Genomic DNA, 57671 nt, shown 5'->3' with positions numbered 1-57671 from the left:
TGTTGGTTTTAAAAGGGTTAGCATTCTGTTTAAATTTGGTTTTTTTTATGAGAGGCAAAGCACTAAAACCCAATAGAAATTACTTAAATTTGTCATCTTTGATTTTAATTTTTATTTAAAATCAAAAACCTAAAATCTGAAATCTAAAATATTCTTAATGTCGAGTATAATTCAATTACTTCCTGATCATGTTGCCAACCAAATTGCTGCTGGAGAAGTAGTGCAAAGACCTGCTTCAGTAGTAAAAGAACTATTGGAAAATGCAGTTGATGCAAAAGCAACCGATATTAAATTGATCATTAAAGATGCTGGGAAGTCATTGGTGCAGGTAATCGATAATGGTTCAGGAATGAATGTTACCGATGCTCGTATGTGTTTTGAGCGTCATGCTACGTCTAAGATTCGTCAAGCTGAAGATTTATTCTCCTTACATACCAAAGGGTTTCGTGGAGAAGCCTTAGCCTCTATCGCGGCGATTGCTCACATGGAAATGAAGACCAAGCAAGAGCAGGAAGAATTAGGGACTCATATTGTTATTGAAGGAAGTAAATTTATCTCTCAAGATGTGGCGGTTTTGCCAAAAGGGACATCTTTTGCCGTTAAAAATTTATTTTTCAATATTCCCGCTCGCCGTAATTTCTTGAAATCGGATACGGTGGAATACCGTCATGTGATTGATGAATTTCAACGAGTAGCTTTGGCACATCCTAAAATTCATTTTACTTTTTATCATAATGGCAGCGATATGTATAATTTGCCACCATCAAGTTTAAGACAGCGAATCGTAAATTTTTTTGGCGGAAAAACAAATGAAAAATTGGTGCCTGTTGTTGAAGATACAGAAATGATGAATATACAAGGTTTTGTAAGCAAACCTGAATTTGCTAAAAAAAATAGGGGAGAGCAGTTTTTCTTTGTTAATGACCGTTTCATAAAAAGTCCTTATTTGCATCATGCGGTTATGGCTGCTTACGAAGGAATTTTAAAAGATGGTTCTCAGCCTAGTTATTACTTGTACTTAACCGTGCCGCCGAATACCATCGATATCAATATTCATCCTACAAAAACCGAAATCAAGTTTGATAACGAAAGTGCTATGTATGCTATTTTGAGAGCATCCATAAAACACAGTTTGGGACAGTTTAATGTAGCTCCTGTTTTAGATTTTGAAAGGGATGCTAATTTAGATACTCCTTATCATTATAAAAACTTAGACGCGGAAGTGCCAACGATACAAGTGGATGGGAATTACAATCCTTTTGCCGATGATAAGCCCAATAAGCTTTTTCCAACCTATAAAAAATCAGAATCAACTGCTAGCTGGGAAAACCTGTATGTTGATGTAAAACATGATACAGAAGTCATTTCTAGCGGTGATTCATTCGCTTCGAGTAACAATGAATTTACTTTCGAAAATAACGAATTTACTTTTGAAAATGAAGAGGTAACTTCTTCTTTATTTAATGATGGAGAAGTGGAGCAAACGGTGCATAAAACGTATCAAATTCATAAAAAATATATTGTATCCCCAATAAAATCAGGAATGGTTATTGTAGATCAAAGCAGAGCACATCAACGTGTTTTGTATGAACAGTTCCTTGTCAATATGACGGTACAACATGCTTCTAGTCAGCAATTATTGTTTCCTATTAATTTGTTTTATTCGGCTAGCGAAATGGAGCTTATTGGCGAGTTACAACAATCATTGATAAATACTGGTTTTGTTTTTGAAGAGTCGAATTCGGACCATATTGTGATTTCGGGTATTCCTGTAAATAGTACCGAAAGCGATGTTGCAGCAGTTTTAGATCAATTGTTAAGCGATTTACATAACGGAATTCCAGAAAATAGTTTCAGCCAAAACGATACCATTGCCAAATCAATGGCTAAAAGTTTGGCAGTAAAAACAGGTACTTATTTGACCGAAAAAGAACAGGAAAATTTAGTAAACGGTCTTTTTGCCTGTAAAGATCCAAATGTTTCTCCCTTTCAAAAACCCACTTTCATCACCATGCGTGTGGAAGACTTAGATAAAAAATTTGCATTATGATGAATATCACACCTACAGTAAAACAGTTATTGATAATCAACGTGTTGTTTTATGTTTGCTCCATGGTTGTTGGAGAACCTGCTTATAAATTACTTTCGATGTATTTTTTTGAAAGTCCGGATTTTCATTTTTGGCAACTTTTTACGCACATGTTTATGCATGCGCCGTTGCCGAATATTATGCATATCGCATTTAATATGTTTGCATTATATTCTTTTGGATCTGCTTTGGAGCATTTTTGGGGAGGTAAAAAGTTTTTGTTTTTCTATATTTCCTGTGGTTTAGGTGCTGCTTTATTGCATACTGGAGTAAATTATTATTTCTTTGAAAATGGAATTGATACTTTGGTTGCCAATGGATATCAAAAAGTGGAAATTCTAAAAGTTTTAAGTGAGGGAAAATTTGATACCAAATGGCAGGAATTATTAACTCCTTCCGATTTTCAGTCTTTTATGGGGGCGTATTTGGGTAATGTTGTAGGGGCTTCGGGAGCTATTTATGGATTGTTGGTAGCTTTTGCTTTCATGTTTCCAAATGCAGAATTGGCATTAATGTTTATTCCAATTCCTATTAAAGCAAAATATTTTGTTCCTGGATTGTTATTAATTGATTTATATTTGGGAGTTTCAGGAGGGTCGTTGTTTGGCGGTTCGAGCGGAATTGCTCATTTCGCCCATCTTGGAGGTGCATTGGTTGGTTTTGTGATGATGTGGTATTGGAAAAAAAATCAATTTAACAATCATCGTTGGAATTAGCCCTTAACCCCCAAAGGGGGAATTGTTAAGAAGACTGACAACTCATAACTCATAACTCATAACTTTAATTATGAACATCCTAGACGATTTGAAAATGCAATATAAATTGGGTGGAATCGCAATGAAAATGATCTATTGGAATATAGGTTGTTTTCTAGTTTCCTTGATTTTTTTCTATCAATATAAAGAAGGTGTTTTTGTCTTTCCCAATTGGATTGCCTTGTCATCAAGTCCAATCGATTTTGTGTTAAAGCCCTGGACTTTTCTAACCTATGCTTTTTTTCACAATGATTTTTGGCATTTGTTTTTTAATATGATGGTGCTGAATTTCGCCAGTTATCTGTTTCTTACTTTTTTCTCTTCCAAGCAGTATTTGGGATTGTATATTTTAAGTGCCATTTTTTCGGGTATTATCTTTGTTATTGGTTTTAATTTGATGCAATTAAGTGGGGCTGTAATTGGAGCTTCAGCAGCAATTATGGCGATTTTGGTTGCGGTAACCACGTATAGTCCTTTGATGAATGTTAGATTATTACTTTTAGGAAATGTAAAATTATGGCATATTACAGCAGTGATACTGATATTGGATCTGATGCAAATTCGGTTAGAAAATTCAGGCGGGCACATTTCGCATTTGGCAGGTGCTTTCTTTGGTTTTATTTATATTAAATTGCTTCAAAATGGTACCGATTTGAGTAAGTCAGTAAGTGTAGTTTTCGATTTTTTTGTTAATCTATTTAAAAAACCAACTACGCCTTTTAAGAAAGTCCATAAAAATTATAAAAAAGTAGTCGATAAACCAATTTCTAAAATAGTAATAAAAGATAAAAAGCAACAACAAATTGACGAAATTTTAGACAAAATTAGTAAGTCAGGTTATGACAGCTTGAGTAAAGAAGAAAAAGAATTCTTGTTTCAAGCCGGAAAATAACTTATTTTTATCTAAATATTGAAGTGTAAATCAGGAGTTTTTTGATCTTGAAGTTTAAAACGCATTAAAATGAAGAACCTTTCATGGTTTAATAAAGGAATGTTTTTTTTGAATTTAGTGCTTATAGTACTAACATTCATAGCTTATTTACTCCCGTTTTTGGCTCCAAAAATCTTTCCGCTTTTATCGGTTTTTACCTTGTTTATGCCTTTGTTTTTTTTAACAAATGGATTGTTTTTTGTCTATTGGGCGATGCAATTCAAAAAACGCATGATTTTATCGGGTATTGTTCTTTTGGTTGGTATTACTTTTTTTAATAAGTTCTATAAGTTCTCTGCTAAAGAATTTCAAGAAAGTGATAAAGATTTCACGGTTATGAGTTATAATGTGAGATTGTTTAATGTTTTTAAATGGTTGGATCGTGATGATATTCCGGATGTAATACTAGAATTTATCAACTCAGAAAACCCAGATATACTGTGTATTCAAGAGTTTTCCAATTCAGCAAATATTGATTTAAAGGTATATCCCTATAAATATGTTTTGATGGAAGGAAAGCAAATTAAAACAGGTCAAGCCATATTTTCAAAATTTCCAATTATTGATCAAGGGAATATTGTTTTTCCTAATTCGAACAATAACGTGGTTTTTGCTGATATAAAGAAAGGAAAAGATATTATTCGAGTGTATAACATGCATTTGCAGTCTATAAAAATTTCTCCAGATGTTAATGAAATTTCAGAAAATATAGATGTGATTGATCAACAAAAATCCAAGTTCCTTTTTATTCGGATTAGTAAAGCATTTAAACAGCAACAAGAACAAGCTGCTATTTTTAAGGAACATGAGAAAGATTGCAAATATCCTATTATCATCTGTGGTGATATGAATAACAGCGCTTTTTCCTATGTGTATCGAAATATAAAAGGAAAATTGAAAGATAGTTTTGAAGAAGCAGGAGAAGGATTTGGTGCTACTTATAAATTTAAGTACTACCCAGCTCGAATTGATTATATTTTTGCCGATGAAACTATGGATGTTAAAAAATTTGAAAGCTTTCCAGATTTTCAAAATTCAGATCATTTTCCTATTATGGCAAAACTTTCTATGAAATAGATTTTGTTTTTTACAGTCATTAAAAATAAAAAAAAACGTTAAAAAAATAAGATTCAATAGTGTGTAAATCTTAATTTTTTAAAGTTTTTCAAAGTTTTTTAATCCTGATTTATCGAATAAGTACTTGATTTTTTAAATAGTCCATAGCATATCTTCCTTCATTAAATAATAAGTCAAGAACACTTAGATTATTCAAAAAGCCGAATTTATCATCGAATACCTGTGTGTATTTTTCAAATACGGAAGGATCTTTTTTACCGTTTACCAAATAGCGAAAATCATTTATTTCTGGATTGTCTATTTCATGAAAATATTCTGTTGTGGTATCAAACTCTAATTTCATACGTAGACATTTGCATACAATATCAAAAGCTTCGAGATTAAGATCCATTAAAAAATTATATTTTTTTTGAAAAATAGGCATTAAATCATCTTCAAAATATTCAAAGAATGGGGAGCTTCTGTAAGCAGCTTCCAATGATTTGAAATGCTGTTTTTGCCAATCAAACTCCGATTCTATTTTAATTTCTTTTGTTTTCTGATGTGCTAAATTAGAATGTTTTATAGGGATGTTTAATAACTGAATCCCATTTGGGCTGTAAATATAGGTTCTGTTGCGATTGGTTTGTTTCTGAAAATTATCCTCTATTTCAAACGTAACAGTGTCAGATTGTGCTATAGCAACAAAATGACTTATGGATGGAAAATAGGACGGATGAAGTAACGTTTTCATATTCTAAAGGTATAAATAAAAAAGTCATAAAGCCATTTTATTGACAGTATGACTTTTAAATTCTTAATTGTTATCCAGAAAATTTTTTATAATTCTTTTTTCGCTTTTCTTTTCTTCCAAAAATATTCACCTACAAAAAAGGCTGCTAGTGCAATCAAGAAGTATTTAAAATACGATTGTGGTTGTCCTTCACCATTTACTGTTGTGAATACTCTGTCCCAACGAATTTTGTTTAAACCCTTACCATTAGTGTCCCAACTCATCCAAATAAATATTGGTTTTCCAACAATATGATTTTCTGGTACAAATCCCCAATAGCGGCTGTCTTCAGAGTTATGACGGTTGTCACCCATCATCCAGTAATAATTTTGGTCAAAAGTGTAAGTTGTTACTACTTTGCCGTCGATTCTGATTTCATTACCATTTACTTTTAGGTCTTTTTTCTCATAATCAGTAATGATAGTTTTGTAAAAAGGCAAAGTTTCTAAATTTAAAGCAACCGTTTTTGCTTGCTGTGGAATGTAGATTGGTCCAAAATTATCACGATTCCATTTGTTAATATGTGGAAAAATACCATCTTCAACATTTTTGGATATAATTCTTTTTACGGATGTTATTCCTGGTACATTCTTTAATCTTTCGGCACCTGCGGCTGTTAATGCGCTTATAAAAAGTGTGTCTCTTGATTCATTAATAAAACCAGCACCATCAGTTACATCCATATTTTTTAAAAGGTATTCAAAATCAATAGGCGTTTTTCCATCTATGGCTACATTATATGAGAATTGTGGTTTTGCGCGATCACCTAAATACAATTCTTTTCCATTGATATAGACTAATCCATCTTTTATAGACAAACTATCGCCTGGAATTCCTACACAACGCTTCACATAATTAGATTTTTTGTCAATAGGCTTATCGACTCTAAGTCCAGATCGGTCTCTAAATTTAAAAACAGTATCTGCAGGCCAATTAAAAACAACTATATCTGTACGATTGATGGTTTGTATGCCTGGGAGTCTGAAATAAGGCAATTGAGGCCAATTTAAATATGACTTTTGTTTGGTTAATGGTATTGTGTCATGAACCATTGGCATTGCGACTGTAGTCATGGGAACTCTCGCACCATAATTCATTTTACTTACAAATAGAAAATCTCCTACTAGTAATGATTTCTCTAAAGAAGAAGTTGGAATAGTATAAGGTTGAATTAAGTACGTATGAACAATGGTAGCCACAATCACTGCAAATAATAAGGAACTAATGGTGTCTTGTGCTTTATGATCAGGACTTAGATGCCTATCTGCTTCGTAGTTTAAAGGTTGTGTGTAATTGATATAAAAGATGTAAAAACCTAATGTACCGATAACAAGAAGTGTGTCTAAGAATGATTTTTTACCAAAACTGCGTATAGTTTCTACCCAAACAACTGGAAACATAATCAGATTTATAATTGGAATGAAAAGTAAAAGTGTCCACCATGTAGGTCTTCCGATTATTTTCATTAAAACAATTGCATTGTAAACAGGAATTGCTGCTTCCCAACGTTTTCTTCCAGCACTTTCATATAATTTCCAAGTGCCTAAGAAATGAATTACTTGAACAGCTAAGAAAAATACAAACCAAAGATATAAAGTCATAATTTGAAGATTTGAAATTAGATTTTGAAATCCATTTTCTGTTTAGAATTTGGAGTTTATTATTTAGAATTTAAATTTAATACATCTTTCATAGTATAGATACCATGTTTTCCGGCCAGCCATTCGGCAGCAATTACAGCGCCTAGAGCAAAACCTTCTCTATTATGAGCCGTGTGTTTTATTTCGATAGAATCAACATCAGAGTTATAAGTTACAGTATGAGTTCCTGGAACGGTTCCTACTCGTATTGCTTCGATATGAATTTGATCCTCTTTTGGAGTGTCTAATGTCCAATTCGTATAATTACTATTCTCGATTATTCCTTTGGCTAATGAAATGGCAGTTCCGCTTGGAGCATCTAGTTTTTGATCGTGGTGAATTTCTTCCATGTTTACTTTGTAATGGTCAAATTTCGACATGATTTTGGCTAAATATTCATTAAATTCAAAAAACAAATTGACACCTAGACTAAAGTTGGAACTAGAGATAAAACCACCGTTTTTTGCTTTGCAAAGCGCTATCATTTCATCATAATGTTCTAGCCAACCCGTTGTGCCTGAAACTACAGGGACATTTGCATTGAAACAACTTGAAATATTACTAACTGCTGCTGAAGGAACACTAAAATCGATGGCAACATCGGCAGTAGAAAGTCCATCATAAGTGTTGAATTCGTCTTTTTTTAAAACAATTTCGTGTCCTCTTTCTAAAGCAATTCTTTCGATTACTTGCCCCATTTTTCCGTATCCTAAAAGTGCAATTTTCATTTATGATCTGTTTTTTTTATTTTAAATAGAAACGAAAAGAATTCGAATCTAAAAACGATAATTAATAGTTAGTCCTAAATTTGATTTTAATGTTACAGCATCAGGAGTAATTTGTGGTTGTAATGATAAACTTTGATTCACATTAAATTGAATTAAGGCTGCATCAACGTTGGCGTCTATAATATTAAGCACATAGAAACCTATTACAAAAAGCCCTGAAAGTGATGCGTTTCTTTGGTAAAACTCTTGAGCTGATATTAATTGTTTATCTGAAAGATAGTTGTAATTAGGGTCTGGATTTCCTGCTAATCGACTTTTGTAAGCATCACGATACTCATGGTATTTTTGTTTGCTGTCTGTGTAAAAATATAAACTGGTTCCAATAGCGCCGTATACTATTGGAATTTTCCAGTATTTTTTATTGTAAGCTTGACCTAAGCCTGGCAAAATTGCGGAGTAAAATGCGGCTTTTGCAGGTGTCAAAGGGTCTATTTCTATTGACTTTAAAGTATCTTTTGGTTTTAAAACAGCATTGGTTTTTGCTTGTGCAAAAACAGCTGCGTTTCCTAAAAGAAAAAGCAATAGGCCTATGGAAATGATTTTATTCACTACCCTTCTATTAATTTTATTATTCTATTGAAGTCTTCTTCTGAATGAAAAGGAATGGTGATTTTTCCTTTGCCATTTCCAGCTACTTTCACATCAATTTTTGCTCCAAAATACTTATTAAAAGTACTTACGTCTTCGTCATTTATTTCAAAAGAAGATGTTTTTGTTGGAGTTAAAGGTTTTGGTTTTAAACTTTCGTGGTAGTTTTTTACCAAAGTCTCTGTTTCTCTAACCGAAAGATTCTGACTTACAATTTTTTGATAAATATCCGTTTGGACATCATGATCATCAATGTTAATGATGGCACGACCGTGGCCCATGCTTATAAAACCGTCACGAATTCCAGTCTGAATGATAGGGTCTAATTTTAAAAGTCTTAAATAATTAGCAATGGTTGAACGTTTTTTACCCACTCTTTCACTCATTTGCTCTTGTGTCAATTGAATTTCGTCAATTAAGCGTTGGTAAGAAAGTGCAATCTCGATTGGGTCTAAGTCGTGACGTTGAATATTTTCAACTAAGGCCATTATAAGAGACTCATTATCGTTTGCAATACGAATGTAAGCTGGGACAGTAGTAAGTCCAATTAAAGTTGAAGCACGCAAACGACGCTCTCCAGAAATTAATTGGTATTTATTAAAGTCTAATTTACGAACCGTAATAGGTTGTATAACACCTAATTCCTTGATAGAAGTGGCTAATTCGCGTAATGAATCTTCGTTAAAATTACTTCGGGGCTGAAATGGATTTATTTCTATAGCATCAATTTCAAGCTCTATAATATTCCCCACCACTTTATCTGCATTTTTATCTTCTACCGATTGAATATCGTTTTCAGGGTCTTTTAATAATGCAGATAAACCTCTACCTAAGGCTTGTTTTTTTATTGCTTTTGACATACAACTATTTACTATTTTTCTTTATAATTTCTTGAGCTAAATGAATATAATTTACTGCTCCTTTGCTGGTGGCATCATAGTTGATAATGCTCTCTCCGAAACTTGGGGCTTCACTCAATTTTACATTTCTTTGAATTACTGTTTCAAAAACCATATCATTAAAATGTTTTTGAACTTCTTCCACCACTTGGTTTGATAAACGCAATCTGGAATCAAACATTGTCAATAATAATCCTTCAATGTCTAAATCTGGATTGTGAATTTTTTGAATACTTTTTATGGTATTTAATAATTTACCCAAACCTTCTAATGCAAAATATTCACATTGAATAGGAATTACTACTGAATCGGCAGCTGTTAAAGCATTTAACGTTAAAAGTCCAAGAGATGGTGCGCAATCAATCAAGATATAATCGTATTGATCTTTGATGCTCTCTAATGCTTTTTTAAGCATATATTCTCTGTTTTCTTTGTCGACCAATTCGATTTCTATCGCAACAAGATCAATATGTGCAGGAATTACATCAACATTTGGAGAAGAACATTTTACAATAGCCTCCAATGGAGTATGGCTATGCTCGAGAATTTGATAGGTTCCAATTTCAACTGTTTCAACATCAATTCCCAATCCTGAAGTTGCATTTGCTTGAGGATCAGCGTCTATTAGTAATACCTTTTTTTCTAAAACACCTAATGAAGCCGCTAGGTTAATAGAAGTAGTAGTCTTTCCAACTCCACCTTTCTGATTCGCAATCGCTATGATTTTGCCCATTTATTTTCTAAATTTTGAACGGTAAAAATACAATTATTTATGGGTTTTGAAAATCTATTTTGTTAACAAAAACAAATAGTTTTCACAGTCCCCAATTTATCTTGATAATACCATATATTATTTGTTTTTTTGGTAGTTATTATATCAAAAAAAAGAGAACCTTATAAAAAGTTCTCTTTTTTTGATATATTTTTTTGCTGTTATTTCTGGCTATTTTTAATAGTTGTTGATGTTAATCGGTGAATATCGCAAATGGTTAACCTTTTTTCTTTGCTTTAATCATCATTTCTAATTGATCCCAAAGTTCTTCTGGAATGGCTTCTAGTAAATTAAATTGTCCCGCTCCCTTCAGCCATTCGCCTCCATCGATGACAATTACCTCGCCATTTACATAGGCCGAAAAGTCTGAAACTAAATATGCCGCTAAATTGGCTAGTTCTTGATGATCACCTACACGTTTTAAAGGTACTTTTTTGGCCATATCAAATTTTTCGGCTAGATCGCCAGGCAGTAATCTATCCCATGCGCCTTTGGTAGGGAAAGGCCCTGGTGCAATGGCATTGGTACGAATGCCGTATTTTGCCCATTCTACAGCTAGGCTTCTTGTCATGGCAAGAACACCTGCTTTGGCGGTTGCACTTGGAACCACATAAGCTGAACCTGTCCAAGCATACGTGGTGACAATATTCAAAACGGATGCTGATGTTTGCTTGGTATCTATCCAATGTTTGCCAAAAGCAAGGGTACAGTTTTTGGATCCTTTTAAAACAATATCAATTACAGTGTCAAAAGCATTTGCTGATAAGCGCTCTGTTGGTGAAATAAAATTTCCTGCAGCATTATTCAATAAAACATCAACCTTACCAAAGGCTTTTAGCACTTCTTGTAGCATGTTTTCTACTTCTGTATAATGACGAACATCACACTGAAGTGGAAGGCAAGTTCCTCCTGTTTCGGCTTCTAATTCTTGCGCAGTGCTTTTTAGTTTCTCTAAATCTCGAGAGGTTATAGCAACTTGTGCTCCTAACTCTAAGAAATATTTGGTCATCGCTTTTCCTAATCCACTTCCGCCTCCTGTAACTACAATTACTTTGCCTTTTAACGCATCGTCTCTTAACATTTTGTCCGTATAACTCATAATTTATTTTTTTTTGGATTGTAAATATATTTAAAAAATAATATGCATGCATAATAAAATAAATTTTTATTCCATTCGTTTAGAGTATTTCTGTTGTCGCTTTTCTGTTTAAAAGGTAATCGATGAATGTAGTTGTACTCGTTCTCGATATTTTGTAATAATTTTTATCGTAAATCTTTGTTCAATTCGGATAGATGAAAGCTTAACGTGATGATCTTTTGCGTGAGGGGTAGGAGCTAGTTACCTTGTAACGTGGATGACCCGACCGCATAAGAGAAAGGGGCTGAATGAGCGGTATGAAAAGTTAGCCCCTTTTTTTTATGTGGTCACGCTCAAATGAAAGTGGTTTAAGAAACAAATCCTGTAAAAATAATTATTTACAGGATTTAGAGTGTATTATTTAGTTTTTGCGTAAGGAACTGAATTCCATCCTTCTTTAAAGTCTTTTGTGAAATCTTTCCAGTTGTAAATACCATCAATGATTAAAAATGTAAAAAAGCCTAAGGCTATCATTTTGAAATCTCTTTTCGTAAAATTCATTTTATTTGTTTTTGGTTGAATAGCGAAACAAATATAAGAAAAATACATTGGTATATTTGTTTGCTTTACATTTTATGAATGATAAAAATTGTAGGGCGTTTGTGTAAATCGACAGTTTCTTTTTTCCAGGCTGAAATTTTCTTTGTTTTGATGTATTCAGTTGGTAAAGTAATATCGGTAGCAATACATAAATAGGTGTCGGGGTGCAATGTCAAAATTAAATCTTCGAGCAGTTTGTTATTGCGGTACGGTGTTTCGATGAAAATCTGAGACTGGTTTTTTTCAAAAGATATGCGTTCTAGGCTTTTGAAACTGGCTTTTTTTTCGTCTTTTTCAATGGGTAAATAACCATGAAAAGTAAAACTTTGACCGTTCATACCAGAAGCCATCATTGCCAAAAGAATAGAGGATGGGCCAACAAGAGGTACAACCTGAATGCCTTTGTCGTGGGCCAATTTTACGATTACAGCACCAGGATCGGCTACTCCAGGGCAACCGGCTTCGCTCATAAGTCCCATATTTTTGCCTTCCAAAAGTGGTTTGATGAACTCTTGGTGGTCTTTGGTTTCGGTGTATTTATTGAGAACGAATAGCTTTAATTCGGATTGTTTTTTGTCGGGATTGGTTAGTTTGATAGACTTTCGAGCTGTTTTGTCATTTTCAACTACGTAATAATCAATTAATTCAACACATCTTTTAATGGTTTGAGGTAATACATCCATAGGGTCGCAATCGCCCATAGTGGTTGGAATTAAGTATAGTTTGCCAAGAAGCGGTGCTGATTTCATTTGGATTGTTTTCGCTTTTTAAGAATAAGTTGCTTTATTTGACTTCTGTCAATGGTCTTGGAGGGGAAAGTTCTAGTTTGAAACAAAGTTATAAAAAACTTTTTTAGTTTTCTCCTGAATGTTTGGTAATCAACCTTTGGGCAATTACTTCGCAAGCCTCATCGAGCATTTCATAAACCATGTCAAAACCGTTTGCTAAACCATAGTAAGGGTCTGGAACATCTACGTTTTCATTTGGAAAAATAGCGTCCAAGATGAGTTTTACTTTATGTTTTTGGATTTCATTCTGAGCGAGGTGAATTACATCATTGTAATTGTTATTGTCCATTACAAAAATATAGTCAAAAGCTTCAAAATCTGTTTTTTGGAATTGTCTTCCTCTTTGATTAGAAATGTTTAAGCCGTTTTTTTTGGCGGTGGCTACAGAACGATTGTCTGGAGCACGACCAACATGCCAAGAACCTGTTCCTGCTGAATCTACAAGGAATTTATCAATAGGAAGTTTGGAGGCTAATATGCCTTCGGCCAATGGCGAACGGCAGATATTGCCCAGGCAAACCATTAAAATTTTAACAGGCATACTGCTTTTATAGCGTTAATTTTGAATTGATATCTTCGACGTATTTTTTGAATTGTTTGTCGGTTGCCACTAAATTGTCAACAGTTTTACAAGCGTGAAGTACCGTAGCGTGATCTCGATCTCCTATTTGGGATCCGATATTTGCTAGTGAAGCTTTGGTGAATTTTTTAGCAAAAAACATAGCCAATTGTCTGGCTTGTACTACGTGTCTTTTTCTTGTTTTGGATTGTAAAGTTTCTAGATCCAATTGAAAATAATCGGAGACAATCTTTTGAATGTAATCGATAGAGATTTCTCTCTTTACATTTTTAACAAATTTTTCTACGACACTTTTGGCTAGTTCAATAGTAACTTCTTTTTTGTTGAAAGAAGATTGTGCAATCAAGGAGATAATTGCTCCTTCTAGTTCGCGAACATTTGATTTGATGTTGCGTGCTACGTATTCGATTATTTCGTTTGGAATTTCAACTCCATCACGATACAATATGTTTTTTAATATAGAAATTCTCGTTTCATAATCCGGTTGGTGTAACTCAGCAGATAATCCCCATTTGAAACGGGACAATAAACGTTGTTCGATGTCTTGCATGTCTACAGGTGCCTTGTCCGAAGTCAAGATAACTTGTTTTCCGTTTTGGTGTAAATAATTGAAAATATGGAAAAATACATCTTGTGTTCCTGATTTTCCAGAAAGAAATTGAACGTCATCAATGATTAAAACATCGATTAATTGGTAGAAATGAATAAAATCATTTCTGTTATTTTTCTTAACGGAATCAATATATTGTTGGGTAAATATTTCGGCTGAAATATATAAAACGGTTTTCTCTGGGTATTTGTCTTTGATTTCAACACCAATAGCGTGTGCTAAGTGTGTTTTTCCTAATCCAACACCACCAAAAATCAATAATGGATTGAAAGAGGTTCCTCCAGGCTTATTAGCGACAGCCATACCTGCAGAACGCGCCAATCTATTAGAATCTCCTTCTAAAAAATTGTCAAAACTATAATTAGGGTTTAGTTGAGATTCGATTTTTAAATTACGAATTCCAGGGATTACAAACGGGTTTTTTAATTCTGGGTTTAAATTTTTGAAAGGAGCATCTACTTCTTGCGCTTTCATAGGAGCTCTATTGGCACTTGGCAACTGTTCTGTAAATGGTTGTTTGTTGCCATAAGTGTTCTCCATTTTGATTTTATAGAGTAACTTTGCATTTTTACCAAGTTCTTTGGTTAGGGCAACTTTTAATAATTTCACATAGTGTTCTTCTAACCATTCGTAGAAAAATTTGCTAGGTACTTGTATATATAATGCATTATCGGTAAGTTCAACTGATTTAATTGGTTCAAACCAAGTTTTATAAGCTTGATCTTGAATGTTGTCCTTTATGAAGGACAAACAGTTTTCCCATACTGATTGTGCAGTCTTGTTCATATATCTAGTTAAATTATTTTATTGTAGTGCTTTTTTTCTTGCAAAAAGAATGTGAAAATTATTCTTTTTTCGGGATAACAAATATGTGAACAATTATCTGTAAAAAAAAATAAAATAGGCTATAATTTTCAAAAATTTTGTTGTAAGGCACTTTTTGAAATTTAAATTTTTAATTCATAATTAATGAAAGATCATCAAATTCAAGTTCGTGTTCGCTATTCAGAAACAGACCAAATGGGCGTTGTTTATCACGGAAATTACATTCCCTATTTTGAGATAGGAAGAGTCGAATGGCTTAGAAACAAAGGGATTTCATATAAAAAAATGGAAGAAAGTGGTATTGCATTGCCTATTGTTAATATGAATATCAATTATAAAAAATCAGCTAGGTATGATGAATTATTAACGGTGCATACTGTTTTCAAAAGTCAGACGTCCGTAAAGATTGAATTTGATTGTGCAATTTACAATGAAGCAAAGGAGTTATTAACAACTGCTCAATTTTTGTTGGTTTTTGTATCCTTAAAAACAGGTAAACCGATTGCTCCTCCAGATTACATTTTAGAACTACTAAAAACTTTTGAATAATTATCAAAAGGAGCTCTTTTTAGTGAGAATTTATAGTTTTATTATGTCAATTTCAAACAATGAATTAAAAGTGTCGAATACCATTTCGGCATTTTTTTTTCTGGTTTTTATTACAAATTTGCCTATTGGTAAATTGGTTTCTTCATTTATTTCCATTTCTTGAGATACAATGTCCAATTTTTTTTCTTTGATCACTCGCATCACTTTATTCATATTTTTATAATCAAATGAAATTTGAAAAGGAATGTCAATTGTTTTTTCGATTATTTTACAAGATTCTAAAGTGAGTTGTGCAGAAGTTTTGTAAGCCGAGATTAATCCGCCTACTCCCAGTTTTATGCCACCATAAATTCGAACCACCACGACAAGGACATTGGTTACGCCAAAGGATTGTATTTGACCGTAAATTGGGGTTCCTGCTGTATTATTGGGTTCTCCATCATCATTAGCTCTGTATTGGATGCTTTCTGTTCCTATTTGATAGGCATAACAGTAATGAACAGCGTGTGGATGTTGTTTTCTTAAAACTTCGATAATAGGTTTTACTTCTTCCTCCGATTCAATAGGAAAGGCGTAACCGAAGAATTTGCTGCTTTTTTCCTTGAGTAAAGATTCTTCTGAGGGTAGGGCTATGGTTTTGTAGGTGTCTTTAATTTCCAAAGGTATTCTTCTAAATTATTTTTTTATCAAACAAATCAACTACATCCTCTTTACCTACTTGTAAGTTCCAAACTGGAAGGCCAAGTTCTAATGCGGCATCGGTGTTTTCTTTTTTGTCATCTATAAATAAAGTTTGTTTGGCTTGCAATCCGTTTTGGTTCAATACGAAAGTGTAAACTTCTGGATTGGGTTTTCTCATGCCAATTTCGAATGAAAAATATACTTTTTCAAAACATTGGTAAAAATCACTATAAAATGAAGTGCCCGATTTTTGTTCGAAAGTTTCAATATGAATGGCATCGGTGTTGCTCAATAGAAATAAACGATACTTTTTGGCAAGCATTTGAAGGAATTCTAATCGATACAATGGAAAGTCCAGTAATATTGCGTTCCATGCTTTTGAGATGTCCTCAATAGATGCGTTATTGGTATGTTTTTGAATTCCAAATAAAAAATCTTCTTCGGATATGGATCCAATTTCATATTGTAAGTTCAATTGGTTTAAATCTTCATTCCACTGGGATATGCCAAGATTTTTTAAACCATCCATAGTTGCTTGTTTATCTAAGTTGATAAAGACATCTCCAAAATCAAATATTATTGCATTAATCATGGTTTCTGATTATTAAAAATTCATCGGTGTCCATTGGGTGTTTTTCAGAATTTGTTTTTGATAAAAATGGGGCTCTGATTCCTTTCTCAAAAGTTGTATTTCCATAAAAAATTCGTGCTTCATCCCAAAGATTGGCATCGATAAAGGTCTGCAACGTTTGAAGTCCTCCTTCAATAATAACCGATTGTATTTGATGTTGAAACAAAACAGCAATAATTTGTGGAGCAATATTTTGTTTAAAATCGATTACCTCAAAGATAGTGTTTTCTTTGTTGATCCTATTTTTTGTCTTTGTAAATACTATAGTTTTGATTTGATTGTCAAAAACAGCATTCTCATTTGGAATACGATTATTTTGGTCCAATACCAATCGAATGGGATTGCTTCCAAACCAATCTCTAGCATTTAGTTTGGGATTGTCATCAATAGCGGTTTGTGTACCTACTAGAATGGCTTGTTCTTCGGTACGCCATTTATGAACCAATTGTCTCGAAAATTCATTGGTAATCCAAACGGGTTTTTTTTCGGTTTTTTCGAGAGGAGCTATAAATCCATCTTGACTCTCTGCCCATTTTAAAATAATGTAAGGTCGCTTCTTTTGATGAAATGTAAAAAAGCGCTTGTTGAGTTCGTTGCATTCGTCTTCGAGTATTCCAATAGTGACATGAACGCCTGCTTCTATTAATTTTTTGATGCCGTTTCCTGCTACTTTGATGTTGGGGTCTACAGTTCCAATAACCACATTTGGGATTTTGTTTTGAATAATCAAATCGCAGCAAGGAGGTGTTTTTCCAAAATGGCTACAGGGTTCCAAACTCACATAGATAGTAGCTTTTTTAAGCAACGATTTATCTTGGACCGAATTTACGGCATTGACTTCGGCGTGAGGCTCTCCTGATTTTTTGTGCCAGCCTTCGCCTATGATTTTGCCTTCATGTATAATGACACTTCCAACCATAGGATTGGGGTAGGTAGTTCCTAGTCCGTTTTTTGCCAGTTGTATGCAACGGCTCATGTATTTTTCATGTATCTTCACTGTGCAAAAGTACTAATTTTGGAAATAGGAATTAGTTTCAAAACTTAGGATGTTTTCCCGTTTACAATGGCTATTTTTGTGACGTTGAATAAATAATATAGTATTTTATGAATAATTGGGTTATTAGAAAAATACAAAAAGAAGACAATCAATCCGTTGCGCAATTGATTCGTGATGTTTTTGATGAGCTGAATATACCGAAAGTAGGAACAGCATATGAAGATCCTTATCTTGATTTGATGTTTGAAGAATACAGTAAGTCAAAATCGGTTTATTATGTAGTCGAAAGCGACGGTAGAATTGTTGGTGGAGCAGGAGTGGCACCGCTAGCAAACGAAGCCGATATTTATTGTGAATTGCAAAAAATGTATTTTTTGCCTGAAACCCGCGGTAAAGGAATTGGCAGTCAAATGATGGAGCAATGTTTGCAAAGTGCGAGAGATTTTGGGTTCGAAAAATGTTATCTAGAAACGATGCCTTTTATGTTAGAGGCACAAAAATTGTATAGAAAAACTGGTTTCGAAAACATTTGCTCTCCAATGGGAAGCACAGGACATACAAGTTGCCCGGTTTGGATGCTTTGCCCCCTAACCCCCGAAGGGGGAATAAAATAATCATTGAATATGAAAATAAAAGAATACAGAACTCAGTTTATACAAGCGCTTACTTATCTTTATGGTGAAGGCGAAGCGGAGAGTTTTTTCTATTTAATATTAGAAGAGAAACAAAAACGGAAAAGAATCGATTTGGCTTTGCAACCCGATTTGGTTTTTTCTGAAAGTGAAATTGCGATTTGGAACTCGATTTTGGAACAATTAAAATTGGAAATTCCGATTCAATATTTATTAGGGAATACGAGTTTTTATGGGTTGGATTTTGAGGTCAATGAAAATGTTTTGATTCCAAGACCCGAGACAGAGGAATTGGTGGATTGGATTTTAGAAAGCCAAAAGTCAAAAGCCAAAAGTCAAACTTTAAAAATTCTGGATATAGGAACAGGAAGCGGATGCATTGCTATTTCGTTAGCCAAAAATCTACCAAATGCTCAGGTTTTTGCGATTGATGTTTCGGAAAAAGCTTTGGCAACAGCCCAAAAAAATGCAATTCGGAATGAAGTTAGTGTTACATTTATTCAGCAAAATATTCTTGAAACGCTGGATTTAGGTCAAAAATTTGATATTATTGTTTCGAACCCGCCTTATGTTAGGAATTTGGAAAAAGAGGAAATTAAGAAAAATGTTTTAGACCATGAACCGCATTTGGCTCTTTTTGTAGAAGACAATGACGCTTTGATTTTTTATAGAAAAATAACCGAATTGGCACAAAAAAACCTATCAAATTCGGGACAATTGTATTTTGAAATCAACCAATATTTAGGAAAAGAAATGATTGAGTTGTTTGAAGAAATGAATTTTAAGAACATTGAATTAAGGAAAGATATCTATGGAAATGATAGAATGATGCTGGGTTTTTGTTAATAGTGTTCAGTGCTCGTTATACGTGATTTGCGTGAGGGATAGAAGCTAGCTACCGAAGTAGCGCGTATAGCCCGACCACATTAAGAAAAGGGGCAACTAGCACATTGCTAAGTTAGCCCCTTTTTTTAATGTGGTCACGCCCAAATTATTGTTTTTGAACGGATTTATTGCTGAAAATTAAAAACCTACTCGTATCGCAAAGCTTCAATTGGATCTAGTTTTGCCGATTTTATGGCAGGATACAAGCCAGAAACAAGTGCCACGATAAAACTAACAATAAATGCCGCCATCATCGCTCCCCAGGGAATTACAAAATCAAAATCTATAGCAGTCGATATTCCGTAGCCAATTAAAATTCCAAAAATAATTCCAACAAAACCACCTATTTGTCCAATCAGTAAGGTTTCTATAAAAAATTGAAAAGCGATAGTCGTTTTTTTGGCTCCCAAGGCTTTTCGAACCCCAATTTCTCGGGTGCGTTCCGTTACCGACACGATCATAATATTCATCAAGGCAATGGATGAGCCCAAAATAGTAATAATTCCGATCAGCCATGATGCAAAACCTAGATATTTGGTGATTCCAAGGATTCTGTTTATCAAATCATCACTTCGGACCACAGCAAAATTATTGTCTTTTACTGGGCTTAATTTTCGTATTCTACGCATGACGCTATTTGCATTGTCGATGGCCTGATCCAACAACTCTTTTTTGGCAACCATAATGCTCATTGTGTAGTTGATGTTGGGTGCCGTAAATAGGGAACGCGCCACTTGAATCGGAATCAATACTCTTAAATCCTGACTGTTCCCAAAGGTGGAACCTTTCTCTTTTAACACACCAATAACCTTGAATTTGGCACCCCGAATCGAAATGGTTTTGCCTATAGGATTGACATCTTTTAAAAGACCTTTTTCAAAATCCGAGCCTACAATACAAGCATAAGCATTGTTGTTTATGTCAAAATTAGTAAAGTTTCTACCCGAACTGGTTTCGAGTCCTGAGTTGGTCAAAAAATGCTCGTCTACACCCAAAACACTTATTTGCGGATCTGTTTTTTCGGCTTCATATTTTACCTCGGCAATAGATGTCGCTGTAAATGAAAGCGATGTTTCTGTAAAAGGATAATTGTATTTATTCTTGAAAGCAACCGCTTCGGGGTAGGAAATAATAGGGTTTATGATTTCTCGCTCCTCTCCGCCACGTCTTCGAGAAGTATTCTCGTATTGATTAATATTGAAAGTATTGGCTCCCATCGAAGCAAAATCGGTGGATAATGTATTCTCAAGCGCCGATACAACGGTCAGAATCCCAACCAAAGCGGTTATACCAATGGCAATAATCATTACCGTCAAAATAGTTCGCAACAATTGAGTTCGGATCGAACCAAATGCGATTCTTATATTTTCTTTGAATAGTTTTAGCATCATGTTTTATTTGACTCGAAATTACAATTTTTGTTACAATTTCCTTTTGAGAAATTCCTCTAAATATTTTTTTAGGAGCTAATTCCAGCTATTCGTTTCAATCTCCTGAGCCGAACCCCGGCTCAGGAGGATTTTCACTACTATCTGGGCTAGGGTATTTCGGTATTGAAGAGCTTTGAATTATTAGGATAACCAGTTGCTAGTATAATTTCTTGCAATAAATCAATTAGAATATTTTTTTACAAATTCTATCTTTTCTATTCTTTGCGTCTCAGCGCCTTTGCGTGGAATTGAGCTCGCAAAGGCGCAGAGACGCAAAGTCTATTTTCAATATTTAGACTCTTAATATGAAATACAGACAGTCATATGCAATTAAATCACAAATTTTTCAAAAGGAATTATTTTAAAAGTAAGATATTTGCAATTGGAAATTTAAAATATAACAATTTAGTTTTTCATAATGAAATATGATTTTGGATATCTAATCTAAAATCGGCACACGAGCCCAAAGGGCGAACTGGCGAAGCAATCTAAAAATCTGCAATCTAAAAACAATGGCATCAAAACCTAGCATTCCAAAAGGAACCCGAGATTTTTCACCTGCTGAGGTGGCAAAAAGACAATACATTATCCAAATTATAAAAAGCAATTTCGAAAAATTTGGATTCCAACCTATAGAAACTCCCTCCTTTGAAAACTCCGAAACCCTTATGGGAAAATATGGAGAAGAAGGCGATCGATTGATTTTCAAAATATTGAATTCGGGCGATTATTTAGCCAAAGCCAATGCAACGCACTTAGAGGCAAAAGACAGCACACGATTGACGTCTAGTATTTCCGAAAAAGCTTTGCGTTATGACTTAACCGTTCCGTTTGCGCGTTACGTAGTGCAACACCAAAATGAAATCGAATTTCCATTCAAAAGATACCAAATCCAACCGGTTTGGCGTGCCGACCGTCCTCAAAAGGGGCGTTTCAGAGAGTTTTTTCAATGCGATGCCGATGTGGTTGGCTCAAAATCGTTGTGGCAAGAAGTAGAGTTGGTACAATTGTACGATTCGGTTTTTACCGCTTTGGGCCTTGCTGGAGTCACCATTAAAATCAATAACCGAAAAATTCTTTCCGGAATTGCCGAAGTAATCGGTGCATCTGATAAATTGATTGACTTTACGGTAGCTCTTGACAAACTAGACAAAATAGGCGAAGACGGTGTAAAGAAAGAAATGATCGAAAAAGGAATTGCCGAAGAAGCGATTGCCAAAGTGCAACCGTTATTCAATTTTACGGGAACCATTTCTGAGAAAATCGAGAAACTTTCGGCTTTACTTTCATCCTCAGCCGAAGGAATGAAAGGAGTAGAAGAGCTTCGTTTTATTTGTAACAATGTTACCAATTTAGGATTGTCAACCGCTAGTTTGGATTTGGATGTAACACTAGCCCGAGGATTGAATTATTATACAGGCGCTATTTTTGAAGTCGCTGCTCCCAAAACGGTTGCCATGGGTTCCATAGGTGGCGGTGGTCGTTATGATGATTTGACCGGTATTTTTGGATTAAAAAACATGAGCGGAGTAGGAATCTCTTTTGGACTCGACCGAATCTATTTGGTGGTCGAAGAGTTAGGATTGTTCCCAGAAGCAGTAACTTCTACGTCCAAAGCGTTGTTCATCAATTATGGGGAGGCAGCAGCGTTCTATTCAATGAAAGCGATTAAAGAATTGCGTGCTGTTGGAATCAAAGTAGAATTGTATCCTGATAATGCCAAAGTAGCCAAGCAATTCCAACACGCCGACAAGCGATTTATTCGGTATGCGGTAATCGTAGGCGAGGAAGAAATGAATGGGAATCAATATAGTTTGAAAGATTTGGTTTCTGGAGAACAGAAAAAAGTAAGCCTAGAGGAGCTGAAACAAATTTTAAAATAAAAAAAAGGCAACCAGATTTAATGGTTGCCTTTTTTTATGGAATAAAATTCATGTTTACTCATCATCTGGTTGTGAATTTTTTAATCTATAAAATTGCCTTCAAGACAGTGTGATTCCTTTCTTTTACATTGGTAAAAAATTAATTGGTATTGGGTTTATAAGTTTGTATTGCTTTGGATATTTTTTTTGGAATCCAGATACGGAACAATATGATCTTTATTTCCACCTCCACCTTCGCAAATGACACTGTTACTTGGGGTATTTGCCAGCAAAATCAAAGGCGCCAAATACACCTAAACTCATTCCGAATGCATAAACCATTGAAAAATAAGTATTGTAATTGTTTTGTGCACATACTAATAGTTTCATGGGGTTGTCCAGATATCAAGAGCAGAAACTACTTGAGGGGAAACTATACGTCAGGAATTTATTTTCCTTTTTCGATTGCTTTAAATACTTTTTGTGATTTTTCACCCGATTCAAATTTGAATTTCAAAGACTCCTTTCTAAACAAAAAATAAATTAATCCAAAAAGGGTAGTTAGTTTGATCGGTAATTGCTTTTAATGTAATTAGAGCAGAAGGAATAATACAAGTTAGAGCAGGAAGGTACATTAATTTGAGGCTTTTTAGGATAGCTGTTATAAATTAATAACGCCAATTTTTCTGGTTTTTATGATCAAAAATGACTTATCAATATCTTTTTATTTCTTATTCTCTAAAAATAAATTTAACTGATTTAAAAAATAAGACCCCCTTTTTTATAGTAATCAAACGTAAGTAGAAGATGCTACTAAAACAGATTTGTCCTTAAGTTATTGGTTATAAATTTATTATTTGATTTTTAAAATCGAAATAATGTAAATAATGCAACTTTTATTGAGAATTGTATAATATTTCTAAAGCAAAGTGAAACCACCTTTGTTGGATGAAATAATTTAATTCTTAAAACAAAATAAAATGAAAGCTAAAATTTTACTTTTCACTTTTGCGATACTGTGTGTTGCATTAATAACTGGCTGTGCAAGCGATGATTTCCAAGAAGTCGTTGGTGTATGTCCTATAGTGGAGTCGACAACACCCTTGTCAAATGCATTGAATGTTCCTTTGGACCAAATCATTACAGCAACATTCAATGAGGAAATGGATCCAAGTTCGATAACATCAACTACGTTTACGGTTGTAGGTGTTGCACCTATTGCAGGAACAGTTACTTATTCGGGTAGAACTGCCTCTTTTACACCAACACTTCCGCTATCTGAAAATACTACTTATACAGCTAGGATTACTACAAAAGCAAAAGACTTAATGGGTAATTTTTTGCAAGCTGAATATGTTTGGGCATTTTCAACAGGAACGCTTTTAAGACCGGTAGTAATTACAACAGATCCTATTAATAACGCCATTGCTGTAAAATTTGATAAAACAATTTCGGCGACATTTAATATGGTTATGAATCCTTCTACATTAAATGCTACAACATTTAAAGTAAATCAAGGGACAAATGCTGTGGCGGGAGCAATTACCTATACAGGATCAACAGTTTCTTTTGTCCCAACAAATCCTTTATTAGCGAATACAATTTATACCGTAACGATTACTAATGGCGCTAAAAATTCATTGAATACTGCTATGGTAGCCGATTATACTTGGATTTTTACAACCGATATTGTGCCAACAGTAACTGCAACAGATCCTGTTAATAATGCTATTGATGTCGCTTTGAATCAAACGGTAACTGCTAATTTTAGTACTATAATGGATGCTGCTACAATTAATACGACCACATTTACTTTGAAACAAGGAGCTACAGTAATTCCAGGTACGGTTTCTTATTCAGGGACTACAGCTTCATTTAACCCAACAAATTCACTTGTCATTGGTGCTATTTATACAGCAACAATCACCAATGGCGCCAAAAATGTAGTTGGAACCCCATTGGCCAATAACTATGTTTGGAATTTTACCACCATACTAGCACCACCAGTTGTAATTGTTGTAGATCTTGGTACAGCCTCAATATTTGGAGCGTTTGGCGGTAACGCAGGTATAACAAATCAAGGATTAAATACCGTAATCAATAATGGAAGTATAGGTACAACTGCAGCTTCAAGTCTTATCACAGGATTTCATGATGGTGTTGCTGTTTATACAGAGACGCCGCTAAATGTTGGAAATGTGACTGGTGATATATTCGCCGCACCTCCAGCTCCCGGAACTGCTACTTCATTTGCAATAGCCCAACAAGGATTGCTGGATGCAAATGCAGCGTATTTAAGTATATCACCAGCTTCAAAACCAGGAGGTTCAGATCCAAACGCAGGAGAATTAGGAGGATTGACATTGGCGCCAGGTGTTTACAAATCGGCTAGTGGTACTTTCAAAATCAGTAATGGAGATCTTACGCTTGACGCACAAGGGGATCCAAATGCGACTTGGATTTTTCAAACCGCAGCAGGGCTAACGGTCGGAATCGCAGGTCCAACTGGAGCTAAAAGTATTATAATGAAAAACGGTGCATTAGCCAAAAATGTATTTTGGTATGTAGGTAGTGCTGCAACTATTAATGGTGCTGGTGGAGGAACAATGGTTGGAACTATTATTGCTAATTCGGGTGTTACGTTTTCTACACCTGGAAATGCAGTTCAAACCGTACTCAACGGAAGAGCAATATCTTTAATCTCGTCTGTGACCATGGTAAATACAACTATTAATGTCCCATAAGACCAATAGATTGGTAAATGAATATCCCGTTTTCGGACGGGATTTTAGCACTAAAAAATTAACAACAAAATATACATAAAATGAAAGCTATAATTAATTTCAAAAAGGAGTTCTGCATGACATGCGCTCCCAATATTATTTCCTTAAAAAGTCTTTTGCTTTTGAGTTTGTTCTGGTTAAGTATACAGTCACCAGTTCAGGCACAAGAAATTAAGTACACAAGACCTTCTTGGTTCTTTGGTGTAGCGGGTGGAGCCAACTTTAATTTTTATCGTGGTTCAACGCATCAACTCAATTCAAGTCTAACACCTCCAGTTACTTTTCATAATGGAGATGGAGTGGGACTTTATCTGGCTCCACTTATTGAGTTTCATAAACCTGATACAAGATTGGGGTTTATGTTTCAGGCTGGTTATGATAGTAGAAAAGGAACTTTTGATCAGAAAATTAGTCCCTGTAATTGTCCCTCTGACTTGTCTACAGATTTAAATTATATTACAGTAGAACCTAGCATTCGTTTTGCACCTTTTAAATCAAACTTGTATTTGTATGGTGGACCACGTTTGGCTTTCAATATGGATAAATCGTTTACGTATAAATTCGGAATCAATCCTGCTTACCCAAATCAAGTGCCAACTCCTGATGTGAAAGATGATTTTGATGCAATTGATAAAACTATTATTTCGATGCAAGTAGGAGCGGGTTATGATATTTATTTATCCTCACAAAGTCATAAAACACAATTTGTTTTGTCTCCTTTTGTTTCTTTTCATCCTTATTTTGGACAAAATCCACGTACCGTTGAAACATGGAATATAACGACAGTTAGAGCAGGTGTAGCACTTAAATTTGGACAAGGAAGTGAAATTATTATTCCAGAAGTTGCAGCTCCTCAGGTACAATTTTTTGTAAATTCACCTATGAATTCACCAGGTGAACGGAACGTGAGAGAAGTTTTTCCGTTAAGAAATTATGTTTTTTATGATCTAGGATCGAATGAAATACCAAGTCGTTACAAATTATTGAGAAAAGAAGATGTGAAAGATTTTGATGAAGATCGAATTGGAGCTACAGCATCTGTAAATCCAACGGGTCGTTCTGCGCGTCAAATGACTGTCTATTATAATGTAATTAACATTCTAGGAAATAGAATGGTAAAGAATCCTTCAACGAATATAACACTAGTAGGATCTTCAGAAAAAGGGCCAGAAGAGGGGGTTTTAATGGCAGAATCAATTAAAACCTACTTGGTTACTGTGTTTGAAATAAATCCGATTAGAATAACTACCAAAGGACAGTTTAAACCAAATATTCCTTCGGAACAGCCTGGAGGTAAAAGAGAATTAGAGTTGCTTCGAGAAGGAGATCGCAGAGTTTCAATAGAAAGTAATTCACCAGAATTATTGATGGAATTTCAAAGTGGTCCAGATGCTCCATTAAGACCATTAGAATTTGTAGCTATTCAAGAAGCTCCTTCAAGTAGTTATGTTACTATAGATGCAACAGGAGCAAAAGAAGCATTCTCCTCTTGGTCATTAGAAATAACAGATCCAGACAAACAAGTGAAAACTTTTGGTCCTTATACTCAAGAACAAGTAAAATTATCGGGTAAAGATATCATGGGTACTCGTCCAGAAGGTGATTATAAAGTAAAGTTGATAGGACAAACAAAAAGTGGTCAAATTACAGTAAAAGAAACAACAACACATATGGTTCTTTGGACACCTTCTAAAACGGAGGAAGCGCTTAGATACAGTATCATTTTTGAATTTAATAAATCAAAAGCGATTGCTATGTATGAGAAATATTTAACAGAGGTTGTTACACCCAAAATACCCAAAAATGGAGTAGTTATTATTCATGGACATACTGATATTATTGGGGAAGAACCTTATAATTTAAATTTATCTTTGGATAGAGCCAACGAAGTCAAAAGTATTATTGAAAAAGCATTGTCTCAAACGGGACGAAAAGATGTCACATTTGAAGTGCATGGATATGGTGAGGATGAAAGTGTATCTCCTTTTGAAAATAAATTTCCTGAAGAGCGTTTTTATAACCGTACCGTGATAATTGATATTATTCCTGCAACAAAATAGGAAATTGTAATTTGTCGAGAATTTTCTTTTGAGTAAGAAAGAAACTGTTCTTATGCTTTGACTCAAAGTGTTTAAGCTAGATTAGGGGTTAGACTCTCTTTTGAAGAAAAAACCGGATAAGGTAGATTTCAAAATTTGTATCTGGATTTAAGTTATTTTTTGATTAATTTAATAGTAATGAGCTCGATATTGTATCGGGCTCATTTTGTTTATATTTGATTTAGCTATTTTTTTTAAACGTATTATAACAAAAGTTTTAACTTCTAATGATTGCTTATGCTACACTAATTTTAGAGATCTAAATCTTTTAGAAATTTCATTTTCTTAAAAAGTATTTTTATGTAAAATGCTTATTAAAAAAAAATATAGATTAATTTTTTAAATCAACACAGAATTTAGGTTGTTAAATTTTTATTTGATTTCCCCCAACGGTTAAAAAAAATAGAGAATAAATTAATTAAGTTTTCAAAAGAAACCAGTTATCTGAAACCAGATTTAGTTTAAAAAACTTTTTTCTATCGTCATTTTAAGTTTAAAAAATAAAATACATTTTTTACTAGTAAGCTAATAATTTGAATGCTTTTTGTTAGATAATAATGTTGCAATGTATTGATTTCAAAACTTTAATTAGACTTAAAGGGAAATGATTTAGCTACTCTCAAATTTTCATCAGTAAATCGGTAGTATTGCCGGAACCTAAATTTAAGAATCGTTCATACTCTCTTAAAACATCAGATATAATTTCATCTTTACTTAGGTATTGAATATCATATCCTTTTCTGTTGTCATCAAAATAAGTTATAGGTATAAAAACAGTTTCATTGTCAATAAGAGGCGCATTTTCTTCCCTGATTAATGTTTTAGACACGTTTAAAACTTGTGCTTTTACACCGTATTTAAAATTCTTTAATTTTTGATACTCTATCTCTAATTCAATCGAGTGTATTGGAGATTTTACTTCAGTTACAGTTGCTTCGATGTCATTCTTTTTTAGTTCAATGATAATTTCTTCAAATGCATCCCGTACTGTTTGACTCAAAAATGCTTTAATGTCTTTTTTCTGAGAATAACTAAGTATTTTACTTAATCGGAGTTTCCAGTGATAATCATTCCAATTGTTGCTAGCATGCGAATATTTAGTGGATGAATATTTATCGTCGGCAATTAAGGCTTTCCACAAATTAACACATAGTAAAAGCATTATTATACCAAAAGGCAATGCCATAATAAGAGTCATGGTTTGCAAAGAAACAAGTCCTCCAGATTGTAGTAAACTTAGCGAAACAATTACGAGTAAAATTCCCCAAAAAACATTTTGCCATTTAGGTGCCGTTCCTTCTCCACGTGAGGCTATGCTATTCATGATGTAAATTCCAGAATCGGCAGATGTGATAAAAAAGACACAAATAATAACAATTGCCAAAACGTTTAAGAAACCACTAAGAGGAAAATAAGTAAAGAAATTAAATAGAAGGGTATTTGGATCTTTTGCAAAATCACTTATTGCACCGTTGGCCACAAATTCATCAATCCAAACTGCACTACTACCAAAAACGGTCATCCATATAAAATTAAAAAGAGACGGAATAATTAGAACTGCAATAATAAATTCGCGAATGGTTCTCCCTTTTGAAATTTTTGCAATAAAGAGTCCTACATAAGGCGCCCAAGAAATCCACCAAGCCCAGTATAAAATGGTCCAGTTTGTAAACCAAGCTTGACTTTCTTTTTCGTAAGCATACGTATTGAATGTAAGGGAAGTAAAATGGCTTACATAATGCCCTAAACCTTCTGTGAAGGTGCTTAGTATGTATATTGTTGGTCCAAAAATCAAAATAAACAACATCAATAAAGTGGCGAGTATAATATTAATTTCACTCATTAATTTCACTCCTTTTCCTAAACCAGAAAGGGCAGAAAGAACGGCAATACTCATTACTAAAATTACAATTATCGCTTGGTATTCAAAAGTTGTATTGGGAATCACTCCTAAGCTATGTAATCCTGCGCAGAGTTGTACCACTCCAAAACCAAGCGTTGTTGTAATTCCAAAAAAAGTACTGCAAAGTCCAAATACATCAACGATATTGCCTAATCTGCCATTTATTCTGTCTTTTAGCATAGGGTAAAACCCACTTCTAATTGCCAAAGGAAGGTTGTATCTGTATGTAAAATAAGCCAAAGACAAGCCTACAACTCCATAGATAGACCACGCATGGATACCCCAGTGGAAAAATGTGTATAGTTGTGCTTCTTTAGCCCGAAGATTTTCATCTAAATTGCTTATTGCCGGATTTGCAAAATGTGCCATGGTTTCAGATACCCCAAAATACATTAATCCAATTCCCATTCCAGCAGCAAAAAGCATTGCTATCCACGAAAAAGACGAATATTCGGGTTCTGAGTCATCTGCTCCGAGTTTTATTTTTCCAAATTTACTTATTGCGGCAAAAAGGAGAAATAACACAAAAAGAGTTACCAATAGTACATAAAACCAACTTAGATTTTTAAAAATAATTCCCTTAGAAAAATCTAAAACGGCTGCAGCATCATTTGAGAATAGCCCACAAAAAAGGGATAGTAAAAGAATCAATACTATACTTGGCAGTGCCACTGTGGGAGTAAAATTTGTATTGATTTTTTTTAGATTCCGAAAAATACTATTCATAGTTATATGGTTTTGACTTTTATAAATTATAACAAACGATACTAAATTCAGATTCAACTTAAAGTTGACACTTTGGCTAGTTTCGGGAAGATTTTTTTTAAGGAAAAGAAAATAAAACATTATTCTTTTCGGTAAAGGTATTTTTATTGTTGTTTTTTATTCAAAATGAGTTGGTTGCGAATTCAACAACTAAAAACAAAGATAAGCAATTGAAGTGTATTTTAATTTTGAATATGTTTTTTTGGATTGTCTGCGATTTTTTTTAATAGTAAACAAACAGTGAAATTTATACTTTTTTGAGTTTAATAAAGAAGGGCATGCCGCTTTAAAAAAGTAATTATTACATTAATCACTCCATTTTTTTTATAACTGAATCCAGCTTTTTTTAATTTGGTTTTCAATAAGGGAGGAGACTTTTTTATAATTCAGCAATATTTATTTGAATAAGATAAGTAATAAATGAGTTAAGAATTAGGTAAAATGATTACGCTAAAAAGTATTAAAATGTAGTTTTATTAAGCTAAGAAAAAATCGGAATCACAAAATAGTACATTTCACACTCCTTTTTCTGCATAGATCTGGAAAATCTGCGTGAAAACAAAACAAGCAATTTCATGATCCTATAGAATAACTCTTAATCCCCAACTTTTTAAATTGATCCAAACTTGATCCGTTTTATAGTGTGATGTAATATTGATTCTTCAAAAAGTCGGGAATTATTCGGGAATAAAAAACCCTTAAACAATTGCTGTTTAAGGGTTTGTTTTTTGTAGCGAAGACGGGAGTTGAACCCGTGACCTCAGGGTTATGAATTTGAGGTCTGTATTTTTGTTCCAGTGTTTACTGGGGTTCGCAAGGCATAAATATGTTAAAAATGATGTAAATTGTGTGCGCTTGAGTGTTCTGTTTATAATTGATTTTTTACTTATGGAATCAAAGGTAAGCTAAAATTTTGAATTGTTTTTATTTCTATTTTTTGCTAAACTTTCTAATTTTAAATTAACATGTTGATTTTAACGTATTAATTTTTTTCCGGATTTTCCTTTGATTCTTTTTTTAACATGAGGTTTTTGAGAAAATTAAAAAAAGAAAAGCCTCACTTACGCAAGGCTTTAAATTTTTTATTTTAAGGAGTAAGACTGTCCAAACTAAATCCTGCTGTTAAGCTGTCCAGATATCGTTCTGTCTCATTCGTTAAACAAAAGTATAAAATATTATTTTATAAACAATATTTTTTGTACTACTTAACGTAAAAATTAACATTTCAATTTATAAATCAAAGTTATCAAATGTTTCAATATTTTTGGACTTACACTGAATTAATTTAGAACAATTACCTTCAAATTCTATACCAAACTGACCTTCACTCATTTTAAAATTTTCAACTAATAAAGCTGTAACTATAGTTACTTCAATAGTTTTTAAATCTACAAAATGATATTCTACAACTACGTTTAAAAAAAGGTCTGTGTAAACTAACTCTTTTAATACTAAACGAATATTGCCAACCTTGTTGGGAGGATGATTAATGAAAATAAAGTTTTTATGTTTAAGAGAATAATAAAGTAGATGCTTAAATGATTTAATCAATAAAGGTTCAATATTTTTATATTCAATACCGTTTCGTTTAGTGCCATCATCAGAACCATGATATACTCTATCTTGGTAATGTTTATCAATCCAAATTTCAATATTTAATGTTTCATCAAAAACGTGAATTTTTTTTGCATTTTCTGTAGCAGAATTTGCAATATAAGCCTTGTCATCAAAAGGAACTTCCTTTGTAACAATGCCGTTGTTTACTTGGCTAATAATACGTTTCCTTTTAGGTCTGTCCATAAAAAAATTGCTGTTTTATAAAATACACAAAACTAACTTTACAAATTAATTTTATTGCTACATTCTCTTTGCTTATTTCTTTATTCATAAATAATTAATACTAAATAGTAATTTTAGGATTTGTCTGCTAATAGGTAGGATAATTAATTATTATCATCATCATCATCATCTTCATTTCTAATTAATTCATTTAACTTAATATTTTCAATGTCAATTTCCTTTGTGTAAAGAATATTGATTCGTTTAAGAATTATAAATAAAATGAGAAATATATCAATTGTATATTTATACAAGAATAAACCTAAAATAAACTGAATGAAATAATTAAAATCGAGGTAAGTTAAAACACAAAAAAAGTCATTTAGAGTTTCGTTAGTTAGAACTAAAATAGTAGATAAAAACAATGCAATTAAAGCCTTTATCGAGATATATACTGAAAATGACACATTGTATAATGTTTCTTTAAGTAATTCTAATCTGATTTTCTTTTGTTTATGTGTTATTTTTAAATTCTCTGATGAAATACTGGAAATAAGTAATACAAGAATATTTAAATAAAGTCCAATTAAAATGGAAAAACAAATTCCAAAAATATTTTTCACATCATTATCTGGAACTTTAATAAAAATCAAAGCAATTGCTGCAACTATTGGCAGGAAAATAAATTCTATTTTATAATTTGAATTTGTCTTTCCGTCTGCCAAAGAGGACTTATGACCAAGTATTATATTTTTTATATTTAGCTTTGAATACATTATAATATATTTAGTCCAAAACTTCTAATTAATTTCTTTGCTTCTTTATTTATGTCTTTAAACTCGGAAAAACCTTTACTATTATCTGAAACTTCGATGTTGTAATAAGGTCTTATTTTAAAAGTATCATCTAAATCAATAGTCCTTGTATTTCCATCTTTAGTAGCGATTACCTTTACATTAGTATTGTCATCGAACCCTATATTTTTAAAATCAGTACCTTCAAAAAAGCCTTCGTTATTTTCTAAATTTTTCAGAATTCTCTTTTTGGTACTAACTGGTATAATTGAATTTTCTAATGGTACAATTCGCATTTCTACTTTATATTTTGAACCATCTATATAAGTTCCTAAGTATTGTTCCGCTTTATCACTAGAAACAATTTTTTGACTTAATATAATACTATTATATTGACCATTTTCAAGATATTCTTTAATAATTTCAGATTCAACAAAGTTGGTTAATTTAGTATTTAATTCTGATAAGTTTTCGTGTATAAAATTTTTAAATAATCTTTCAAAAACACTTTTAGCAGAATGCTTACCCTCCCTTTCTAAAACAATATAACCATATTTTAAACCCAAAGGAATTATTACCATAAAATAATAAGGACGCTCGACTGATTGCCCTTTCTTTTTTGTATATAATACAGTTTTGTCTTTGTTGTTTTGAACAACATCCTGTTCTTTACCATCATCATCACCAATCATAATTTTACCAGATATGTATCGTAAAGAATCATTAAACTTGAAAATGCTTTTTATTTGTCCATCAACTTCTTTTTTTTCAATTTTTGAAGTTTTACCATCTATTTGTTGTGGTGGAAAAGTGTCTACAAAATTGGCGAATTTATTTTTCAATTGAATATATAAATCGTTACCAAAAACATCTTCTAAAATCAAATTCTCTGTAGGCTTTCTGTTGGGATGAGCTATAAAAGTATAAACTTCTAATTTTCTGTTTTCCATATTATTTATCTAATTTAAAACTTAAAAAAAATTATATTAACTCTAATTCCGAAAAATCCACTCTCTCAAAATTCGGGGATGAAAAATAAGTTTCTCTCAAATGTTTTCCTTTATCATAACTATCCGTAAAATATTCCTTTAACTCAATATCAGAACCATTTACAGCAAGTATTAAACGCTTGTCATTTGATTTTGATATATAAGCTCTACCAGTTAAATTTCTGAATTCTTTATCTACAAATTGTTTCAATAGCTCTTTGCTTTCAAATTCAGTATCATAAAATTTAAACAGGCTTTGCTTCTTTAAATAGGAAACAAAATTGGTTCTAAATTTCTTATGAATTTCAACTCTATATTTCTCTAATTCAAAAGAACTTTTATTGGTATATGATTTTAAAACAAAAAGGAAATTAATTGAATAGTGATTTACGAACAAAGAGTCTCTATCAAAAATTCTTTCTTTAAAATGATAGGAATGCTTAATACCTTTGTCAAAATCAATTGTAAGTTTGTCATTATCAAAATCAAAAATATCAGTTACTACGCCTTGAATAAAAAAGTTTGGAGTTATGTTATATCCTTCTGTTATTTTATCCCTATATCGAATGTTATTGTTGATTTTTTTGCCCTCATTCAATAAATCTATATTGAATTGAATTACATTCTTGGCATAAGTAAATTGCTTATAAATAGAGTTTTCTTGAACTTCATTATTAGTTTTATAATACTTTGAATCTCCAATGTAAAAAATACTTTCGTCACGATCTATTAAAGAATCGTACTCAAATAAATGGTCAATAATTTTACCATCTTTATTTTCTTTCAGTTTTTTAAGCGAAACCCCTTTACTTGTTTCTTTGGTATCGATTTTAGAAGTTATCAGCTTATCAATCATATCTTCAAATATCAAATGATAATATTTGACCATAATAAAATCTTCATTCTTGTTTTGAATTGAAACTTTATTTGATTTTGAAAAATATAATTCCAATAATTTATACATTTTCACTAACGTATCTGAAAAGTATTTGTAGCGTATCTTTTTTAATAGTTGCGGAGCATTGGCTACTAATTTTTGATAAGCACTTCCTTTGGCAATTGTATAAGATTCATCAATTTGAATGCTGAAATTATATTCTGTCTTTAAATGATTTAAAACCGAATAAAACATACACAATAATTCTTCCTCTGTATCGATATATTTTTTCTTTACATTGAGTTCCGAATAAATTGGTATTCCTTCATTGGTAACAAAAGGATTTGATTTCCTAACAGTTTTACCCCAATTAACCTTTTTATGCTTCGCTGAAGTTTGCTTTTTGTGAATGAATAGAATTGTGTTTTTATTCTTCTTGAGGAAGTTTACAAAACTCAAAACAATATCCAAAAATGAGTATTCATTTTCACCTAAAGAAGAGCTTAATTGTAATACGTCGCCTTTTGATTGAATGGCGTTTTTATATCTTACTCTGTATTCAATTAATCCTTTATAGAAAATTATCAGAAACCGCTTTAACCAGTTTAATTCATCTTGTGATTCTATTACATCATCAATACTATTTTTAGCAAATAAATCTTTAGGGTATTTATTTAAGATTAAACCTTTTGTATCAATAAACACTTTTGGCAGTAAATAAATTACTTCATTATCGATACTATGGTAATATCCCACATTATCAATAATACCATTAACACCATTTGGCATATAAAATTTATCGCCAAAAATGGGTTTTAGAATGTCTAAAGAATAAGGTTCTCCTTCAATAAATATTCTCATTATTCTTCGTCTGTTTGAATTGGATTAGGTTCATTTGAAATTTTCAATCCTAAATTTTCTTCTAAAATTGAACTTATCAAATTAACTTTCTTTTCAGTTTCAAAAAAATCACCATAATTAAGTTTTGGATATTCTTTTGTTTTGAAAATAGTATTTTCTTCATCTTTAAAAACATCATTCCACAAATAGAAAATCACTTTGTTTTTAAATGTGTCTTCAGAAATTATCTTGCTAGTATTTTGAGCATCAATAAACCAATTTCCAATTTGTTTATCTTGACTATTAGTAGTATCAAATATTTGTTTATTGATTTTTTCTAAAAAAGCTAGCCAACTGTATTCTTTTTTATTCTCCAATTTTATAGTGAAATCTGAAAACTTACATTTTAAATCGATTGGAACATATATCCAATCCCATCTTCTTTTGAATGCACTATCCATAGGAAATAATGATTGGTCGGAAGTATTCATTGTTGCAATTATTTTTAAATTGCTTGGGAAACGAAGTTTACCATCTTTAATACCTTCGTGGTCACCACCAAAACCATAAGCACTTACAAGATATTTATATAATTCTTCTTCAGCAGTAACTTCATACTTACTAAATCCATCTTTGTCTCTATCTAATAATTGAAATAAGTCTCCGAATATTTCAGCACAATTTCCTCTGTTGATTTCTTCTATTTGCAAGTAGAAAGGTTTCGTTTCATCAGCAGAAACTAAATTTTTCCAAGCATCAACATAAATTTTAGTGAAGATTTGAGGTACAAATTTGTAAGCAATTTTATCTCCCTCCATTGTTGGCTTATAACCTCCTACAAATGAGTGGTAATCATAATCAGGATGAAAAGTTACTTTTTGTACATCTTTACCATTAGTTTCAATGTTTGCTCGATGAGATTTTCCTGTTCCGGGTGAACCGTAATATATAACATTGTTTACATCTTGCGAGCTTGTTGATACTGTTGGAATTATTTCTTTTTCTTCATATATAACTGTTCTTTTAGGAATTAAATTCAATGAAGTTTTTACCATTTCATTATAACCACCAAGGGCATCAATAGTTCTATCAGCTTTAAGTCCTATACCATTATTGCCATCTTCTTTAATATAACTATGTAAGTCCGATTTAATAAATGATTTTAAAATTCTGAAAGGACCAACTGGCTCTACATTATCTTTGTCGATTACATTATTTCCCGCGACAACTTGTTCGTAAATACCCTCTTGTTGGAAAAACAATTCTGAACCATCGTCCTTGCGTATTTTAAATTGTGTTTCTTCAGAAAAAATAGTTAAAGTGGTTTGTATTTTTTTAAATAAGAAGAGATCTGGAGTAAAAACAGCAGACTTCATTATCCAATTATATAGAATGTTTTTTAATGAATCTGAAACACTACCGTCATTTTCAAGTAAACAATTTTCAAGTAAAAGAGTATTACAAGTAAAGGTTATTTTTTTGTCATATCTTTTTCCTCCTGTTCTTTCTTGACTCGAAGGATAATTTTGAATAAAATCTACTTTACAGAGTTTCCAAAATAATTCTAAACTAACTTGCAAAGATTCCATTTGTGCAGTTAATAAAGGGTTCTCATTAACTTTATTTTTAAAATCAGCTTTATCAGTTATCAAACCATTAAAGAATAATTCTAACTTCGATAATAAATCATCTTTTATCTCAATTTTTGTATTAGGAGCATTAACTTCTTTAGAATAAGTTAATAAGACTTCTTTATTTGTTGCTAAATACAAAGTAAATGTTAACGCAAAAAGTTCTTTAATTTCAGCTAATGAGGACTTAATACCGTTTCTTAAATTGAGCTCGCTTCTTTCTACTATTTGATTAGGATAAATTTTCATATTTATTTATTGTCGTTTAAAATTAATTTAGCTATTTCAAATGCAAGCAATGGAGGAACTGCATTCCCAACTTGTTTTAATTGTGAAGATTTTGTGCCATAAAAAATAAATTTATCTGGAAATGACTGTAATCTTGCGCCCTCACGAACAGTGATACATCTGTCTAAAATAGGATGAGTAAACATGCCAGAGGATGGTGTATCGAATCTTGTTGTTATTGTTGGTGCAAATTCATCTTCTTTTAATCTTGACCAAGTTCCTGAAAATATAGACTTTGTCCTATGCTCTTCTGGTAAAACTTCTTTGCCTTTTCCTTTAGGGATTAACGATAGCCTTTCTAAAGCTAATTTAGTGTGCTTTGTAGCTTGATGATTGTAAAATCCTTTAGAACCTTTTCTAATAAATTTTTGAAAATCTGACAAAGGCTGAATCTCATAATCAAAAAACTCAACACCTTCTCCTGATTTAATTTGTGGTAAATCATAAATGGCATCTTTGATTGTAGTTTTTTTATTATTCGACTTAGGTAATTCTAATTTTACTTCTCCTTTTTTTCCTAAAAAAAATGCTCTCTTTCTATTTTGAGGTACTCCAAAATTAGATGCGTTTAAAACATCAACATCAACAGAGTAGCCTAACTCATTAAAAGCAATTAATATTTCTTGTTTAAAAAAACCATTTGAAGTAGTTATTAAGTTGGGTACATTTTCTAACAAAAAATATTTAGGCTGAAAAACTTTTACAAATTCAATAAAGTGTTTAAAAAGGTAATTTCTATCATCATTCAAACTTAATCTTTTGCCTTTTTGAGAAAATCCTTGACAAGGCGGTCCACCAATTACAACGTCAATATTTTTATATCTTTCAGATAGTTTATTAACGTCTAATGTTTCAATATCGTCAGAAAAGACGTCTGTGTCTGGATGATTTTTTTTAAATGTATTGGCTATTTCTTTGTCGTGTTCTACTGCAAATACAATATCAAAATTCGACATAGAAAAACCATAAGATAAACCACCAACACCAGCAAATAAATCTATAACTCTCATACTGTTGTAATATTTTGCATTCTATTTTTTGCTATGTTGTAATATTCTTCATTAAGTTCAATACCAATAAATTTCCTATTCAACATCTCACAACTAACACCCGTTGAGCCACTTCCCATAAATGGGTCGCAAATCACTTCATTCTCATTTGATAAAATTTCAGTAAAATGATTAAGTATTTTAATTGGTTTTTGTGTTGGATGCTTTCCAAATCTCTTTTCATTTTGTGTTGTAAGTGACGATTCTACAAAATCGTGCAATGCTTTCGAATCATTATTAAAAGTTCCAGTATTACCTTCATTTATAAAATATATCCAAGCTTCTGTAGAATTAATAAATTGTAAATTCATATTTCTTGGCATTGGATTAGTTTTATGCCATATACCCACAGTTTTATAATAAAAATTATTTTTTTCAGCAAGTTGGATAATTGTTTCTATTTTCATCAAAGACATAAATAAAACTAAAGTCCCTTTTTTTCTTAAAACTCTATTACTGTGCTTAAAGAAAGCATCCATTTTAGAAACCCATTCATCATATTCTAAATCGTCCCAACCAGCATAAGAGAATTGATTTTCTCTCATCTTTACTAAATTAGTACCTCGTTTCCTCATAAACGAACCTAAATTAAATGGTGGATCAGTTAGTATTAAATCAACACTTTTATCTTCAATAGTTCCCATTAGTTTTTCACAATCTCCCATTCCAATTAATGAACTTTTAGTTATTGGCTCAAACAAAGGATTTATATTGTTGTTTTCTACAAATTTTTCTGATTCAAAACTTGAATTAAAATGATTAAATCTTGGAGTAATTTTTAAACTTGGCTCTTCTAATGAATCAGTGTCCAATGTGTTAAAATTTTTAGCTTCTATTTCGTAATTATCTGTCTTATTCATTTTTCTTTTTTGAAAATTTAACGCTCTCTTCCGCTACCATCATTGCTTTTAATGCTGTGTTTTCATCTTTTACCACATCATAAATTTGGTCAGCTAACCAAAGTGTTACCAATTCATCTGTTGCAACCTTTAGGATTTTAGCCAATTTTAATACTGTTTCTTTTTTTGCGTTTCTTTCTCCTCTTTCAATTTTACTTAATTGAGCTGTGTCCATATCGAGCAATGGTGCTAATTGCCGTAATAGCATCTTTTGCTCTTCTCTTAATAGTCTAATTTTATTTCCGAATTGACTGTTCATTATTTGATTTTTGACTTGTCACTTATTGGCAAATATAAATGATTTGTATTGTTAAAGCTAAATTATTTTAATGCTTGGATTTGAGGTGATTATAATAAAATAGGTGTAATATAATGTAGTAAATTAATTACTTGAGATATAGATAATTAAAACAAACAGTATTTTTGGATTAAGAATTAGTTATCTGTCTCGTCATTATTTCAATAGCTTCCTCTTTACTAAGTATATTTCCAAATTCAGCAATAGATTCTTCGTCTTTATAGACACCATTTCTATCATTCCAACTTAGCCATTCAATTAAATCATATCGAGACCATTTACTTAATTCATTTGAAAGGTCTTCGTCTCTTAACTCCATTATTGTATAGTATGGATGTCTCGCTTTTTCGTCTTCGCTTATGTAAATTGCCATATTATTTTTTTATGTTTTGAAAACCTATATGAATAGTTTAGGGTTGTTTTTATTAAAAAAAGTTAGTCTTAATTAATTGATTTTTTTTTTCAAATATCTACTTAGGTTTTCATTTCGCTTTTTATTAAAAAAACTTATACTTCTTTTTTCCAAACCACTCGCATATCACTATGCGGGTTGACTTTTATCGTGGTCATTCGGTTTTAAGAGTGATTGTAAAAAGGCTTTGTCTTTTCTTAATTCTGCATTCTCTTTTTTTAGCGCTTCATTTTCAAATTGCAATTTTGTCAATAAGCTATTTTGGCTCATTTCGGCCAAGGTTTCATTGTAGCCTTCAAACAATTCAAACAGGTTTACTTTTAAGGCATTTGCTATATTTTGCAATTTAGAGAGCGGAATGTCTGATTTTCCGTTCTCGTAATCTACATAAGTTCGCTTTTTTATACCTGAAAGTTCGACGATTTCGTCTTGAGTTAGTTTTTTACTCTCTCTTACTTCTTTGATAATCAGTTGCATGAAATTTGTTTTTGGAAATTTGTGGTATTTTTTTATAAAAATTGCAAAATATTGCAATAGTTGCATATATTTGCAATAGTTGAATTTGCTATTTGTACGCCTTTGTAGCGTAATTGTAGCCGCAAATGTAACAAATATATATTGCAGTTTATTGCTATATGGTATAAAATGTTGCAGATAATTGAATTATAATTCGTCACAAAGTATAAATAGTACACTGGCAATATGATACGAACTTCAAAAAGGAATAGACGATACCGATTGCATCAAAAATTAAGAAAAGCTGGATTACGCTATAGTGCAACCCTCCGAACCATTTATGTGCCGTGGAATTTTGAAATTGAGAATGCTGAATTGAAAGAATTACAAAACGATTTTAGTTACCAAATACAATTTGAAATATGATTAACAACCAAGAAAGAACCAGTATTATTAAAACTTTAGGAAAGCAGTACTCTGCCACAATTTCCTTGTATTTGAAAAAAAAGAAAATCAAAAACGCTATTGGTGAAGACTACACGAGACAAAGCATCCGCACTTTTGTCAATGGAATGCGTGAAAATGAACAAGTAGAATTGGCTATTATGCAATTGGTCAACAAAACCGTAAAAGCCAAAAAAGCACTACAACTCAAACGTCAACGATTATTTAAAGTGTAAGGGCAATGAACAATCCCAAAGTCTTATCCATACTTAACAATGCAAAAATCTTTCTTTCCCCCGAGGAATTGAAAGAACTCGCCTTGTGTATCGATAAAGAAGTGGGAAGACCTGAACCTCGAAAAATTAGAAAATCAAAACCCTTACAGAATTGGACTTTAGAAAGTGTAACTGAAAATTTATTGGCTACCCAATTCAAGAGCAAACGTAGATCCTAAAAATACCTCCAGCAAATGCTGAAAATTCTTTGTTGTAATCGGGTCTATTGGCCCGATACAGCAAGGATAAATGCTGACAATATGAAAAATAACTCTTTAGATAGCAATGTTTTTTCATTAGCTTCTCATCTTTTTGGTTTTGTAAACACAGACCACAAATACAAAACCCTTGAAAGCATTGCAACGACCGTTGTAACTTCTTTGCAACTCGAAAATAGAATTATGGCAGTTTATCCTGCAATATCCATGGAAGCCTTTTCCATTACTATGGATAACTACAGAAAGTACATTTCAGGCTATAATTTTCAAACGAATGCCGAGAATGAATTGATAGATAAGCATAACGAAAATGTTAGATTGTTTTTGAAAAACAATGAATTAAATGAGGTTCAAAAAACATTTTCTATCCTTTTTGCAAAGAAAAATCAATCCTTAAAACCAAGAGCATTTAATCAAAGTGTAGATGATTTTTGCAAAGAATATGGTCTGATTATTTGCAAAAAGAAAATCCAAACGGTTAAGTATGCCACAGAATTGGTTTTTCAAAACTTACTCCATCTTTATAATTCCCAATTGATGAAGCGCAATGAACAGTACATGAAACTGGGCGTAACGGCCATTCGACCTATTGAAGAATTTAAAATCAATTCGTTTTTAGTAACCGAGTTGAAGCGTAACGGAGTGAATAGTTTAGCCCTTTGTACTAAAACCGTTCGGAATCATAGACAACGTTTGGAAGAATGTGGAGTGTTTGTCGATTATGTATTCAAAGGGCAAAATAGACCCGTAGAATTGCATATCAATCCTGAAATTTTGACCGTTTTAGACCTTAAAACCTCAAAATTAATAACTATTGAAAATCAACGTATTACCTCTGAAAGCGAGAAAGTTTTACCTGATAACAATGAGAGTACTAGAACATCTTTAAATGAATCTCAAAAGAAAGAGAATGTGAAAAACATTTCTCTTTTAAAAAAGGAGTTCCCTTCGGTCACGCCTTCTCATTTGTTTTTTACAAGAACACCAGCCAGCAAGATGCAAAATCCAACCGAGGTGGCGGGCGCGGAAACTGTTAAAATTGAGAATACTTTGTCCGATAAACTGCAAAATTTAATCTTGCATCCTCAGGAATTGGCGGTAAACTTGGCCAACAAAGAATACAACAACTACAAACCGATTGATATTCGCTATTTGTTCAAAGAAGCGTATTCCGGAACGATGCTCAAAGAAGATTTTAGGCAATTGGTGATTCAAGACTTTTTCAAGAGCATTTCGAAGATTTACAAAAACTCCACACCGTTTGCAGGTTCATGGAAAAAAGCAATTTCGCTTTATATGGAATACAAATGGATTGCTTTTACTGGAGAAGCCTTCAACAAAGCTTCGATTGTAGATGATATTCAGCAAATGCGTTGGCGAGCTGAATGGGCCAGAAAATGGTTTGAAAAAAATGAATTTCCACCATTATTCCCCTTTGATTATTTTGATATGACCCGAAAAACGGCAAAAGAAGTCGGTTTTGAATACACTAAAATTAAATGGAACGAGCATTTGCAAGGAAAAGCAAAATACGAAGCCTTTAAAAAGAAACAGGAATGTAATGCGCAACGCAGAAAAGAAGCAATCAATCACGCCAAGAAATGTGAAAATGAAGTCAACCGCTTTTTCAAAAACAAAATTACACTACCACAATTATTTGATTATGTAGAAAAGAATTTGCCAGCGACCTACTTGGAAAAGTTACCTCAAATGATTGAAAAAAAGTGCTTGAAAAGTTCTGAAAAATTAGTTAGTGCTTCTGATTTTGTGCAATATGATTTGAATGAATTCTAACCTAAATCCATTATAACTATGCCAGTATTTGCACCCGAAGCTTCTAAAATCAAAATGGTGATCCTTACTAAGAGCAAACAAGACAATGCAGTTTGGTGGTCGCCAATCAATCAAAACAAACGGAATTCACAGCGAATTATAGAAAGTATGCTAAGACGATTCGAGAAACACGCCCTTGCAAAAATCACCAATGTCATCCAGTTCTATGAGAATGGAAACCTAATTGCCGAAAAAAAGTTATGACCAGCATCCAGTTAAAAAACTGTACCCGAGACGAAATCGAGGTGATACGAGAACAAATTAATGCTTTTATTCAGCAACGTGCCGAAAAGCAAATTAGCAAAGGCAAAGGCAATTTTGATTTTTATGTCAGTTGTATTTTGATGGATATTTTGAGACGATTATCCTTAAAGCTTCGCAACAAAATCGAGTTGAGTTTTAAGAATTGTATTTCTGTTCGTATGACAGTTTTTGAAGCAACGGCACTTTTAATTGTATGCCATTGGGATATAGCTTTTTTAAATGCCTACCAAAAAAATGTCCTTTTGAAAACCCGAAATAGTATCGATCAACAATTGACTAATTTGAATTAAAACTAAGAAACATGCTAAAAACACTATACTATATCCGAAACAAAAAAGAGTTGCAAGAGTTGTATTTGAGCCAAATGCCTGAGAAGTGTATCCGAATTGAAATCAATTCCATTATCAACGAAACTAGAAAAGACATTTCTCCTGGTATGCGATTGAATGCCAAAAACATCAAGACCGAAGAAGTGTTAATTTTCATTGACCGAAACGGAACTCCTGACGGCTATTTGTTGTCCGAAGAGTTGAAAATCAAACTCAACGAATACAGAGAAGCCGAACTTAAAAACAAACAATTTTTAAAGAAAATCAACCATGTCTCGTAAATACGCCATTTCATCCAGCAACCCAACCAATGCTTTTATCAATAAGAATTTTATTATCCGAATTCTAGAAAATCCAAAAAAGAATCCATCGAAAAACACCAAATTAACCTCCGCTAATAAGCTTTCCAACTTCATAAAAGACGAACAACTTAAATTAAAGCTTTTTAACAAGGTTTTAGATGGGGGCAAGGATAAATACTCCTTTCTTATAAGAAGTAGGCTTAAAATTGATTTTTGCTCAAAATAAGGTTTTGTTTTGAAAAGTCTTTAATTGTTTTATCTTATAATAAAAAGAATAGATGGGTTAATAACTATTTCACACCTTTTTGATTTAAATGAAACTTTTGTTTTCTAATTTTGTTAAATGAAATTAAGAAGTCTACATCATTCAACAACATTAGAATTTTACTTACCAGATTATTCTACTGAATTACAATTACCATATATAGACGCAGGGATTAGCGCTGGTTTCCCATCGCCCGCTGATGATTTTATAGAGCTATCTATCGACCTAAATAAAACATTAATCAAGAATAAAGACACTACTTTTTTTGCAAAAGTTAAAGGCCATTCTATGAAAAATGCAGGTATAAATGATGGCGATTTATTAGTTATCGATAGAAGCTTAGAACCTCAAAATAATAAAATTGCAGTTTGTCAAATTGATGGAGAATTTACTGTAAAAAGAATTAAAATCGAAGAGGGTGCAGTTTGGCTTATTGCCGAAAATGAAGAATATAAACCTATAAAAGTAACAGCCGAAAATGATTTTATCATTTGGGGTATTGTAATAAATTCTATAAAATATTTTTAATGTTTGCGTTAGTTGATTGCAATAATTTCTATGCTTCTTGCCAAAGAGCATTTGAACCACATTTAAGAAATAAACCAGTGGTTATACTTTCTAATAATGATGGTTGTGTAATTGCACGTTCCAACGAAGCTAAAGCATTAGGTATTCCAATGGGTGCTCCCGCATTTGAATTTAAAAATATCTTTGAAGCTAATAATGTATTTGTCTATTCTTCAAATTATGCTTTATACGGAGATATGAGTTCAAGAGTGATGAATATACTTACAAGGTATTCGCCAGATATAGAAATTTATAGCATCGATGAAGCTTTTCTGAAATTCAAAGGTTTTGAATTATTTGATTTGCAAAAAATAGGTTTAGATATGCAAAGAACAGTTACCAAGGGTACTGGAATCCCTATAAGTGTTGGCTTTGCACCAACCAAAGCCTTGGCTAAAGTAGCCAATAAAATTGCAAAAAAGTATCCTGAAAGAACCCAAAGCGTTTACTCCATTGACAATGAAGAGAAAAGAATTAAAGCTCTTAAATGGACTAAAATAGAAGATGTTTGGGGAATAGGTAGAAAACACGCAAAACGATTACAAGCCAAAAAGGTTTTCAATGCTTATGAGTTTACTTTACTACCTGATGAGTGGGTTCGAAAAGAAATGGCAGTAGTAGGATTGAGGTTAAAACACGAATTACAAGGCAAACCCACTTTAGATTTAGAGCAGCCAAAAAGTAAAAAGATGATTGCCACCACCCGTTCGTTCGAAAAACCAATGACCAAATTGGAAGATATTGCAGAAAGAGTGGCAACTTTCACAGTCTCCTGTTCTGAAAAATTACGCAAGCAAAACAGCCATTGCAATATGATTATGGTTTTTGTGCACACTAATTATTTTCGAAAAGACCAACCACAATATTCAAGAAACATTATAATTAATACGGACTTTCCAACTAATTCAACAATAGAACTAAACCATTACGCTCAAATAGGTTTACAGGCAATTTTCAAAGAAGGTTTTCATTATAAAAAAGCAGGTGTTATTGTTATGGGGCTAACGCCAAATAGCGAAACACAATTGTCGCTATTCAATGTGTCCAACCCAAAACATCAACCATTAATGAGTGTGATTGATAAAATGAATAATAGTTTTGGTTCAAATAAAGTAAAATTTGCCTCCCAATCCCTAGGAAGACAATGGAAAATGAAACAAGAAAAATTATCCAATTCATTTACTACTAAAATTGATGAAATTTTTATAATAGAATGTTAGTTGTTAATAAAATCCTATCTTCGCGAGTGAAATATTAATACTGTTTTATGATTGTGTTATTTTTTATTATTAAAGAAATAAAATTCATATTACAATTAGATTAAAAGTTAAATAAAAAAAAATAATTATTTTAGATTATTTAATTGTAATATTTTCATTTAATTAAAAAAAAGCAAGTTATATGGTAATGAATTTTGATTATCAAGATAATGATCTAATAAAAAAATCAGTACTTCCTTTCAGGGAAATGTCTGCATATGAAGCATTATGGAGTAATAGAAACATTAGCTTTAAGAAGTTATCTGATTTGTTTGCTCAAAATCCTAAAAGTCTTCCTTCTTCATTTGTTGATGAGGATAAAATTTCTGAATTTTCTATTTTATTAAAAAATAAAATAAATGATAATCCAGAAATAAGAACTAATATAATGATAAATAGTACTTTGGATTATCCCTCAAAATTAAGAGATGCTAAAGAACCTGTTGAAGTGTTATATTATAGTGGTAATTTAGATTATATAAATTCTCCTTCAGTAGCAATTGTTGGGTCAAGAAAACCAACAAATGAAGGTCTTTTAAGAACTTCTAAATTAGTCAAATTATTAGTTGAAGATAATTTTACTATAGTGTCGGGTTTAGCAGAAGGTATAGATACCCAAGCTCATAATTCAGCAATTAAGAATGGTGGGAAAACTATTGCAGTGATTGGAACACCTTTAAATGTTTTTTATCCTAAACAAAATAGATCACTTCAAGAATTTATTGCAAAAGAGCATCTTTTAGTTAGTCAAGTTCCGTTTATTAGATATGAGCAACAAACATATTTAGGAAATAAATTATTTTTTCCCGAGAGAAATAAAACAATGTCTGCAATAACTAGCGCAACAATAATTATTGAAGCTAGTGAAACATCTGGTACATTAATACAGGCTAGAGCAGCTTTACATCAAAACAGAAAACTTTTCATTTTGCAAAGTTGTTTTGAAAATGAAAAAATTACTTGGCCTAAAAGATTTGAAGAGCAAGGTGCTATAAGAGTAAAAACTTACGATGATATAAAAAACAATCTACTTTAGTCTATGCCAAATCTTGTTAAAATTGATGAATTAACTATTCAAGATCACACATATCTCTCACTTGACTCTGACGAGTGTTATTATTTTTTTAACTACACCTCTAGAAAAGGTTTTTCATATAGTAAAGAAAATAGTTTAATTAGTAATTTGAAAAAGTGTCCAAGCAAGAAAGGTCAGGCTCAATATCAATATAAATTAAGCGCAATTAAGACTATATCATCATATTTTAATGATATATTCGATGATGAAGCTCTAAAAACTATAACATTTGTGCCAATTCCACCTTCTAAAAACAAATCTGATGATTTATATGATGATAGGATGTTGCAAATTCTTAAAATTGGATTTAACGGAAGAGATGCGGACATACGCGAATTGGTTGAACAAATAGAAAGTAAAGAAGCTTCACATATTTCAGATGTTAGACCTACTATACAAGAAATAAAAAGTAACTTAAAAATTAACACTGAATTGAGTAAAAACTTAAAAGATGTTGTTTTTATTATTGATGATGTATTGACTACTGGTGCACATTTTAAGGCTGTAAAAAGTTTATTAAATAGTACGTTCCCAAATTGTAGGGTAATTGGCGTTTTTATATGTAGACGAGAGATAGATTTTACTGAAAATTAATGTTGATAAATTATGTGTTTTCATTCCAAACAATCAAAAGCAGCAATTGAAGTAGAAAATCGATTTAAAGCCAAAATCGATAAAATAGCGCTTTTTCAACCCAAGGAAAACATAAATGGGTTTGATTTTGCAATGAATCCTATTATTACTGATAAACACCCCGAAATCATTACACATTTTAATTGGGGCTTAATTCCCTCTTGGTCCAAAGATGAAGAAATAAAAAAACTAACCCTCAACGCTAGAATTGAAACTGTTACGGAAAAACCCTCATTCAGAAACGTAGTTAACCAACGTTGTTTGGTAATAGCTAATGGCTTTTATGAATGGCAATGGCATGATTCTAAAGGAAAAAATAAATCAAGGTTTGAAATTGGTTTAGAGAATGAGGAGCTGTTCGCTTTTGCGGGTTTGTATTCAACATGGCAAAACCCAACAACAGGAGAAATTAAAAATACTTATACAATTGTTACGACAGAAGCAAATACATTAATGGCAGAAATACACAACATTAAAAAGCGAATGCCTATAATATTAAAATCAGAAGACGAGATGAAATGGTTAGAACATCAACCAATTCAAAACTTTGCTTTCCCTTATGAAGTTAATTTGGTTGCTAAAAACCTAAATTTCAATTCTCTTTTCTAAATGTTTATTATAAAAGTTGGACTATTTTAAATTTCTTCTCAATTTTTTTTTTTTTTTTAATTTATGATTAAAACTTAATTATTACAAAATTTGTAAAATGATATAGATATTTTTTATTAACAGATTAATCGATTTTAAATTTTGTAATAATATTTTCTAAAGCTATTTTTTGTCTTTCAGATAATTTTCCATTCTTTTCGCAACTCTTTTTCAAAGACATTATAAAATTTTTGTCAAACCAAGAATTATTTTCTGCCCATTTCAAAACCAAATTTATTCGGTTAAAATGTGAATTAGTTTCATAACTCGTAAATGCTAAAAATTTATCATTAATACGTATTTTTATATCAAGTTGTTTGGGTGATAAATTTCTTTTTCGGTGTATGTCGGTGTAAAAATTATATTCAAAATCAGAAATGCCATTTTTATGATAAATATAATCAAGTACTTCAGCACTCATACTTTTGGAATTATCATCTTTAAGTTTTTTTATCGAAGTAAATATTTTATTTCCATCTTCAATCCCTAAAAATTTATTTATACAACAATTCCCAACTTCGGTCTGGTTTGAATTTTTCTTGTTCCGTATTACACAAATATTTTTTATAGGATAGTGACCACATAAGCACGTTTGTAAATCCTCAGAATAATATGCAAAATTGAAATCCCACTCTAGTTTGGCAAAATTCCAAGTTTGTGAATCGCTAAGGGCAATAATCTCTTCTGTTAATTTGAAATGCATATTTAATGTTTTGAGAATATAGATCGTAATTGCTTAATCAACTTATAAAAAAACAACTGTAAAATCTTAATGTTTATGTTCTAAATGTATCTTTTTACTTCATAGCTAATATATAGCTTTTTTGTTGCTTATTTCTGTCAAATAAAGTTTAGCTGTAACAAAAGATAGTAGTTTGAATAATATCTTTAATAAATCCTTTGCAAACCCTTTGCAACTTTACCCTATCCTTTGCAAAGCTGTTCTATCCTCTCCAACCCTCCAAATCCTAAAAAAAAGCTTTTGATCTTTGAGTTCAAGAAACAAAAGAAAGCCTGATACCTAAAGCAAGAACGAAACGGAAATGGACATTGATAGCTTGTTACAACGAAAACTATTAGGCGGTCAAGAGTATGAGCCGTTGTTTCCTAAGGTTGCTTGTGATAAAACAAAGTTAGGCAACGGCAATACTTTTGATACCGTTCGGATGATTAAGGAAATGGTTATAAAGTACAACGACCAAACCAAGCAAGTTGCAACGCTTTTGCAAAGGGAATCGTTAAAAGAAACCTGTGACAAAATCTATTGGTTTTTGTACCATCACATTCAGTACAAGGCGGATGGCATGGAACAAAATTTAAGAAGTCCAGCCTGTGCATTCAAGCAACGAGCCGAAGGAGTTGATTGCAAAACCTATTCCATTTTTGCCAGTTGTTTGCTAGTGAATTTAGGGATTAGACATTACATAAGACAAATAAAACAACCGAGTTTTCGTCCTGATTTATTTACCCACGTGTATGTCATTGTGCCTTTGAATCAGGAAACAGGCAACATAAGCGAAGGCTATTTTATCATTGACGGAACGACGAATAATAACCGAGAACCCATACATACCATGGCACACGACACCGAAGTTAATTTACCTCATTTTGGATTGAATGCTCCAAAAGGCAATCGCAAAACCGTTGCAAAGAAATCGCATTTCTTTGCAAAGCCCTCTTCAAATGTGGTGTTGGTATCGGCAATCGTGGCGGTAATTGGAGGAGCGTTTGTATTTGGAAAATCAAATTAAACTATGCAGTATGATAATTATAAATGATGGCGGAGTAGGATTAGGAAAGTCCAAATTCCTTAGAAAAATTAGGCTTCGAGACGTGAGCTTAAAAAACACAATCAAAGTGGCCAAGTTTGCTGCACCAATTGCAGCGAGTTTTATTCCTGTGGGTGGTGGCGTAGCTTCCAAACTAATGGATTCTAAAACGGGTAGATTAGTTCGAAAAGTAGCCAAATCCAAGGCCGTAACTAAGGCGGTGCAATTGTCAAAAACACCTATTGGAAAACAAGTGGTAGATACGATTAAGAACCGTCCGAGACCACAATTGACCACGGTAAACGAGATCACGCCTGCTTCATTTGCTACCTCTGAAATGGGTAATGAACAAAGCCAAAGTGCTGATACGAGTTCGTACCAAAGTGAGGTAAGCGAAAGCAGTACGACTGAAAAAGAACCTGTTGGCGAGTTAATGCCCATTAAACCCGTTGAACAAAAACCAAAAGACAATACGCTGCTGTATGTAGTGGGAGCCTTGGTTTTGGGAGGAGGAATTTACATGGCCACAAAAAAGTAAAACGTAATTAAATCAATAAAAGTAAGATGAATAAAGAAGTAGCAATCATTGGTGGTGGAGTTGTTGGAGGTGCGGTATCAAATGGCGTTAGCACTTTATTACCCCAATCCGAAAGTCCGATTATCAATATCGTTTTGGCAGGAGCTTCGGCTTTTGGAGCCACAAAAGTCAGAGGAACATCCACTAAAGATAATCTTTTGAAAGGTGCTTTGATGGGTTCAGCTGTGGTGCAAGCCTTGACAGGAATTAAAAAAATAGCTGATAAAAGTTTGAGCACTAGACTTACAGGCGATAGCAAAGCCACCCGATTTATCAAAGGAGCTGTAGGCTTGGCTTGTCCTTGTGACGAAGGTTTGCAGGGTACTTTCATGGGAGGCGATGGTCAAATTTATCAGTACGATGAAAACGGCTTGAACGGTACTTTCATAGACGAAGCAGGAAATGTTTTTGAAATGAATAACGGTCTTAATGGTGCATTGGAAGACGAGTTGTACGACCACGGATTGCAAGGACCAGAAGCCAACATTTACGGAATGGAAGACGAAAGCGGTCTGAACGGTTCCGATGAAGAAGAGTTGTATTCGGAATTATACCAATAGAAAAATCAAGTGTTCTCAAAATGAGTAGTACTATAAAAAAACAATCAATCATCAATCAAAAAACAATCAAATGACTAGAAGAGTAGAATTAGCGTCAGCGGTAGCGACAATCAAGGCTAAAAGAAATGGTGGAATTCCAAGAGTAGGACAATTAAAATTGACCGACAAAACGCTTTACTTAAATGTGAAGATCAAAGGAAATGCAGGTATTGTAAATCTAGTGGATGTCAACACTAGAAGAGAAGTTGGAATTACCAACATTGATGGAAACAAATTAAATGCAGGCCGTGACTACATTTTGGACAGCATGCGTGTGTTGGTGGGAGCCACGGGTTCCGACGATTTGAAAAATGAAACATGGGTAAGCCCATGGAGCATTACTGGACAAAACAGTTTGCCCAAAGCCTTTTTAGGAGCAGAATTCCGAATTAACCAAGACCGAAATCAACTGGTAGATATGCCAATTACGGACTTGTGTCAAGATGGATTTGTGTCTTCTTTCAGAAGTTTATCCACGTCGCCTTTGATTCGTTCAAATATGGAGTTTGAAATGGAAATTGAATATCCAAAAGGTGTTTCTGTACCGGCTGACCAAGAGTACAACATTCGAATTGAAGTAAGAGCGCACCAAGCGCAAGTTTAATCCGTAAAGGTTCAATTTATAAAGCCGTATCCGTAATGTTTACGGCTTTTTTTCAACACTATTCACCATGGCAGTAAGAGAAAAAGTAATCAATTTATTGATTCCAAAAGAAGAGAATGAAGCAATGTTAACTACGGCTTTAGATGTGGGTTTTATATTGGGAGCTGAATTGCATACCAACCACAACGACCCTGATAATTTTGCCGAGTTTGGGATTTATGATGATAGTGGTGTAGCGTTTTCAAAACCTACTCATATCAATCATTGGAAACGAAGAGAAGGCGCAGGATTTGAGGACAGTTACAAACCTTTGCTTTTTGATACCGAATCCAAAACTTTCACTTTCAAAGCAAAGACCGCAAAATCGGTAGATAAAGACACCTATTTCCATTTGATTTTGATGTACAAAATAAATCCTTCTAGCTGTTAAGACCCCAAAAATGACACAAGACATTCTAATTGTAAACACAGGAGTAGTTTTTTTGAAACTTAAAAATGACCATGACATCACCATTGATGATGTAACGACTTTGCAAGTAATCAATAGTGGTTTTGTGCCTGTTTTTATCAATGATTTGGAGTTGGCCAGCAAGGAACGAGCTACCATTGTAGTCTCGGATGGTACGACATCAAAAGTGGAATTATCCATTCGATTTGCACCAATTGAAAGCAATGCTTCAAAGGAATTTTCAAAATTCAGTTGGAACAAGAAAGAACTAGATATTGTCTATAAAAAGTTAATACGATGCAGGAATTAGATCATCTCATAGAAAAATTAAACACCGACCAATATTCGGCAGTTTCTGTTTTCGATTTGGATACCAATTCGTTTGTGTTTCGCAATAAAACCCATGCTGAAATCACAGCTGATGAAGGAACGGCAGAACAGTTTTTTGAAACCCTTTTTGCCAATGGTCACAAGCGATTAAGTTTGAGTTTGAAGCGCAAAAACGGAAGTACGTTCAAAATTGATGGTCAAAGTTTTGAAGTCAATTTTTCAAAAGATACTTCCGAGCCAATGCCAGCACCTCAAGCACTAAATGTACCACAACAGCCGACTGATTTTTTTCAGAATTCGTATGGTTTAGGAACACTGGACATGATTAATTTATTTGTAGCCAAAGGCGATGCCCAACGATTGTTGACCGAAAATGAAGTCTTGAAAGCCGAAAATAAAGAGTTTAAAAAGCAAAATGAAGAGCTGAAAGAAGAACGCTTGGCTTCCAAATATGACATCAACAAAAGCAAAGGCAATCAAGAAATGTTGTTAGGAGCCATTCAACAATTGCCCGCTTTGATGAGTTTTGTCAAAGGTACACCGCCTGTAGGTTTGGGAAATGCGGTGGAAAGTTTCACTTCGCCAGCTAAAAAACAATTTGCAACGGCTTTGCAAAACATTGACGATTCAGTGGTAAACGTCCTAGATAGCATCAACAACGGATTGAATTCTAATTCTGAATTCTCGAATGAATTAGCAGAATTATTAAAAAAACATCACTTATGGGAAGCGTAAAACAAAGCATTCAAATCGAAGTGGTTGCTAAAACCCCTTTTGAATTAAAACCGAAGACATCGGCAATCAAAGAACTCGCCAAACTCGATGCAGAAGTATTGACCAAGTTGGCGGAACTATCCAAAAATAAATCAGCTATCACCCAATTGAAAACCAATTTTGAGATGATAAAAGGGTTTTTAACGGCTTAATAAAAAAGGAAAATGGAAAGTACAATGAGGTTAAGCCCAACAGGAATGACCGTTTTGAAAGTGGCACTCTTGGGCGGAATATTTGCCTTTGCCTACTATAAAATTTTCAAAGGATTCCAACAGTTACGAGCCGACAAAAGATACAAACCAAGCAATATCAATGTAACCCAAGCCAAAGCAAGAGCCGAAGCCATTTACACCGCATTGCTAGGTTTTGGAGCCAATTACAAAACCGTAGAAAACAACTTAACAGGTTTGAATCACAACGGTTTTATTATGGTGTACAATGAGTTTGGAGAGCGAAGAAGTGCCACGTTGGTTAAGATGAATTTAGTAGAATGGTTGCAAGATCAGTTCAATGAAACCGACATTGCCAAGTTGCGATTTTTAATAAAAGGATTTTTCTAATGACAAATAAAACGAAAATACTACTAGGCGTATCGGTTTTGGTTATTGGAACAGGGATTTTTTTTCTAACCAAGAAGAACAAAAACGGACAATCGGTTTTAGGTGGAGGAACCAAATATATTGATGAAGGCGATGTGAATATGATTCCAGTTTTTTCAGCCAGTCAAAAAGCCACAGCCTTGTACAATGCCATGAACATTTACACCGGCACAGACGAGCAAACAATCATTGAAGAACTAACAGGAGTTTCACAAGCTCAATTCGGATTAATTAGTAAAGCGTTTGGACTTAGGAATTACAACCGCTATTTGGGGTACAATACCATTGGCGGAACTCCATTGCCTTTGAAAACTTGGTTGAGAGAAGAACTGAATGATGCTGATTATCATTTGTTGCGAAAAAAATTTCCAATGTATTTATAATGTAGAATATGAAAGTGAGCAAAGAAAATAAAGTACTACTAGGAACAGCAGTAGTTGGAGCGGGAATTTTAGGTTTTCTGTATTGGAAGAAAAAGAAAAAAGAAGCCGAAGAGAATTTGATGGTTTATACTCCAGAACCCGTAGCACCAGCAACCCCAAAAGTAACCATTCAACAACCCGTAGTTGGAGCCGTTTTAGACAAAAACAAACTATTGTTTAAAGGAAGTAAAGGGCTTGAAGTGCGAGAATTGCAACGTTTGTTGGGCGTTAAAATTGATGGTGATTTTGGAAATATGACCAAAGCAGCACTATTGGCCAAAAAGGGAGTGACCAAAATCAGTCTCAATGGGTATGCTAAAAAGAAAGTAGCTAGTAAAGCACAACCTACCGCTTTTGTTTTGCCTAAAAAAGGACAAAAAGTAATGGCGATTCAAAACGATGTGAGCGTTTTCAATGCCCAAAAAACAGCCGAAGGAACCTATTTCAATACAGGAACCAAGCCTTTTATCGGTGGAAGCTTTGATTACGGAGAACATATCGGCGTGTTTGTCGCTTCAAAAGTGGGCGGTCAATATTTAATCAACCGTAATGGGGTGTATTATTTTGTGAATGGCAATTCCGTAAAACCGTATTAAGATGAAATCAGAAACCAAAGTTGTACTCGGAGCAGTAGCCATCATTGGATTGTTGTTGCTCATGGGAAATAAAAACAGTGAACCACAAAAAGTACTATTGTAATGGCAAATTTCAATTTATTTCTACCCGAATTACTAAAAGCGGAAGGAGGGTATCAAAACAAAATTTCCGACCGTAAAGGCAATACCAATTCATTAGGGCAAATGGTGGGAACCAAATACGGAATATCTGCACCTGTTTACGAAGCGTATATCAAACGGCCGCCAACGGTAAGTGATATGAAAAACATGCCTTTGTCAACTGCGGTTTTAATTGCCAAAAAATACTATTGGGATGCTTGCAATGCCGATGAAATTGAAAATCAATCAGTAGCGAATCTTATTGTAGATCATTATTTCAATTCGGGAAAACGAATGTTTGTCAAACAAGTGTTGAAAGACCGATTTGGAGCCAAAATAAAAGTAGATAGTAAAATTTCAAGAGATACCATTGCGCTCATAAACGCATCGAATCCAGAGTTTTTGCATTTCGAATTAAAAAAATCCCGAGAGAAGTATTACCGAAGCTTGGGCGGTGTAAATTTAAGAGGATGGCTCAATCGTTTGTCTCGTTTTGTTTTCGAAAAAAAAAAGCCCAAACCGAATAATCACCCAACTGCTTCTGCCAAGCCTAGTTATAGCTACGCTTGGGATTGGCTCGTATTTACTAACAAAAAAGCCTTCCAAAAATGAAAAGTACCTTCTTAAATAGTATCAAAGAATATCAGGATTATTTCCTTTTTCTCATTGTCGTTTTAGCAGGCGTTTTTACCAAAGTGTATAATGCCATATCCAAGGGAAAAAGGCCTAGGTTGAGTTGGTTTCTTGCCGAAGCCATTATGAGTTTTTTTGTAGCGTTCTCAGTCTATGCTGTATGCGACCAGTATTTGAATTTGAATAAAATTCTAACCTATGTCATTTGTGCGTGGGGTGGTTCCTTTTCCACTTTAATCCATAGTGAAGTCGAAGACTTAATCAGTAGCTTTTTTGATGTGCTAAAAAGTGTCATAAAAACAAAATTTAGATAACCATGAATCCAAATTATCAATCAGAAAATCCATTAAAAACCTTTTTGCAAACGCTATTGGTTTTGGGTTTAGTTTTCATGCTTACCTTTTTAATGAATGGGTGCGCTTCAAAACCCTTAGAAAAAACACATACCATCGAACGATTGGTAACCTATAAAGCGGATAGCTTGAAAGTTACGGTTGTCAACCAAGCCGTTTTGGATAGTTTATTTATTAAGGTTTCCAAAGTGAAAACGGTAAAACCCGAATGTGATAGTATTACGCAAATGACCCTTGACCAACTTTTGATGCAGCTCAATAGCAAAAAGAAATCAGGAGATAATGCAATGGGTATTTATTACGATACCATTAAAAAAATGATTGTGGGTTGGCAGAAAATGGCAAAAACCCAGAACGAAAAGTCAGCGATTAACAAAATCACAAACACAGTAGCCATTGAAAATGAAAAAGTTCAAGTGCCTGTGAAATACATTCCCATTTGGATTAAGATTTTGGCGGTTTTGGGAGGAGTAACTCTTGGGGTTTTGGTGTGGCGAGTAGCTAAAGTGTGGGTGTAATTGTTTTAATAATCACAAAATGAGTGTACGAAAAATTATCATCGGTGTGGGCATAGTGGCAGTAGTTGGCTATTTTTTATTGGGCAATAAAATCAAGAAAATCATTGAGCAGTTTCAATTTGTGAAAGTGTATCCTGTGGCTTTTAAAAAGTTTGATGTCAAATGGAATGATGGAGTTCCCTTTGTGACGTTTCTTTTGGATTTGAAAATGGTCAATCCAACTGGGGTGAATTTTGATGCCAATATTGTTGCCGTGACCTTAAAACGCATTTTGTTTTATGACAAAAGGAATATGCTTTTTGGGAGTTCCGAAGTGAATATTAACTCGATCAATATTCCTGCCAATTCCAATATCATACTCAAAGAAATCCCTGTAAAACTAGATCTACAAACCGCTATTACCACCGCTATTACCATTTTAAGAAACGATGGATTTACCATTAACGAAATTAGAACAGAAGCCGTAGTAAGCATTTTAGGAATCGATTATACACTTTCATAACATGACTTTAGCAGAAGAATTCAACAACTTAAACGGGAAAGTGATTACTAGAGAAACACTCCAGAGTCTATTAGTCAAAGCCGAAAAAGAGCAAAATTCCACTATTTCTAATCGAATTAGAAAAGTGTTGCAAGCCTATACAGCCGATACTTTTTTGATTGAATTGCAACATTCCGAATCCGCTTTTGGGCTGAACGGTGTGGATGTTCAAGGGCATACAGGCTTGTTGAATGGTTTGGATTTTGTTCCAGAATCAGAAGATATTGGATTGGGAAAACCCGTTTCTCCCGATGAAATCTATGATATGGTAACCAAGCGCATGATTGATTTAATCAAAGATGCCAACAAAGGGGATTACAAACGAGCTTGGAAAGAAGAAGGCTATTTGGTTCCG

65 protein-coding genes (1 of these 65 running past the window's edge) are annotated in these 57671 nt (G+C 33.0%); 38 read left to right on the top strand and 27 right to left on the bottom strand.

The window, feature by feature from the left end; all coding sequences use genetic code 11:
- The first annotated feature begins 157 nt into the window (after positions 1–157).
- The 4 genes from mutL (at position 158) to OZP06_RS03260 (ending at position 4852) form a co-directional block, all read left to right on the top strand.
- Entirely contained in the window at positions 158–2050 is a 1893-nt protein-coding gene (gene mutL / locus OZP06_RS03275; RefSeq protein ID WP_281324223.1) for a DNA mismatch repair endonuclease MutL, read from the top strand.
- The gene (locus OZP06_RS03270; protein ID WP_281324222.1) at positions 2047–2805 is read left to right on the top strand and encodes a rhomboid family intramembrane serine protease; all 759 of its coding nucleotides are present in this window, start codon (positions 2047–2049) and stop codon (positions 2803–2805) included. Before mutL ends, OZP06_RS03270 begins: the two co-directional genes overlap by 4 nt.
- A gap of 70 nt (positions 2806–2875) precedes the next feature.
- Positions 2876–3736, top strand: coding sequence for a rhomboid family intramembrane serine protease (locus OZP06_RS03265; RefSeq protein WP_269223672.1), 861 nt, complete (start codon positions 2876–2878; stop codon positions 3734–3736).
- Between the two features lie 69 nt (positions 3737–3805).
- The gene (locus tag OZP06_RS03260) at positions 3806–4852 is read left to right on the top strand and encodes an endonuclease/exonuclease/phosphatase family protein (RefSeq protein WP_281238965.1); all 1047 of its coding nucleotides are present in this window, start codon (positions 3806–3808) and stop codon (positions 4850–4852) included.
- 109 nt (positions 4853–4961) lie between these two features.
- On the opposite strand, the gene OZP06_RS03255 is transcribed toward OZP06_RS03260, so the two are convergent.
- The 11 genes from OZP06_RS03255 to dnaA all read right to left on the bottom strand — a co-directional run bounded on the left by OZP06_RS03255 (position 4962) and on the right by dnaA (position 14753).
- A complete protein-coding gene (locus OZP06_RS03255; protein WP_269223671.1) occupies positions 4962–5585 on the bottom strand; it encodes a WbqC family protein in 624 nt (207 codons plus the stop codon).
- 86 nt (positions 5586–5671) lie between these two features.
- Entirely contained in the window at positions 5672–7225 is a 1554-nt protein-coding gene (gene lepB, locus OZP06_RS03250) for a signal peptidase I (RefSeq protein WP_269223670.1), read from the bottom strand.
- A gap of 59 nt (positions 7226–7284) precedes the next feature.
- On the bottom strand, positions 7285–7992 hold the full coding sequence (gene dapB, locus OZP06_RS03245; RefSeq protein WP_269223669.1) for a 4-hydroxy-tetrahydrodipicolinate reductase: 708 nt from the start codon (positions 7990–7992) through the stop codon (positions 7285–7287).
- 48 nt (positions 7993–8040) lie between these two features.
- Positions 8041–8601: a DUF5683 domain-containing protein gene (locus OZP06_RS03240; RefSeq protein WP_269223668.1), complete on the bottom strand. Its 561-nt coding sequence runs from the start codon at positions 8599–8601 to the stop codon at positions 8041–8043.
- The gene (locus OZP06_RS03235) at positions 8601–9500 is read right to left on the bottom strand and encodes a ParB/RepB/Spo0J family partition protein (protein WP_269223667.1); all 900 of its coding nucleotides are present in this window, start codon (positions 9498–9500) and stop codon (positions 8601–8603) included. The genes OZP06_RS03240 and OZP06_RS03235 overlap by 1 nt, the downstream gene beginning before the upstream one ends.
- A gap of 4 nt (positions 9501–9504) precedes the next feature.
- On the bottom strand, positions 9505–10272 hold the full coding sequence (locus OZP06_RS03230) for an AAA family ATPase (protein ID WP_269223666.1): 768 nt from the start codon (positions 10270–10272) through the stop codon (positions 9505–9507).
- 256 nt (positions 10273–10528) lie between these two features.
- Positions 10529–11410, bottom strand: coding sequence for an SDR family oxidoreductase (locus tag OZP06_RS03225; RefSeq protein ID WP_281238970.1), 882 nt, complete (start codon positions 11408–11410; stop codon positions 10529–10531).
- Positions 11411–11806: 396 nt separating this feature from the next.
- Positions 11807–11950 carry a hypothetical protein gene (locus OZP06_RS03220; protein WP_269223665.1) on the bottom strand — a complete coding sequence of 48 codons (144 nt, stop codon included), beginning with the start codon at positions 11948–11950 and terminating at the stop codon, positions 11807–11809.
- Between the two features lie 65 nt (positions 11951–12015).
- A complete protein-coding gene (locus OZP06_RS03215; protein WP_281238971.1) occupies positions 12016–12738 on the bottom strand; it encodes an SAM-dependent methyltransferase in 723 nt (240 codons plus the stop codon).
- A 103-nt stretch (positions 12739–12841) separates the two neighbouring features.
- Positions 12842–13318: a low molecular weight protein-tyrosine-phosphatase gene (locus OZP06_RS03210; protein ID WP_269223664.1), complete on the bottom strand. Its 477-nt coding sequence runs from the start codon at positions 13316–13318 to the stop codon at positions 12842–12844.
- Positions 13319–13325: 7 nt separating this feature from the next.
- Positions 13326–14753 (bottom strand): chromosomal replication initiator protein DnaA, encoded by a 1428-nt coding sequence (gene dnaA / locus OZP06_RS03205; RefSeq protein ID WP_269223663.1) that lies wholly within the window; start codon positions 14751–14753, stop codon positions 13326–13328.
- Between the two features lie 183 nt (positions 14754–14936).
- Here dnaA and OZP06_RS03200 point away from each other — a divergent pair, with 183 nt between their 5' ends.
- Positions 14937–15341 (top strand): thioesterase family protein, encoded by a 405-nt coding sequence (locus tag OZP06_RS03200; protein ID WP_269223662.1) that lies wholly within the window; start codon positions 14937–14939, stop codon positions 15339–15341.
- Positions 15342–15371: 30 nt separating this feature from the next.
- On the opposite strand, the gene OZP06_RS03195 is transcribed toward OZP06_RS03200, so the two are convergent.
- From OZP06_RS03195 to ribD, 3 genes are read right to left on the bottom strand one after another with little or no spacing between them, the layout of a single operon-like run.
- Complete coding sequence (locus OZP06_RS03195) at positions 15372–16001, bottom strand: YigZ family protein (RefSeq protein WP_281324221.1); 630 nt, start codon at positions 15999–16001, stop codon at positions 15372–15374.
- A 10-nt stretch (positions 16002–16011) separates the two neighbouring features.
- Complete coding sequence (locus OZP06_RS03190) at positions 16012–16614, bottom strand: HAD family phosphatase (protein WP_269223661.1); 603 nt, start codon at positions 16612–16614, stop codon at positions 16012–16014.
- Positions 16607–17650: a bifunctional diaminohydroxyphosphoribosylaminopyrimidine deaminase/5-amino-6-(5-phosphoribosylamino)uracil reductase RibD gene (gene ribD, locus OZP06_RS03185; protein ID WP_269223660.1), complete on the bottom strand. Its 1044-nt coding sequence runs from the start codon at positions 17648–17650 to the stop codon at positions 16607–16609. The genes OZP06_RS03190 and ribD overlap by 8 nt, the downstream gene beginning before the upstream one ends.
- A gap of 107 nt (positions 17651–17757) precedes the next feature.
- On the opposite strand from ribD, the gene OZP06_RS03180 reads away from it, so the two are divergent.
- Together OZP06_RS03180 and prmC are read left to right on the top strand one after the other, a co-directional pair.
- Positions 17758–18264, top strand: a complete 507-nt coding sequence (locus OZP06_RS03180) for a GNAT family N-acetyltransferase (protein WP_281324220.1) — start codon at positions 17758–17760, stop codon at positions 18262–18264.
- Positions 18265–18273: 9 nt separating this feature from the next.
- Positions 18274–19128: a peptide chain release factor N(5)-glutamine methyltransferase gene (gene prmC, locus OZP06_RS03175; protein ID WP_269223658.1), complete on the top strand. Its 855-nt coding sequence runs from the start codon at positions 18274–18276 to the stop codon at positions 19126–19128.
- 185 nt (positions 19129–19313) lie between these two features.
- Here the strand turns inward: prmC and OZP06_RS03170 are convergent, their stop codons facing one another.
- Positions 19314–20558 (bottom strand): ABC transporter permease, encoded by a 1245-nt coding sequence (locus tag OZP06_RS03170; protein WP_269223657.1) that lies wholly within the window; start codon positions 20556–20558, stop codon positions 19314–19316.
- A 551-nt stretch (positions 20559–21109) separates the two neighbouring features.
- Between OZP06_RS03170 and hisS the strand changes: the two genes are divergently transcribed.
- The 3 genes from hisS to OZP06_RS03155 all read left to right on the top strand — a co-directional run bounded on the left by hisS (position 21110) and on the right by OZP06_RS03155 (position 27302).
- A complete protein-coding gene (gene hisS, locus OZP06_RS03165) occupies positions 21110–22480 on the top strand; it encodes a histidine--tRNA ligase (RefSeq protein ID WP_269223656.1) in 1371 nt (456 codons plus the stop codon).
- A 959-nt stretch (positions 22481–23439) separates the two neighbouring features.
- Positions 23440–25203 (top strand): Ig-like domain-containing protein, encoded by a 1764-nt coding sequence (locus OZP06_RS03160; protein WP_269223654.1) that lies wholly within the window; start codon positions 23440–23442, stop codon positions 25201–25203.
- Between the two features lie 80 nt (positions 25204–25283).
- Positions 25284–27302, top strand: a complete 2019-nt coding sequence (locus tag OZP06_RS03155; protein WP_269223653.1) for an OmpA family protein — start codon at positions 25284–25286, stop codon at positions 27300–27302.
- A gap of 658 nt (positions 27303–27960) precedes the next feature.
- On the opposite strand, the gene OZP06_RS03150 is transcribed toward OZP06_RS03155, so the two are convergent.
- From OZP06_RS03150 to OZP06_RS03100, 11 genes are all read right to left on the bottom strand, one after another.
- Entirely contained in the window at positions 27961–29970 is a 2010-nt protein-coding gene (locus OZP06_RS03150; RefSeq protein ID WP_281324219.1) for a BCCT family transporter, read from the bottom strand.
- A gap of 1269 nt (positions 29971–31239) precedes the next feature.
- Entirely contained in the window at positions 31240–31809 is a 570-nt protein-coding gene (locus OZP06_RS03145) for a hypothetical protein (protein WP_269223652.1), read from the bottom strand.
- Positions 31810–31952: 143 nt separating this feature from the next.
- Complete coding sequence (locus tag OZP06_RS03140; protein WP_269223651.1) at positions 31953–32564, bottom strand: hypothetical protein; 612 nt, start codon at positions 32562–32564, stop codon at positions 31953–31955.
- Entirely contained in the window at positions 32564–33532 is a 969-nt protein-coding gene (locus tag OZP06_RS03135; RefSeq protein WP_281324218.1) for a hypothetical protein, read from the bottom strand. Before OZP06_RS03135 ends, OZP06_RS03140 begins: the two co-directional genes overlap by 1 nt.
- A gap of 31 nt (positions 33533–33563) precedes the next feature.
- The gene (locus OZP06_RS03130; protein WP_269223648.1) at positions 33564–35309 is read right to left on the bottom strand and encodes a hypothetical protein; all 1746 of its coding nucleotides are present in this window, start codon (positions 35307–35309) and stop codon (positions 33564–33566) included.
- A complete protein-coding gene (locus tag OZP06_RS03125) occupies positions 35309–37168 on the bottom strand; it encodes an AAA family ATPase (RefSeq protein ID WP_281324217.1) in 1860 nt (619 codons plus the stop codon). The genes OZP06_RS03130 and OZP06_RS03125 overlap by 1 nt, the downstream gene beginning before the upstream one ends.
- Before the next feature lie 2 nt (positions 37169–37170).
- Positions 37171–38217, bottom strand: coding sequence for a DNA cytosine methyltransferase (locus OZP06_RS03120; protein WP_158729410.1), 1047 nt, complete (start codon positions 38215–38217; stop codon positions 37171–37173).
- Entirely contained in the window at positions 38214–39116 is a 903-nt protein-coding gene (locus OZP06_RS03115; RefSeq protein WP_281324216.1) for a site-specific DNA-methyltransferase, read from the bottom strand. Before OZP06_RS03115 ends, OZP06_RS03120 begins: the two co-directional genes overlap by 4 nt.
- Positions 39109–39414 (bottom strand): helix-turn-helix transcriptional regulator, encoded by a 306-nt coding sequence (locus OZP06_RS03110; RefSeq protein ID WP_269223642.1) that lies wholly within the window; start codon positions 39412–39414, stop codon positions 39109–39111. Before OZP06_RS03110 ends, OZP06_RS03115 begins: the two co-directional genes overlap by 8 nt.
- Positions 39415–39583: 169 nt before the next feature.
- Positions 39584–39772, bottom strand: a complete 189-nt coding sequence (locus OZP06_RS03105) for a hypothetical protein (protein ID WP_269223641.1) — start codon at positions 39770–39772, stop codon at positions 39584–39586.
- A gap of 222 nt (positions 39773–39994) precedes the next feature.
- The gene (locus tag OZP06_RS03100; protein ID WP_269223640.1) at positions 39995–40342 is read right to left on the bottom strand and encodes a helix-turn-helix domain-containing protein; all 348 of its coding nucleotides are present in this window, start codon (positions 40340–40342) and stop codon (positions 39995–39997) included.
- A 225-nt stretch (positions 40343–40567) separates the two neighbouring features.
- Here OZP06_RS03100 and OZP06_RS03095 point away from each other — a divergent pair, with 225 nt between their 5' ends.
- The 12 genes from OZP06_RS03095 to OZP06_RS03040 all read left to right on the top strand — a co-directional run bounded on the left by OZP06_RS03095 (position 40568) and on the right by OZP06_RS03040 (position 48394).
- The gene (locus OZP06_RS03095; protein ID WP_269223639.1) at positions 40568–40747 is read left to right on the top strand and encodes a hypothetical protein; all 180 of its coding nucleotides are present in this window, start codon (positions 40568–40570) and stop codon (positions 40745–40747) included.
- Entirely contained in the window at positions 40744–41001 is a 258-nt protein-coding gene (locus tag OZP06_RS03090) for a hypothetical protein (protein ID WP_281324215.1), read from the top strand. The genes OZP06_RS03095 and OZP06_RS03090 overlap by 4 nt, the downstream gene beginning before the upstream one ends.
- 5 nt (positions 41002–41006) lie before the next feature.
- Positions 41007–41219: a hypothetical protein gene (locus tag OZP06_RS03085; protein ID WP_269223638.1), complete on the top strand. Its 213-nt coding sequence runs from the start codon at positions 41007–41009 to the stop codon at positions 41217–41219.
- 81 nt (positions 41220–41300) lie between these two features.
- Positions 41301–43052 carry a hypothetical protein gene (locus OZP06_RS03080; protein WP_281324214.1) on the top strand — a complete coding sequence of 584 codons (1752 nt, stop codon included), beginning with the start codon at positions 41301–41303 and terminating at the stop codon, positions 43050–43052.
- 18 nt (positions 43053–43070) lie between these two features.
- Entirely contained in the window at positions 43071–43295 is a 225-nt protein-coding gene (locus OZP06_RS03075) for a hypothetical protein (protein ID WP_281324213.1), read from the top strand.
- Complete coding sequence (locus OZP06_RS03070; protein ID WP_281324212.1) at positions 43292–43645, top strand: hypothetical protein; 354 nt, start codon at positions 43292–43294, stop codon at positions 43643–43645. Before OZP06_RS03075 ends, OZP06_RS03070 begins: the two co-directional genes overlap by 4 nt.
- Positions 43646–43656: 11 nt before the next feature.
- Positions 43657–43965, top strand: coding sequence for a hypothetical protein (locus tag OZP06_RS03065; protein WP_269223634.1), 309 nt, complete (start codon positions 43657–43659; stop codon positions 43963–43965).
- 364 nt (positions 43966–44329) lie between these two features.
- On the top strand, positions 44330–44779 hold the full coding sequence (gene umuD, locus OZP06_RS03060; RefSeq protein WP_269223633.1) for a translesion error-prone DNA polymerase V autoproteolytic subunit: 450 nt from the start codon (positions 44330–44332) through the stop codon (positions 44777–44779).
- Entirely contained in the window at positions 44779–46038 is a 1260-nt protein-coding gene (locus OZP06_RS03055) for a Y-family DNA polymerase (RefSeq protein ID WP_269223632.1), read from the top strand. Before umuD ends, OZP06_RS03055 begins: the two co-directional genes overlap by 1 nt.
- Positions 46039–46219: 181 nt before the next feature.
- Positions 46220–47113 carry a DNA-processing protein DprA gene (locus tag OZP06_RS03050; RefSeq protein WP_281324211.1) on the top strand — a complete coding sequence of 298 codons (894 nt, stop codon included), beginning with the start codon at positions 46220–46222 and terminating at the stop codon, positions 47111–47113.
- A 3-nt stretch (positions 47114–47116) separates the two neighbouring features.
- A complete protein-coding gene (locus tag OZP06_RS03045) occupies positions 47117–47746 on the top strand; it encodes a hypothetical protein (RefSeq protein ID WP_269223630.1) in 630 nt (209 codons plus the stop codon).
- 12 nt (positions 47747–47758) lie between these two features.
- On the top strand, positions 47759–48394 hold the full coding sequence (locus OZP06_RS03040; protein WP_269223629.1) for an SOS response-associated peptidase: 636 nt from the start codon (positions 47759–47761) through the stop codon (positions 48392–48394).
- Between the two features lie 124 nt (positions 48395–48518).
- On the opposite strand, the gene OZP06_RS03035 is transcribed toward OZP06_RS03040, so the two are convergent.
- Positions 48519–49136 carry a hypothetical protein gene (locus tag OZP06_RS03035; protein ID WP_269223628.1) on the bottom strand — a complete coding sequence of 206 codons (618 nt, stop codon included), beginning with the start codon at positions 49134–49136 and terminating at the stop codon, positions 48519–48521.
- Positions 49137–49476: 340 nt separating this feature from the next.
- Here OZP06_RS03035 and OZP06_RS03030 point away from each other — a divergent pair, with 340 nt between their 5' ends.
- The 16 genes from OZP06_RS03030 to OZP06_RS02955 form a co-directional block, all read left to right on the top strand.
- A complete protein-coding gene (locus OZP06_RS03030; protein ID WP_269223627.1) occupies positions 49477–50184 on the top strand; it encodes a hypothetical protein in 708 nt (235 codons plus the stop codon).
- A 10-nt stretch (positions 50185–50194) separates the two neighbouring features.
- A complete protein-coding gene (locus tag OZP06_RS03025; RefSeq protein WP_269223626.1) occupies positions 50195–50740 on the top strand; it encodes a hypothetical protein in 546 nt (181 codons plus the stop codon).
- Positions 50741–50766: 26 nt separating this feature from the next.
- The gene (locus OZP06_RS03020; RefSeq protein ID WP_281324210.1) at positions 50767–51339 is read left to right on the top strand and encodes a hypothetical protein; all 573 of its coding nucleotides are present in this window, start codon (positions 50767–50769) and stop codon (positions 51337–51339) included.
- Positions 51340–51409: 70 nt separating this feature from the next.
- A complete protein-coding gene (locus OZP06_RS03015; RefSeq protein WP_269223623.1) occupies positions 51410–51982 on the top strand; it encodes a hypothetical protein in 573 nt (190 codons plus the stop codon).
- Positions 51983–52049: 67 nt separating this feature from the next.
- Positions 52050–52412, top strand: coding sequence for a hypothetical protein (locus OZP06_RS03010; protein WP_269223622.1), 363 nt, complete (start codon positions 52050–52052; stop codon positions 52410–52412).
- A 10-nt stretch (positions 52413–52422) separates the two neighbouring features.
- Positions 52423–52740, top strand: a complete 318-nt coding sequence (locus tag OZP06_RS03005; RefSeq protein WP_269223621.1) for a hypothetical protein — start codon at positions 52423–52425, stop codon at positions 52738–52740.
- Positions 52728–53495 (top strand): hypothetical protein, encoded by a 768-nt coding sequence (locus OZP06_RS03000; RefSeq protein WP_269223620.1) that lies wholly within the window; start codon positions 52728–52730, stop codon positions 53493–53495. The genes OZP06_RS03005 and OZP06_RS03000 overlap by 13 nt, the downstream gene beginning before the upstream one ends.
- The gene (locus OZP06_RS02995) at positions 53483–53686 is read left to right on the top strand and encodes a hypothetical protein (RefSeq protein ID WP_064714427.1); all 204 of its coding nucleotides are present in this window, start codon (positions 53483–53485) and stop codon (positions 53684–53686) included. The genes OZP06_RS03000 and OZP06_RS02995 overlap by 13 nt, the downstream gene beginning before the upstream one ends.
- 12 nt (positions 53687–53698) lie before the next feature.
- Positions 53699–54094: a hypothetical protein gene (locus tag OZP06_RS02990; protein WP_064714428.1), complete on the top strand. Its 396-nt coding sequence runs from the start codon at positions 53699–53701 to the stop codon at positions 54092–54094.
- The gene (locus tag OZP06_RS02985; protein WP_281324209.1) at positions 54094–54516 is read left to right on the top strand and encodes a hypothetical protein; all 423 of its coding nucleotides are present in this window, start codon (positions 54094–54096) and stop codon (positions 54514–54516) included. The genes OZP06_RS02990 and OZP06_RS02985 overlap by 1 nt, the downstream gene beginning before the upstream one ends.
- Positions 54517–54524: 8 nt before the next feature.
- Positions 54525–55151 (top strand): hypothetical protein, encoded by a 627-nt coding sequence (locus OZP06_RS02980; RefSeq protein ID WP_281324208.1) that lies wholly within the window; start codon positions 54525–54527, stop codon positions 55149–55151.
- Positions 55152–55253: 102 nt separating this feature from the next.
- Positions 55254–55883: a glycosyl hydrolase 108 family protein gene (locus OZP06_RS02975; RefSeq protein WP_281324207.1), complete on the top strand. Its 630-nt coding sequence runs from the start codon at positions 55254–55256 to the stop codon at positions 55881–55883.
- Positions 55880–56218 (top strand): hypothetical protein, encoded by a 339-nt coding sequence (locus OZP06_RS02970; protein ID WP_269223616.1) that lies wholly within the window; start codon positions 55880–55882, stop codon positions 56216–56218. The genes OZP06_RS02975 and OZP06_RS02970 overlap by 4 nt, the downstream gene beginning before the upstream one ends.
- Positions 56219–56220: 2 nt before the next feature.
- Positions 56221–56775, top strand: coding sequence for a hypothetical protein (locus OZP06_RS02965; RefSeq protein ID WP_269223615.1), 555 nt, complete (start codon positions 56221–56223; stop codon positions 56773–56775).
- 19 nt (positions 56776–56794) lie between these two features.
- On the top strand, positions 56795–57277 hold the full coding sequence (locus tag OZP06_RS02960; protein WP_269223614.1) for a hypothetical protein: 483 nt from the start codon (positions 56795–56797) through the stop codon (positions 57275–57277).
- A 1-nt stretch (position 57278) separates the two neighbouring features.
- Positions 57279–57671: the 5' portion of a zincin-like metallopeptidase domain-containing protein gene (locus tag OZP06_RS02955; protein WP_269223613.1), read on the top strand. The gene runs 2172 nt beyond the window's last position; 393 of the gene's 2565 nt are visible here — the first part of the coding sequence; the start codon lies at positions 57279–57281; its stop codon lies beyond the right edge, outside the window.

Origin of the sequence: Flavobacterium sp. IMCC34518 (assembly GCF_027111095.2) — a bacterium.
In the GTDB taxonomy this organism is placed as follows: domain Bacteria; phylum Bacteroidota; class Bacteroidia; order Flavobacteriales; family Flavobacteriaceae; genus Flavobacterium; species Flavobacterium praedii.
Note: the sequence above shows the minus strand (reverse complement) of the source record. Positions and strands in the feature narration are given on the sequence as shown.

Bases quoted from the DNA above. Each gene is read 5' to 3' on its own strand.
- mutL (WP_281324223.1), top strand. From the start codon at position 158: ATGTCGAGTATAATTCAATTACTTCCTGATCATGTTGCCAACCAAATT.
- OZP06_RS03270 (WP_281324222.1), top strand. From the start codon at position 2,047: ATGATGAATATCACACCTACAGTAAAACAGTTATTGATAATCAACGTG.
- OZP06_RS03265 (WP_269223672.1), top strand. From the start codon at position 2,876: ATGAACATCCTAGACGATTTGAAAATGCAATATAAATTGGGTGGAATC.
- OZP06_RS03260 (WP_281238965.1), top strand. From the start codon at position 3,806: ATGAAGAACCTTTCATGGTTTAATAAAGGAATGTTTTTTTTGAATTTA.
- OZP06_RS03255 (WP_269223671.1), bottom strand. From the start codon at position 5,585: ATGAAAACGTTACTTCATCCGTCCTATTTTCCATCCATAAGTCATTTT.
- lepB (WP_269223670.1), bottom strand. From the start codon at position 7,225: ATGACTTTATATCTTTGGTTTGTATTTTTCTTAGCTGTTCAAGTAATT.
- dapB (WP_269223669.1), bottom strand. From the start codon at position 7,992: ATGAAAATTGCACTTTTAGGATACGGAAAAATGGGGCAAGTAATCGAA.
- OZP06_RS03235 (WP_269223667.1), bottom strand. From the start codon at position 9,500: ATGTCAAAAGCAATAAAAAAACAAGCCTTAGGTAGAGGTTTATCTGCA.
- OZP06_RS03230 (WP_269223666.1), bottom strand. From the start codon at position 10,272: ATGGGCAAAATCATAGCGATTGCGAATCAGAAAGGTGGAGTTGGAAAG.
- OZP06_RS03225 (WP_281238970.1), bottom strand. From the start codon at position 11,410: ATGAGTTATACGGACAAAATGTTAAGAGACGATGCGTTAAAAGGCAAA.
- OZP06_RS03220 (WP_269223665.1), bottom strand. From the start codon at position 11,950: ATGAATTTTACGAAAAGAGATTTCAAAATGATAGCCTTAGGCTTTTTT.
- OZP06_RS03215 (WP_281238971.1), bottom strand. From the start codon at position 12,738: ATGAAATCAGCACCGCTTCTTGGCAAACTATACTTAATTCCAACCACT.
- OZP06_RS03210 (WP_269223664.1), bottom strand. From the start codon at position 13,318: ATGCCTGTTAAAATTTTAATGGTTTGCCTGGGCAATATCTGCCGTTCG.
- dnaA (WP_269223663.1), bottom strand. From the start codon at position 14,753: ATGAACAAGACTGCACAATCAGTATGGGAAAACTGTTTGTCCTTCATA.
- OZP06_RS03200 (WP_269223662.1), top strand. From the start codon at position 14,937: ATGAAAGATCATCAAATTCAAGTTCGTGTTCGCTATTCAGAAACAGAC.
- OZP06_RS03190 (WP_269223661.1), bottom strand. From the start codon at position 16,614: ATGATTAATGCAATAATATTTGATTTTGGAGATGTCTTTATCAACTTA.
- OZP06_RS03180 (WP_281324220.1), top strand. From the start codon at position 17,758: ATGAATAATTGGGTTATTAGAAAAATACAAAAAGAAGACAATCAATCC.
- prmC (WP_269223658.1), top strand. From the start codon at position 18,274: ATGAAAATAAAAGAATACAGAACTCAGTTTATACAAGCGCTTACTTAT.
- OZP06_RS03170 (WP_269223657.1), bottom strand. From the start codon at position 20,558: ATGATGCTAAAACTATTCAAAGAAAATATAAGAATCGCATTTGGTTCG.
- hisS (WP_269223656.1), top strand. From the start codon at position 21,110: ATGGCATCAAAACCTAGCATTCCAAAAGGAACCCGAGATTTTTCACCT.
- OZP06_RS03160 (WP_269223654.1), top strand. From the start codon at position 23,440: ATGAAAGCTAAAATTTTACTTTTCACTTTTGCGATACTGTGTGTTGCA.
- OZP06_RS03155 (WP_269223653.1), top strand. From the start codon at position 25,284: ATGAAAGCTATAATTAATTTCAAAAAGGAGTTCTGCATGACATGCGCT.
- OZP06_RS03150 (WP_281324219.1), bottom strand. From the start codon at position 29,970: ATGAATAGTATTTTTCGGAATCTAAAAAAAATCAATACAAATTTTACT.
- OZP06_RS03145 (WP_269223652.1), bottom strand. From the start codon at position 31,809: ATGGACAGACCTAAAAGGAAACGTATTATTAGCCAAGTAAACAACGGC.
- OZP06_RS03140 (WP_269223651.1), bottom strand. From the start codon at position 32,564: ATGTATTCAAAGCTAAATATAAAAAATATAATACTTGGTCATAAGTCC.
- OZP06_RS03135 (WP_281324218.1), bottom strand. From the start codon at position 33,532: ATGGAAAACAGAAAATTAGAAGTTTATACTTTTATAGCTCATCCCAAC.
- OZP06_RS03130 (WP_269223648.1), bottom strand. From the start codon at position 35,309: ATGAGAATATTTATTGAAGGAGAACCTTATTCTTTAGACATTCTAAAA.
- OZP06_RS03125 (WP_281324217.1), bottom strand. From the start codon at position 37,168: ATGAAAATTTATCCTAATCAAATAGTAGAAAGAAGCGAGCTCAATTTA.
- OZP06_RS03120 (WP_158729410.1), bottom strand. From the start codon at position 38,217: ATGAGAGTTATAGATTTATTTGCTGGTGTTGGTGGTTTATCTTATGGT.
- OZP06_RS03115 (WP_281324216.1), bottom strand. From the start codon at position 39,116: ATGAATAAGACAGATAATTACGAAATAGAAGCTAAAAATTTTAACACA.
- OZP06_RS03110 (WP_269223642.1), bottom strand. From the start codon at position 39,414: ATGAACAGTCAATTCGGAAATAAAATTAGACTATTAAGAGAAGAGCAA.
- OZP06_RS03105 (WP_269223641.1), bottom strand. From the start codon at position 39,772: ATGGAGTTAAGAGACGAAGACCTTTCAAATGAATTAAGTAAATGGTCT.
- OZP06_RS03100 (WP_269223640.1), bottom strand. From the start codon at position 40,342: ATGCAACTGATTATCAAAGAAGTAAGAGAGAGTAAAAAACTAACTCAA.
- OZP06_RS03095 (WP_269223639.1), top strand. From the start codon at position 40,568: ATGATACGAACTTCAAAAAGGAATAGACGATACCGATTGCATCAAAAA.
- OZP06_RS03090 (WP_281324215.1), top strand. From the start codon at position 40,744: ATGATTAACAACCAAGAAAGAACCAGTATTATTAAAACTTTAGGAAAG.
- OZP06_RS03085 (WP_269223638.1), top strand. From the start codon at position 41,007: ATGAACAATCCCAAAGTCTTATCCATACTTAACAATGCAAAAATCTTT.
- OZP06_RS03080 (WP_281324214.1), top strand. From the start codon at position 41,301: ATGAAAAATAACTCTTTAGATAGCAATGTTTTTTCATTAGCTTCTCAT.
- OZP06_RS03075 (WP_281324213.1), top strand. From the start codon at position 43,071: ATGCCAGTATTTGCACCCGAAGCTTCTAAAATCAAAATGGTGATCCTT.
- OZP06_RS03070 (WP_281324212.1), top strand. From the start codon at position 43,292: ATGACCAGCATCCAGTTAAAAAACTGTACCCGAGACGAAATCGAGGTG.
- OZP06_RS03065 (WP_269223634.1), top strand. From the start codon at position 43,657: ATGCTAAAAACACTATACTATATCCGAAACAAAAAAGAGTTGCAAGAG.
- umuD (WP_269223633.1), top strand. From the start codon at position 44,330: ATGAAATTAAGAAGTCTACATCATTCAACAACATTAGAATTTTACTTA.
- OZP06_RS03055 (WP_269223632.1), top strand. From the start codon at position 44,779: ATGTTTGCGTTAGTTGATTGCAATAATTTCTATGCTTCTTGCCAAAGA.
- OZP06_RS03050 (WP_281324211.1), top strand. From the start codon at position 46,220: ATGGTAATGAATTTTGATTATCAAGATAATGATCTAATAAAAAAATCA.
- OZP06_RS03045 (WP_269223630.1), top strand. From the start codon at position 47,117: ATGCCAAATCTTGTTAAAATTGATGAATTAACTATTCAAGATCACACA.
- OZP06_RS03040 (WP_269223629.1), top strand. From the start codon at position 47,759: ATGTGTTTTCATTCCAAACAATCAAAAGCAGCAATTGAAGTAGAAAAT.
- OZP06_RS03035 (WP_269223628.1), bottom strand. From the start codon at position 49,136: ATGCATTTCAAATTAACAGAAGAGATTATTGCCCTTAGCGATTCACAA.
- OZP06_RS03030 (WP_269223627.1), top strand. From the start codon at position 49,477: ATGGACATTGATAGCTTGTTACAACGAAAACTATTAGGCGGTCAAGAG.
- OZP06_RS03025 (WP_269223626.1), top strand. From the start codon at position 50,195: ATGATAATTATAAATGATGGCGGAGTAGGATTAGGAAAGTCCAAATTC.
- OZP06_RS03020 (WP_281324210.1), top strand. From the start codon at position 50,767: ATGAATAAAGAAGTAGCAATCATTGGTGGTGGAGTTGTTGGAGGTGCG.
- OZP06_RS03015 (WP_269223623.1), top strand. From the start codon at position 51,410: ATGACTAGAAGAGTAGAATTAGCGTCAGCGGTAGCGACAATCAAGGCT.
- OZP06_RS03010 (WP_269223622.1), top strand. From the start codon at position 52,050: ATGGCAGTAAGAGAAAAAGTAATCAATTTATTGATTCCAAAAGAAGAG.
- OZP06_RS03005 (WP_269223621.1), top strand. From the start codon at position 52,423: ATGACACAAGACATTCTAATTGTAAACACAGGAGTAGTTTTTTTGAAA.
- OZP06_RS03000 (WP_269223620.1), top strand. From the start codon at position 52,728: ATGCAGGAATTAGATCATCTCATAGAAAAATTAAACACCGACCAATAT.
- OZP06_RS02995 (WP_064714427.1), top strand. From the start codon at position 53,483: ATGGGAAGCGTAAAACAAAGCATTCAAATCGAAGTGGTTGCTAAAACC.
- OZP06_RS02990 (WP_064714428.1), top strand. From the start codon at position 53,699: ATGGAAAGTACAATGAGGTTAAGCCCAACAGGAATGACCGTTTTGAAA.
- OZP06_RS02985 (WP_281324209.1), top strand. From the start codon at position 54,094: ATGACAAATAAAACGAAAATACTACTAGGCGTATCGGTTTTGGTTATT.
- OZP06_RS02980 (WP_281324208.1), top strand. From the start codon at position 54,525: ATGAAAGTGAGCAAAGAAAATAAAGTACTACTAGGAACAGCAGTAGTT.
- OZP06_RS02975 (WP_281324207.1), top strand. From the start codon at position 55,254: ATGGCAAATTTCAATTTATTTCTACCCGAATTACTAAAAGCGGAAGGA.
- OZP06_RS02970 (WP_269223616.1), top strand. From the start codon at position 55,880: ATGAAAAGTACCTTCTTAAATAGTATCAAAGAATATCAGGATTATTTC.
- OZP06_RS02965 (WP_269223615.1), top strand. From the start codon at position 56,221: ATGAATCCAAATTATCAATCAGAAAATCCATTAAAAACCTTTTTGCAA.
- OZP06_RS02960 (WP_269223614.1), top strand. From the start codon at position 56,795: ATGAGTGTACGAAAAATTATCATCGGTGTGGGCATAGTGGCAGTAGTT.